This window comes from Sphingobium sp. TomTYG73 (assembly GCF_055394245.1).
In genome coordinates this window covers 2,251,054-2,306,597 of sequence record NZ_AP027339.1, presented here as the reverse complement: position 1 = coordinate 2,306,597, position 55,544 = coordinate 2,251,054, and the positions used below count along the sequence as shown (strand labels likewise).

At 62.4% G+C, this 55,544-nt stretch carries 54 protein-coding genes and 2 tRNA genes (2 of these 56 only partly in view); 28 read left to right on the top strand and 28 right to left on the bottom strand.

Annotated features, from left to right (window positions below; genetic code table 11):
- The 3 genes from ruvA to ACZ5TH_RS11605 form a co-directional block, all read left to right on the top strand.
- On the top strand, positions 1-143 hold the end of the coding sequence (ruvA, locus tag ACZ5TH_RS11615) for a Holliday junction branch migration protein RuvA (protein ID WP_464778572.1). It extends 466 nt beyond the left edge of the window; only the last 143 of its 609 coding nucleotides appear in the window; the start codon falls outside the window, past its left edge; the stop codon is at positions 141-143.
- Positions 140-1,159, top strand: coding sequence for a Holliday junction branch migration DNA helicase RuvB (gene ruvB, locus ACZ5TH_RS11610; protein ID WP_449470636.1), 1,020 nt, complete (start codon positions 140-142; stop codon positions 1,157-1,159). Before ruvA ends, ruvB begins: the two co-directional genes overlap by 4 nt.
- A gap of 132 nt (positions 1,160-1,291) precedes the next feature.
- Positions 1,292-3,034: an AMP-dependent synthetase/ligase gene (locus ACZ5TH_RS11605; RefSeq protein WP_464795106.1), complete on the top strand. Its 1,743-nt coding sequence runs from the start codon at positions 1,292-1,294 to the stop codon at positions 3,032-3,034.
- 3 nt (positions 3,035-3,037) lie between these two features.
- Here ACZ5TH_RS11605 and ACZ5TH_RS11600 read toward each other — a convergent pair whose 3' ends face one another.
- From ACZ5TH_RS11600 to ACZ5TH_RS11590, 3 genes are read right to left on the bottom strand one after another with little or no spacing between them, the layout of a single operon-like run.
- Positions 3,038-3,439, bottom strand: coding sequence for a hypothetical protein (locus tag ACZ5TH_RS11600; protein ID WP_449470635.1), 402 nt, complete (start codon positions 3,437-3,439; stop codon positions 3,038-3,040).
- 57 nt (positions 3,440-3,496) lie between these two features.
- Positions 3,497-4,219 (bottom strand): hydroxyacylglutathione hydrolase, encoded by a 723-nt coding sequence (gene gloB, locus ACZ5TH_RS11595; protein WP_464794006.1) that lies wholly within the window; start codon positions 4,217-4,219, stop codon positions 3,497-3,499.
- 4 nt (positions 4,220-4,223) lie between these two features.
- Positions 4,224-4,658, bottom strand: coding sequence for a VOC family protein (locus ACZ5TH_RS11590; protein WP_464794005.1), 435 nt, complete (start codon positions 4,656-4,658; stop codon positions 4,224-4,226).
- A 103-nt stretch (positions 4,659-4,761) separates the two neighbouring features.
- On the opposite strand from ACZ5TH_RS11590, the gene ACZ5TH_RS11585 reads away from it, so the two are divergent.
- On the top strand, positions 4,762-5,466 hold the full coding sequence (locus ACZ5TH_RS11585) for an SIMPL domain-containing protein (RefSeq protein ID WP_196224975.1): 705 nt from the start codon (positions 4,762-4,764) through the stop codon (positions 5,464-5,466).
- Between the two features lie 6 nt (positions 5,467-5,472).
- Here ACZ5TH_RS11585 and ACZ5TH_RS11580 read toward each other — a convergent pair whose 3' ends face one another.
- Together ACZ5TH_RS11580 and ACZ5TH_RS11575 are read right to left on the bottom strand one after the other, a co-directional pair.
- A complete protein-coding gene (locus tag ACZ5TH_RS11580) occupies positions 5,473-6,303 on the bottom strand; it encodes a tetratricopeptide repeat protein (protein ID WP_460987090.1) in 831 nt (276 codons plus the stop codon).
- Positions 6,300-7,058: an alpha/beta fold hydrolase gene (locus ACZ5TH_RS11575; RefSeq protein WP_464795105.1), complete on the bottom strand. Its 759-nt coding sequence runs from the start codon at positions 7,056-7,058 to the stop codon at positions 6,300-6,302. The genes ACZ5TH_RS11580 and ACZ5TH_RS11575 overlap by 4 nt, the downstream gene beginning before the upstream one ends.
- A 142-nt stretch (positions 7,059-7,200) precedes the next feature.
- Between ACZ5TH_RS11575 and ACZ5TH_RS11570 the strand changes: the two genes are divergently transcribed.
- Together ACZ5TH_RS11570 and ACZ5TH_RS11565 are read left to right on the top strand one after the other, a co-directional pair.
- A tRNA-Leu gene (locus tag ACZ5TH_RS11570) sits at positions 7,201-7,287 on the top strand.
- 219 nt (positions 7,288-7,506) lie between these two features.
- Positions 7,507-8,283, top strand: a complete 777-nt coding sequence (locus tag ACZ5TH_RS11565) for a 3-keto-disaccharide hydrolase (RefSeq protein WP_464794004.1) — start codon at positions 7,507-7,509, stop codon at positions 8,281-8,283.
- 45 nt (positions 8,284-8,328) lie between these two features.
- On the opposite strand, the gene putA is transcribed toward ACZ5TH_RS11565, so the two are convergent.
- Positions 8,329-11,934 carry a trifunctional transcriptional regulator/proline dehydrogenase/L-glutamate gamma-semialdehyde dehydrogenase gene (gene putA / locus ACZ5TH_RS11560; protein WP_464794003.1) on the bottom strand — a complete coding sequence of 1,202 codons (3,606 nt, stop codon included), beginning with the start codon at positions 11,932-11,934 and terminating at the stop codon, positions 8,329-8,331.
- A 337-nt stretch (positions 11,935-12,271) separates the two neighbouring features.
- Between putA and ACZ5TH_RS11555 the strand changes: the two genes are divergently transcribed.
- Positions 12,272-13,636: an aspartate aminotransferase family protein gene (locus tag ACZ5TH_RS11555; protein WP_464794002.1), complete on the top strand. Its 1,365-nt coding sequence runs from the start codon at positions 12,272-12,274 to the stop codon at positions 13,634-13,636.
- Between the two features lie 80 nt (positions 13,637-13,716).
- On the opposite strand, the gene ACZ5TH_RS11550 is transcribed toward ACZ5TH_RS11555, so the two are convergent.
- The 4 genes from ACZ5TH_RS11550 to ACZ5TH_RS11535 form a co-directional block, all read right to left on the bottom strand.
- Positions 13,717-14,550, bottom strand: a complete 834-nt coding sequence (locus tag ACZ5TH_RS11550) for a DUF2182 domain-containing protein (protein ID WP_464794001.1) — start codon at positions 14,548-14,550, stop codon at positions 13,717-13,719.
- On the bottom strand, positions 14,534-15,166 hold the full coding sequence (locus ACZ5TH_RS11545; RefSeq protein WP_464794000.1) for a DUF1326 domain-containing protein: 633 nt from the start codon (positions 15,164-15,166) through the stop codon (positions 14,534-14,536). The genes ACZ5TH_RS11550 and ACZ5TH_RS11545 overlap by 17 nt, the downstream gene beginning before the upstream one ends.
- Before the next feature lie 173 nt (positions 15,167-15,339).
- Complete coding sequence (locus ACZ5TH_RS11540; protein ID WP_449470543.1) at positions 15,340-16,101, bottom strand: LuxR C-terminal-related transcriptional regulator; 762 nt, start codon at positions 16,099-16,101, stop codon at positions 15,340-15,342.
- 532 nt (positions 16,102-16,633) lie between these two features.
- Positions 16,634-17,191, bottom strand: coding sequence for an outer membrane protein assembly factor BamE (locus tag ACZ5TH_RS11535; protein WP_460987084.1), 558 nt, complete (start codon positions 17,189-17,191; stop codon positions 16,634-16,636).
- A gap of 88 nt (positions 17,192-17,279) precedes the next feature.
- On the opposite strand from ACZ5TH_RS11535, the gene ACZ5TH_RS11530 reads away from it, so the two are divergent.
- Genes ACZ5TH_RS11530 through dinB form a run of 3 tightly spaced genes read left to right on the top strand, consistent with a single transcriptional unit; the run spans position 17,280 to position 19,458 of the window.
- The gene (locus tag ACZ5TH_RS11530) at positions 17,280-17,795 is read left to right on the top strand and encodes a ubiquinol-cytochrome C chaperone family protein (RefSeq protein WP_464793999.1); all 516 of its coding nucleotides are present in this window, start codon (positions 17,280-17,282) and stop codon (positions 17,793-17,795) included.
- On the top strand, positions 17,792-18,322 hold the full coding sequence (locus ACZ5TH_RS11525; RefSeq protein WP_464793998.1) for a YceD family protein: 531 nt from the start codon (positions 17,792-17,794) through the stop codon (positions 18,320-18,322). The genes ACZ5TH_RS11530 and ACZ5TH_RS11525 overlap by 4 nt, the downstream gene beginning before the upstream one ends.
- Before the next feature lie 56 nt (positions 18,323-18,378).
- Entirely contained in the window at positions 18,379-19,458 is a 1,080-nt protein-coding gene (dinB, locus tag ACZ5TH_RS11520; protein ID WP_464793997.1) for a DNA polymerase IV, read from the top strand.
- A 6-nt stretch (positions 19,459-19,464) separates the two neighbouring features.
- On the opposite strand, the gene ACZ5TH_RS11515 is transcribed toward dinB, so the two are convergent.
- Positions 19,465-20,259 carry a DUF1134 domain-containing protein gene (locus ACZ5TH_RS11515; protein WP_460987081.1) on the bottom strand — a complete coding sequence of 265 codons (795 nt, stop codon included), beginning with the start codon at positions 20,257-20,259 and terminating at the stop codon, positions 19,465-19,467.
- 233 nt (positions 20,260-20,492) lie between these two features.
- Here ACZ5TH_RS11515 and ACZ5TH_RS11510 point away from each other — a divergent pair.
- Positions 20,493-20,584, top strand: a tRNA-Ser gene (locus tag ACZ5TH_RS11510).
- A gap of 32 nt (positions 20,585-20,616) precedes the next feature.
- On the opposite strand, the gene ACZ5TH_RS11505 is transcribed toward ACZ5TH_RS11510, so the two are convergent.
- Positions 20,617-21,597 carry a polysaccharide deacetylase family protein gene (locus ACZ5TH_RS11505; RefSeq protein ID WP_449470533.1) on the bottom strand — a complete coding sequence of 327 codons (981 nt, stop codon included), beginning with the start codon at positions 21,595-21,597 and terminating at the stop codon, positions 20,617-20,619.
- Between the two features lie 102 nt (positions 21,598-21,699).
- Between ACZ5TH_RS11505 and cofE the strand changes: the two genes are divergently transcribed.
- From cofE to cofC, 3 genes are read left to right on the top strand one after another with little or no spacing between them, the layout of a single operon-like run.
- Positions 21,700-22,455: a coenzyme F420-0:L-glutamate ligase gene (gene cofE, locus ACZ5TH_RS11500; protein WP_464793996.1), complete on the top strand. Its 756-nt coding sequence runs from the start codon at positions 21,700-21,702 to the stop codon at positions 22,453-22,455.
- A complete protein-coding gene (gene cofD, locus ACZ5TH_RS11495) occupies positions 22,452-23,384 on the top strand; it encodes a 2-phospho-L-lactate transferase (protein WP_464793995.1) in 933 nt (310 codons plus the stop codon). The genes cofE and cofD overlap by 4 nt, the downstream gene beginning before the upstream one ends.
- A 3-nt stretch (positions 23,385-23,387) precedes the next feature.
- Complete coding sequence (cofC, locus tag ACZ5TH_RS11490; protein ID WP_464793994.1) at positions 23,388-23,966, top strand: 2-phospho-L-lactate guanylyltransferase; 579 nt, start codon at positions 23,388-23,390, stop codon at positions 23,964-23,966.
- 12 nt (positions 23,967-23,978) lie between these two features.
- Here the strand turns inward: cofC and ACZ5TH_RS11485 are convergent, their stop codons facing one another.
- Positions 23,979-26,240 (bottom strand): NADP-dependent malic enzyme, encoded by a 2,262-nt coding sequence (locus tag ACZ5TH_RS11485; protein ID WP_464793993.1) that lies wholly within the window; start codon positions 26,238-26,240, stop codon positions 23,979-23,981.
- A gap of 127 nt (positions 26,241-26,367) precedes the next feature.
- Between ACZ5TH_RS11485 and mutS the strand changes: the two genes are divergently transcribed.
- Both mutS and ACZ5TH_RS11475 read left to right on the top strand, forming a co-directional pair.
- Complete coding sequence (gene mutS, locus ACZ5TH_RS11480; protein ID WP_464793992.1) at positions 26,368-29,013, top strand: DNA mismatch repair protein MutS; 2,646 nt, start codon at positions 26,368-26,370, stop codon at positions 29,011-29,013.
- Positions 29,014-29,028: 15 nt separating this feature from the next.
- Positions 29,029-31,791: a [protein-PII] uridylyltransferase gene (locus tag ACZ5TH_RS11475; protein ID WP_464793991.1), complete on the top strand. Its 2,763-nt coding sequence runs from the start codon at positions 29,029-29,031 to the stop codon at positions 31,789-31,791.
- A 2-nt stretch (positions 31,792-31,793) separates the two neighbouring features.
- Here the strand turns inward: ACZ5TH_RS11475 and ACZ5TH_RS11470 are convergent, their stop codons facing one another.
- The 11 genes from ACZ5TH_RS11470 to ACZ5TH_RS11420 form a co-directional block, all read right to left on the bottom strand.
- Positions 31,794-32,294 (bottom strand): L,D-transpeptidase family protein, encoded by a 501-nt coding sequence (locus tag ACZ5TH_RS11470; RefSeq protein WP_464793990.1) that lies wholly within the window; start codon positions 32,292-32,294, stop codon positions 31,794-31,796.
- Complete coding sequence (ribA, locus tag ACZ5TH_RS11465) at positions 32,291-33,349, bottom strand: GTP cyclohydrolase II (RefSeq protein WP_449474551.1); 1,059 nt, start codon at positions 33,347-33,349, stop codon at positions 32,291-32,293. The genes ACZ5TH_RS11470 and ribA overlap by 4 nt, the downstream gene beginning before the upstream one ends.
- 13 nt (positions 33,350-33,362) lie before the next feature.
- Complete coding sequence (locus ACZ5TH_RS11460) at positions 33,363-34,160, bottom strand: exodeoxyribonuclease III (RefSeq protein ID WP_449474550.1); 798 nt, start codon at positions 34,158-34,160, stop codon at positions 33,363-33,365.
- Between the two features lie 268 nt (positions 34,161-34,428).
- On the bottom strand, positions 34,429-35,067 hold the full coding sequence (locus ACZ5TH_RS11455) for a LolA family protein (protein WP_449474549.1): 639 nt from the start codon (positions 35,065-35,067) through the stop codon (positions 34,429-34,431).
- Positions 35,068-35,332: 265 nt separating this feature from the next.
- Positions 35,333-37,660 (bottom strand): FtsK/SpoIIIE family DNA translocase, encoded by a 2,328-nt coding sequence (locus ACZ5TH_RS11450; protein ID WP_464793989.1) that lies wholly within the window; start codon positions 37,658-37,660, stop codon positions 35,333-35,335.
- Between the two features lie 145 nt (positions 37,661-37,805).
- On the bottom strand, positions 37,806-38,729 hold the full coding sequence (locus ACZ5TH_RS11445; RefSeq protein ID WP_464793988.1) for a DMT family transporter: 924 nt from the start codon (positions 38,727-38,729) through the stop codon (positions 37,806-37,808).
- 202 nt (positions 38,730-38,931) lie between these two features.
- Positions 38,932-40,092: a flavodoxin-dependent (E)-4-hydroxy-3-methylbut-2-enyl-diphosphate synthase gene (gene ispG, locus ACZ5TH_RS11440; protein ID WP_464793987.1), complete on the bottom strand. Its 1,161-nt coding sequence runs from the start codon at positions 40,090-40,092 to the stop codon at positions 38,932-38,934.
- Between the two features lie 51 nt (positions 40,093-40,143).
- The gene (locus ACZ5TH_RS11435; protein WP_464793986.1) at positions 40,144-41,451 is read right to left on the bottom strand and encodes an OmpP1/FadL family transporter; all 1,308 of its coding nucleotides are present in this window, start codon (positions 41,449-41,451) and stop codon (positions 40,144-40,146) included.
- A 322-nt stretch (positions 41,452-41,773) separates the two neighbouring features.
- Entirely contained in the window at positions 41,774-43,144 is a 1,371-nt protein-coding gene (gene pgmG / locus ACZ5TH_RS11430) for a phosphoglucomutase/phosphomannomutase PgmG (protein ID WP_464793985.1), read from the bottom strand.
- An 18-nt stretch (positions 43,145-43,162) separates the two neighbouring features.
- Positions 43,163-43,609 carry a J domain-containing protein gene (locus tag ACZ5TH_RS11425; protein ID WP_464793984.1) on the bottom strand — a complete coding sequence of 149 codons (447 nt, stop codon included), beginning with the start codon at positions 43,607-43,609 and terminating at the stop codon, positions 43,163-43,165.
- Complete coding sequence (locus ACZ5TH_RS11420; protein WP_449474542.1) at positions 43,609-44,418, bottom strand: division plane positioning ATPase MipZ; 810 nt, start codon at positions 44,416-44,418, stop codon at positions 43,609-43,611. Before ACZ5TH_RS11420 ends, ACZ5TH_RS11425 begins: the two co-directional genes overlap by 1 nt.
- Positions 44,419-44,521: 103 nt before the next feature.
- Here ACZ5TH_RS11420 and panC point away from each other — a divergent pair, with 103 nt between their 5' ends.
- On the top strand, positions 44,522-45,385 hold the full coding sequence (gene panC, locus ACZ5TH_RS11415; protein ID WP_464793983.1) for a pantoate--beta-alanine ligase: 864 nt from the start codon (positions 44,522-44,524) through the stop codon (positions 45,383-45,385).
- Between the two features lie 330 nt (positions 45,386-45,715).
- Here panC and ACZ5TH_RS11410 read toward each other — a convergent pair whose 3' ends face one another.
- Positions 45,716-46,156 (bottom strand): CopD family protein, encoded by a 441-nt coding sequence (locus ACZ5TH_RS11410; protein ID WP_460987066.1) that lies wholly within the window; start codon positions 46,154-46,156, stop codon positions 45,716-45,718.
- Positions 46,156-47,217, bottom strand: coding sequence for a uroporphyrinogen decarboxylase (gene hemE / locus ACZ5TH_RS11405; RefSeq protein WP_464793982.1), 1,062 nt, complete (start codon positions 47,215-47,217; stop codon positions 46,156-46,158). Before hemE ends, ACZ5TH_RS11410 begins: the two co-directional genes overlap by 1 nt.
- Positions 47,218-47,505: 288 nt before the next feature.
- Here hemE and ACZ5TH_RS11400 point away from each other — a divergent pair, with 288 nt between their 5' ends.
- The 11 genes from ACZ5TH_RS11400 (at position 47,506) to ACZ5TH_RS11350 (ending at position 54,573) form a co-directional block, all read left to right on the top strand.
- Positions 47,506-48,333, top strand: a complete 828-nt coding sequence (locus tag ACZ5TH_RS11400) for a pyruvate, water dikinase regulatory protein (RefSeq protein ID WP_449474538.1) — start codon at positions 47,506-47,508, stop codon at positions 48,331-48,333.
- Positions 48,330-48,923, top strand: coding sequence for a Maf family protein (locus tag ACZ5TH_RS11395; protein WP_464793981.1), 594 nt, complete (start codon positions 48,330-48,332; stop codon positions 48,921-48,923). The genes ACZ5TH_RS11400 and ACZ5TH_RS11395 overlap by 4 nt, the downstream gene beginning before the upstream one ends.
- Complete coding sequence (aroE, locus tag ACZ5TH_RS11390; protein WP_464793980.1) at positions 48,920-49,741, top strand: shikimate dehydrogenase; 822 nt, start codon at positions 48,920-48,922, stop codon at positions 49,739-49,741. The genes ACZ5TH_RS11395 and aroE overlap by 4 nt, the downstream gene beginning before the upstream one ends.
- Positions 49,742-49,746: 5 nt before the next feature.
- On the top strand, positions 49,747-50,340 hold the full coding sequence (coaE, locus tag ACZ5TH_RS11385) for a dephospho-CoA kinase (protein WP_464793979.1): 594 nt from the start codon (positions 49,747-49,749) through the stop codon (positions 50,338-50,340).
- Between the two features lie 34 nt (positions 50,341-50,374).
- Positions 50,375-51,067 (top strand): DNA polymerase III subunit epsilon, encoded by a 693-nt coding sequence (gene dnaQ, locus ACZ5TH_RS11380; protein WP_464793978.1) that lies wholly within the window; start codon positions 50,375-50,377, stop codon positions 51,065-51,067.
- Between the two features lie 80 nt (positions 51,068-51,147).
- Entirely contained in the window at positions 51,148-51,753 is a 606-nt protein-coding gene (hpf, locus tag ACZ5TH_RS11375; protein WP_449474533.1) for a ribosome hibernation-promoting factor, HPF/YfiA family, read from the top strand.
- Positions 51,754-51,890: 137 nt separating this feature from the next.
- Positions 51,891-52,358, top strand: a complete 468-nt coding sequence (locus ACZ5TH_RS11370) for a PTS sugar transporter subunit IIA (RefSeq protein ID WP_464793977.1) — start codon at positions 51,891-51,893, stop codon at positions 52,356-52,358.
- Between the two features lies 1 nt (position 52,359).
- Entirely contained in the window at positions 52,360-52,815 is a 456-nt protein-coding gene (locus ACZ5TH_RS11365; RefSeq protein WP_196226643.1) for a PaaI family thioesterase, read from the top strand.
- On the top strand, positions 52,805-53,143 hold the full coding sequence (locus ACZ5TH_RS11360; protein ID WP_464793976.1) for a DUF1491 family protein: 339 nt from the start codon (positions 52,805-52,807) through the stop codon (positions 53,141-53,143). Before ACZ5TH_RS11365 ends, ACZ5TH_RS11360 begins: the two co-directional genes overlap by 11 nt.
- A 181-nt stretch (positions 53,144-53,324) precedes the next feature.
- Positions 53,325-53,972, top strand: coding sequence for a cell wall hydrolase (locus ACZ5TH_RS11355; RefSeq protein ID WP_449474529.1), 648 nt, complete (start codon positions 53,325-53,327; stop codon positions 53,970-53,972).
- Between the two features lie 109 nt (positions 53,973-54,081).
- Entirely contained in the window at positions 54,082-54,573 is a 492-nt protein-coding gene (locus ACZ5TH_RS11350; RefSeq protein ID WP_460987060.1) for an MmcB family DNA repair protein, read from the top strand.
- Positions 54,574-54,597: 24 nt separating this feature from the next.
- On the opposite strand, the gene ACZ5TH_RS11345 is transcribed toward ACZ5TH_RS11350, so the two are convergent.
- On the bottom strand, positions 54,598-54,831 hold the full coding sequence (locus tag ACZ5TH_RS11345; protein ID WP_449474527.1) for a hypothetical protein: 234 nt from the start codon (positions 54,829-54,831) through the stop codon (positions 54,598-54,600).
- A 293-nt stretch (positions 54,832-55,124) separates the two neighbouring features.
- Positions 55,125-55,544 carry the 3' portion of an ankyrin repeat domain-containing protein gene (locus tag ACZ5TH_RS11340; protein ID WP_464793975.1) on the bottom strand. It continues 204 nt past the right edge of the window, so 420 of the gene's 624 nt are visible here — the last part of the coding sequence; the start codon falls outside the window, past its right edge; the stop codon is at positions 55,125-55,127.

Below are 55,544 nucleotides of genomic sequence, written 5' to 3'. Positions count from 1 at the left end.
CGGATGCGATTTCCGCCCTGCAGAATCTCGGCTTCAAGCCTGCCGAGGCGAGCAGCGCGGTTGCTGCTGCGGAGGAAGAGCTGGGCGATAGCGCGACGCTGGATGCGCTGGTGCGGCTGGCGCTGCGGAAGGCGGCCAAGTGAGCGAGGAACGGCTGATCGCCTCCACGCGCCGGGCGGAGGATGTGGATGCTGCCCTGCGGCCCAAATCCCTGACCGAGTTCATCGGGCAAGAGGCTGCGCGCGGCAATTTGCGGGTCTTTATCGAAGCGGCAAAGCAGCGTGGCGATGCGCTGGACCATGTACTGTTCTTTGGCCCACCGGGGCTGGGCAAAACAACGCTAGCGCAGATCGTGGCGAAGGAAATGGGGGTCGGATTTCGCGCAACGTCGGGGCCGGTGATCGCCAAATCGGGCGATCTGGCGGCACTGCTGACCAATCTGGATGAGGGCGACGTGCTGTTCGTGGATGAGATTCACAGGCTCAACCCGGCGGTGGAAGAGGTGCTTTATCCGGCGATGGAGGACCGGGCACTTGACCTGATGATCGGCGAGGGTCCGTCGGCCCGGTCGGTGCGGATAGACCTGCCCCGCTTCACCCTGGTCGGCGCGACGACACGGCAAGGACTGCTGACAACACCGCTGCGAGATCGCTTCGGCATTCCGGTGCGGCTGCAATTCTATACCGTCGAGGAACTGGAACTAGTGGTGCGACGCGCGGCGCGGCTGCTGGACCTTGGCATCACTTCCGACGGGGCGATCGAGATTGCCCGGCGATCCCGCGGAACGCCCCGCATCGCTGGGCGCCTGCTGCGGCGGGTACGCGACTTTGCGAATGTCGCGGGCGTCGAAGCGGTGGACGCCAAGGCGGCGGACTCGGCACTAAGGCGGCTGGAGGTCGACCAGTTGGGCCTCGACCTGATGGACCGGCGCTATTTGATGATGATCGCCGACATCTATCGCGGGGGGCCGGTGGGCGTGGAAACACTGGCGGCCGGTCTGTCGGAACCGCGCGATACGATCGAAGAGGTGATCGAACCCTATCTGATCCAGCTTGGCCTGATCGCCCGCACGGCGCGAGGCCGCTGCCTGAATGGGCCGGGCTGGAAGCATCTGGGGCTCAATCCGCCCGCCGGGTTGCAGGACGGGCTGTTCGACTGAAAAATGCGTGACCGCTACGGCAAGGCGCGGCTATAGCGTCGGCAAGGAGCGGATGCGCGCATCGGACGCGCTCTTGAATCAAGGAGTTGCGCTGCTTTGCGGGCGATCGAACAGTATCCCAATCTGGTGACCATGTTCTTCGCCCGGGCGAAGGAAATGGGCGACCTCCCCTTCCTTTGGCGCAAGACGGCTGGCGGCTGGCAATCGCTCAGCTGGACCGAGGTGGCGTTGCAGGTGGCGGGACTTGCCGCCGCGCTCAAGGCGCAGGGGCTTAAGCCGGGCGACCCCGTCATGCTGGTGAGCGAGAACCGCCCCGAATTCTGCATTGCCGACCTCGCCATCATGGCGGCGGGATGCGTGACGGTGCCGACCTACACCACCAACACCACGCGCGATCATCAGCATATCCTGACGGACAGCGGCGCCCGCGCGGTGATCGTGTCGACGGCCAAGCTGGCGCAGACGCTGATGCCCGCCGTGTTGCGATCGCAGGCGAGCTTCATCATCGGCATGGAACCGCTCCGGGGCGCGCAGGGCGATCTGTCCTGCCATCTGTGGGCCGACATGGTCGCGTCCCGCATCGCCGATCCCGACGCCTGCGCCGCCGAACAGACGGCCGGACGGGATGACCTCGCCTGCATCATCTATACCAGCGGCACAGGTGGTGCGCCACGCGGCGTCATGCAGCATCACGGCGCGATACTGTGCAATATCGAAGGCGCGGGCAGGCTGGTCGCGGAGGATTTCGGCTGGGGGGATGAAGTTTTCCTGTCCTTCCTGCCGCTCAGCCACGCCTATGAGCATAGCGGCGGACAATTCCTGCCGATCATGCTGGGCGGGCAAATCTATTATGCGGAAGGGCTGGAAAAGCTCGCCAGCAACATAGAGGAAGCGCGCCCGACGATCATGGTCGTCGTGCCCCGCCTGTTCGAGGTGCTGCGCGCCCGGATCATCAAGTCGATCGAGAAGCAGGGCAAGTTCCCCGCCTGGCTGCTGGCGCAAGCGCTGCGGATCGCCGCGAAGGAGCAGAACGGTAACATATCGATCGCCGACCTGCCGATGAAGCTGCTGCTGAACCGGACGCTGAAGCCCAAGATCGCCAAGCGCTTTGGCGGGCGGATGAAGGCACTGGTATCGGGCGGCGCGCCGCTCAATCCGGATGTCGGCCTGTTCTTCGACGCCATGGGGCTGACGCTGCTGCAGGGCTATGGCCAGACGGAGGCGGGACCAGTCGTCAGCTGCAACAGGCCGAGCGCGGGCATCGCCATGGACACGGTCGGCCCGCCGCTCGATGGGGTCGAGGTCAGGATTGCCGAAGATGGCGAGATATTGGTGCGCGGCGAACTGGTGATGCAGGGTTATTGGCGCAATGCGGCCGAAACCGAAAAGGCGCTGAAGGACGGATGGCTGCACACCGGCGACATTGGCCAGATCGACGCCAAGGGCCGCATCCGCATTACCGATCGCAAGAAGGACCTGATCGTCAATGACAAGGGCGACAATGTGTCGCCGCAGAAGGTCGAGGGCATGTTGACGCTACAGCCGGAGATCGGTCAGGCCATGGTCTATGGCGACCGGCGTCCGCATCTGGTCGGGCTGCTGGTGCCCGATGCCGAGTGGACGCGCGAATGGGCGGCGGCGCACGGCCTTGACGCGGACGACACCGCATCCAACGCCGCCTATCAGGCAGCATTAAGGGCGGCAGTCGATCGGGTGAATGAAGAATTGTCCGTGACAGAGCGGGTCCGACGCATCATCCTGGCCGACGAACCCTTCACCATCGAAAATGGCGAGATGACGCCATCGATGAAGATCCGCCGCCACGTCATCAGGGCCCGCTATCAGGAACGGCTGGACGCGCTCTACAAGGGCTGACCTTCAGCGGCCGGGGGTGCGATAGGGCGTGAAAGACCCCAGCGCGCAACCGCCGGTGATCGACCCGGTGACCAGATCGGCGCTCCGCGCGAGATCGCCCCGGCAATATTGCGAACCTGTCGGCTTGATGATGAGGGTGTCGCCCCTCCCCAACCCGGTGCAACTGCCGATCAGGTCGTTGCGATAGATCAGCCGCCCACTCACCCGGTACAGCAACACGCTTTCGCTGACAGCGGTGAGGCTGGAGCCCGGATAGCGGCTCACGCAGTTGACTGGCTCGCCCGCGACCTTGCCTTCCAGTGCAGCCTCAAGCCGGGCCGCTTGCTTCTCCGTAAGGCGCGGGGGCTCGCTACCGCCTGCGCACGCTGCCAGCATCAGTGGCACCAGACATATCGATGCACGCATGGCAATCCTCCTGCACATCTCTCCATAAATTGAGACGTCGGCGTAACGCCCGAACCGTCAGGCGGTATCCTTGGCCTTGCGGCGGCGAGCCAGCTCATCCGCGTCGCTCGCGCGCATGAAGATGTTGGTCGCGCGCTCCAGTCCGATGGTCGTGGGCACCGTGGCCTCGCCGCGTGCACGGGCAGCATCGACCTGCACCATGCGGTCGGCGAGTGCTTCATTGTCCGGCTCGATCGTCAGGCCAAAACGGCCATTGCCCTGCGTATATTCATGAGCGCAATAGACCATCGTGTCATCCGGCAACGCTGCGAGCCGAACCATGTTGGCGAACATCTGATCCGCCGTCCCTTCGAACAGCCGCCCACAACCCATGGCGAACAACGTATCGCCGACAAAGATGATGTGATCGCCAGCCAGATGATAGGCGATATGCCCCGCCGTATGGGCGGGCACCTCCATCACGGTGGCGACATGATCGCCGATGCGAACCTCATCCCCTTCCCCCACTGGGCGGTCGAGCGTGCCGATCTTGGCCGCCTCTGCGGTCGGCCCGGTGATCCGGCAGCCGGTTGCCGCCTTTATCGCCGCGTTGCCGCCCACATGATCGCCATGCCAATGCGTGTTCCAGATCTGGCTGATGGTCCAGCCCCGCTCGGCCGCCGCCGCCAGCACAGGGTCCGCCACCGCCGGGTCGACCACCACGGTCTCGCCACTGGCATCATCGTGCAGCAGCCAGACATAATTATCGGACAGCACCGGGATTCGGACAACGCTCAACATGGGCTTACCAGACGCCGGTATTGGGCATCGACGCCCAAGGTTCGGCAGGATCAAGATATCCGTCCTGCAACAATTCTATCGAGATATTGTCGGGCGTGCGGACAAAGGCCATGTGGCCGTCGCGCGGGGGGCGGTTGATGGTCACGCCCGCATCCATCAGCCGCTGGCACACGTCATATATATTATCGACGCGATAGGCGAGATGGCCGAAATTCCGACCTTCGCCATAGCTTTCCGCTGGCCTGCCATCTTCCGGTGGCCAGTTGTAGGTCAGCTCCACCTGAGCATCCTCATCCCCCGGCGCGGCGAGGAACACGAGGGTGTAGCGTCCATTTTCATTGTCGAAGCGTTTCTGCTCCTCCAGCCCCAACAGCTTGAAGAAGGCGACCGTGCGGTCAACGTCAGTCACGCGAATCATCGTATGCAGATATTTGGTCAAGCAGTCGCTCCGTTCGTCGCTATCAAGCAACGGTTCATCTCGGCAATGGCAGGAATGATCTCAAGATAGGGCGGCGCAGGCGTGGATGGAAGAGGAGACGCGAATGGCAATCGAGTATCGCGACAAGGTGCTGCTGGGCTGTGCCGGGTTGCTGGCGCTGGGGCTGGTCAGCGGCGGCTATCTGCTGGGTGACGGGCTGAAGCGCGCGAAAGCTGCGGACCGGTCAGTCACAGTGAGGGGTCTGGCGGAGCGCAATGTCACGGCCGACCTTGCGACCTGGTCGATCAGCTATGCCGCAACCGGCTTCGACCTGCCTGCGGTGCGTGCGGAGATCGACAATAATACGCGAGAGCTGAAGGCCTATTTCGCAAGCCTCGGCTTCAAGCCGGAGGCGCTGACCCCCACGGGCGCGGGCGTCAATCAATATATCAATAACGGCGTCAACACGATCACCATCACACAGCGCATGTTGTTGCGCACGACCGACATCGCCCGCGCTCAGCGAGCAGTCGCGCAGCAGTTCGATCTGGTCCGTCGGGGCGTCACGCTGCAGGAGGGTTCCGGCATGCGCTATAGCTTCACAAAGCTCAACGACGTCAAGCCGCCCATGGTGGCCGCCGCGACCCGCGATGCCCGCGCCGCGGCCGAGCAATTCGCGCGCGACAGCGGCGCAAGCGTCGGCGGCATCAAGAGCGCCACCCAGGGCTATTTTTCCATCGATCCACGCGATGGAGAGGCGGACGGATCGAGCGACACCCCCTACAAGAAGGTCCGCGTCGTCACGACCGTCGACTTCTACCTTAAATAGACGGGCTCAGGCGGGCGGCAGCCGGGTGAGATTATCGGCGGCCGCCTTGCCTGCGGGCGATTGCGGCGCGAGCTTGACTGCTCTTTGCCAGGCCGATCGGGCGATGTCGGCATGATCAGTCAGGACAGCGATATTGCCCTCCTCCAAAGCCACCGACGCATCATCGGGAGAGAGCTGCACCGCCCGCGCGATATGCGCCTGCGCCAGCTTCAACTCCCCCGCGCGGCGGGCGAGCGTGGCCGAGAGCAGCCACGCCAGCGGGTCCTGCGGCACCTGCGCCAGAGCCACATCGAGCGAATCGCGCGCTTCCTTGACCTCACCCAGCGCGACGAGGGCGCGGGCACGATCGAGATGCGTTTCGCCTTTTTCCACGCCATCGGGCAGGCCGCGCGCCAGTGCCGCGTCGAAACTGGTGCGCGCCTTGGCGGGATCGCCCGCCGCTAGCGCTGCATTACCAGCCTGCGCCCATAAGCGCGCGCTCTGCGCCATTTCACCGCTGCGCTCAGCCTCATCAGCAGCCTGCTCGAAAGACACGATGGCGGGCGCCCACCGCTCCGCCCGGGCATAGGCGAAACCCATGCAATGGCGCGCGTAGAAGCTGCCCCCTTCCAGCCGCCATTTCTGCGCGAACGCGACGCCCTGCTCAGGCGATTGAAGCGCCTCGTCGAGACAGGCCTGGAAAGGCTTCGCATATTTTTCCGGAACGGGAATGCGACCGTCAGCAGCGGGGCTTGGTGCGGGCGCCTGCGCCTCCTTCTTGGGCCGGTTCATCACCGCCTCAATTTCCGGATCATAGGCTTGCGGCGTCAAAAGCAGCAACGGAAGGATAAAGCTCATCGAAGATTGTCCAAAAGACTGCCGAGAGTGTGGATCAGCAATGCAATGTCGCCATCGCGCGACAGACGGTGGTCGCCATCCTTAATCAGCAGCGTCTGCACATCATATGAATGCAGGCGCTGGGCCAGCCGCAGCGCGGTCTGCCAAGGGACGTCGCGGTCCTCCTGCCCTTGAATCAGCCGCACAGGGCAATCGATGGCGACAGGACCGTTCAGCAAGCGAAGCGCCTGCCCCGACTGCCAGAAGGCAAGCGTCGTCACCAGCGGCTGATCGCCATAGGGCGTGGGTTCGGTCAGCCGCCCCTGGGTGGCCAGCAAAGCCTTGTCTGCGTCGCTAAAGCCCCATTCGGTGAAATCCGGCGCGGCCGCGATGCCGACCAGCCCGACAACGCGGTCAGGGCGAGCCAGCGCGATGAGCAGGGCAATCCAGCCGCCCATGGACGACCCCACCAGCAGCAACGGCCCGTCCGTCAGGGCGTCGATCAACAGCAGCGCATCGTCGCGCCAGCTGGCGAGCGTGCCATCCTCAAAGCGGCCTTCGCTGACGCCGTTGCCGCCATAGTCGAGCCGCAGCATCGCCCTTCCGGTCTCCGCCGCCCAGGCGTCGATGGCCACCGCCTTGCCGCCCTCCATGTCGGACATGTAGCCCGGCAGAAAGACGATGGTCGGCCCCGCGCCCGCACGATACCGATATGCGAGCCGGACCCCATCGGGACGGGCGAACAGCGCCAGCGGCGCGGCTTGGAAGGGGGCTATCGGCTGTCTCCACTGGCGATCAATGCGTCCTGCCTGATGCAATAGACGCTGACGCGCAGAAAACCAGAAAGGAAGAAAAATAATGCCCGCCACGGAATTGACAGTGTGAGGACCAACGGCTAATCGCGCCGTCCTACCCCGTGCCCAGATGGCGGAATTGGTAGACGCACCAGCTTCAGGTGCTGGCGATCGCAAGGTCGTGGAGGTTCGAGTCCTCTTCTGGGCACCATTTTTGGACGCTAAAGGCGCCAAGCGAGCGACTGATTTTACAGCGCTTTCGACAGAAAATTGCCGGACGCTGTCCTGCGAAATCCAATTATAATCTCCAGTAATATATCGCTTTTGATGATCCTTCCGGCGGTGCGGGCGGTACCCGGCTTGACCAAGCAGGACTTTTCGCGACCATGCTGTTAATCGTCGAACCAGCGTATCGACATTGGAGAGCAGCATGGATCAAAGGACCGGACGTCGGACGTTCATCGCCGGAGCGACCACGTTGACGCTGTTCCCGCGCTTGGCCGTGGCGACGCAACGGCCAGAGGCACCTGCACCAAAAGCCATGCCCCTGATGCCCCGGCCGGTTGACGGTGATGGGCCGGGGTTCAGATCCTTGTTTGACGGTCGCACCCTGGCGGGCTGGCGCGGTGATCCGCGATACTGGCGCGTGGAAGACGGCTGCATAGTTGGCGAAGTGACGCCGGACACCCTGCTTCGGAGCAACACTTTCCTGATCTGGGAAGGCGGGAAGCCCGAGGATTTCGAATTGAAGGCGGAGTATCGGATCACCCCTGAAGGCAATAGCGGGGTCAACTATCGCAGCACCGTTGTCAAAGACGAGATCACCCCCACCAACCGCTTCGCCATGTCAGGATTACAGTTCGATATCGACGGCCGGAATCTCTTCACCGCCATGGTCTATGAGGAGCGGGGGCGCGGCTTTATCGCCCGCCGTGGTCAGTTTGCGCGAACAACGTCACCGCCGTCGCAAATAATTGGTTCCATTGGTGAGCCCGGCCCTCTGAAAGCAGCGATCAAAGCGGAATGGAACGAAGCCCATATCATCGCCAAGGGTCCGGCCATCTACCATCTGTTGAACGGCCAATTGATGGCGGCCGCGATCGATGAGTCGGCGGATCGTCGGCGCAAGGGCGAAATCGGGATGCAGGCGCATGTAGGTCCGCCGATGAAGGTGGAATTCCGCAACATCCGGCTGAAGCTGCTGTAGCGCAATCCGTGAAGGGATCGGCTATGGAAGCGTCGGCGTAAGCGCTTATCCGATCATCATCAGGCTGGCATTACCTCCGGCAGCGGTCGTGTTGATGGAGATCGACACTTCTTCAAGCAACCAATCGCAATGATAGGCAAGGGGCTGGTCCTGCTCGGCTGCGTGAACGGATATGACCGGCCCGGGCATCGCCGCGACTTCCGCCACGGCTCGGGCCACCACTGATCCGTCTCCTTCCACCAAGGCAACTGCGCAAGGCCCGTCAGGCAGGCCAGCAAATGCAGCAGCAACATTTGGGGGCAGATCGTCGGGAAGCGCCTCCGCAACCACGCCCCGGTTCCCGGTCGCAAGGATGGCGGCCATCTGTTCGAACAAGCCATCCCGGCTCTGCGGTATCATCAACACCTGACCACGGGGATGCAGGGTGTAAAGATTACGTTCCCCGACTGGTCCGGCGAGCGCGCGTTCCGCTCCCAAAGCAGAGGCGGCGGCATAGTTGCGCGCTTTCGCTGCGCTGCCCATTTCGCCCTTTGCTTCCAGCCAGTTCGCGAAATCATGGATGGGTGAAGCCGGATGCCGCGACTTCCGTCCGAAAGCGGATGGGCGCGTCACCAGCCGATTAAGATAAAGCGGCCCACCAGCCTTGGGTCCCGTTCCAGAGAGCCCACAGCCCCCGAACGGCTGGACGCCGACAACTGCGCCGATCATGTTGCGGTTCACGTAAAGGTTGCCCGCCCTCACCCGCGATGTGACATAAGAGATGGTCTCATCGAGCCGGGTGTGAAGGCCGAAGGTCAGCCCATAGCCAGTGGCGTTGATCGAATCGATCAGCGCGCCCAACCGCTCCCGGCGGAAACGCACGACATGCAGGACCGGGCCGAAAACCTCCTGCTCCAGTTCGCCTATATCATCGATCTCGATAATCGTTGGCGCAACGAAGGTGCCGTGTGCCGCCTCGGCAGGCAGGGTGAGTTGATCAACCCGTTTTCCGCGCTCGCGCATTCTGGCGATGTGCTGATCGATCGTCCTCTTTGCTGCCTGCGTGATCACCGGGCCGATGTCCATCCTCAGCGCATCGGTGCTGCCAACGCGCATTTCCCCCAACGCGCCCTTGAGCATCAGGAGAATGCGATCCGCCACCTCTTCCTGCAGGCAGAGTATGCGCAGCGCGGAACAGCGCTGACCCGCGCTGTCGAATGCGGAGACCAGCACGTCCGCAACCACCTGTTCGGCGAGAGCAGACGAGTCGGCGATCATCGCGTTCTGTCCGCCCGTTTCGGCGATAAACGGAATAGAGCGGCCTGCAGGTGAAAGCCTCTTGGCAAGCTGGCCCTGGATCAGTCGCGCGACGGCGGTCGATCCCGTGAACATGACGCCCGCGGTTTCCGGTGCCGCCACCAGAGCGCTGCCCAACGCGCCATCGCCCGGCGCCAGTTGCAGAGCATGCCGGGGCACGCCCGCCTCATGCAGCAAGCGCACGGCCTCCGCCGCTATCAGTGGCGTTTGGACTGCGGGTTTTGCCAGCACCGGATTGCCTGCAACCAGAGCGGCAGCGACCTGCCCAGTGAAGATCGCGAGGGGAAAATTCCACGGACTGATGCACAGGATCGGTCCCAGAGGCTCCTGCCCGGCGCCGAGATTGGCCCGTGCCTGCGCGGCATAATAGCGGAGGAAATCGACCGCCTCGCGAACCTCCGCGATCGCGTTGGAAAGAGATTTTCCGGCTTCGCGGATCAACAGGCCGAGCAGGATGGGCATGCGCGCCTGCATCGCGTCGGCGGCGCGTTCGAGAATGGCTGCGCGCTCCTCCACCGGCCCGCTACCCCAATCGGATGTCGCGGCACGGGACATGAGGGCTGCGGCGTCCCCGGCCGCCAATTCCACCACCGTGCCGACCCTGTCCCGATGATCGGCCGGATTGCGTATGGCGCGCTCCTCGCCTGAACCGAAGGTCGGGGCCGCCATCCATTCGATCGCCGCGCTTTCGCGAAGGGCCTGCGACAGGGCGGCGAGCGTGCTTTCATCGCTAAGGTCAAAGCCGGTTGAATTGCGCCGATCGGGATACAGATCGGCAGGCAGGACGATCAGGTCATGCTTCGCGCCGGGATGGGGCATGGCACGGACCACCTCGGCCGGATCAGCGATCAGGTCATCGACCGATATGGCCGGGTCCGCGATACGATGGACGAAGGAGGAGTTGGCGCCATTCTCAAGCAAGCGGCGGACCAGATAGGCTAGCAGCGTCTCATGCGTGCCAACCGGCGCATAGATGCGGCACGGGCGGTCGAGATTTTCCTTACCCACGACCTGTTCGTATAGCGGCTCTCCCATGCCGTGCAGGCACTGAAATTCATATTGGCCGACGCTGAAATCCGGCCCGGCAATGCGGTAAATGGTCGCGAGGGTCTGCGCATTATGGGTCGCAAATTGCGGAAAGATCGCATCGGGGGCCGCAAGCAGCTTTTTTGCGCAAGCGATATAGGCGACATCGGTGTGCGCCTTGCGCGTGTAGACCGGGAAGTTGGCAAGGCTGTCCACCTGCGCACGCTTGATCTCCGCGTCCCAATAGGCGCCCTTCACCAGACGGACCATCATGCGGCGTCCTGAACGCCGGGCAAGATCGATGATCCAGTCGATCACGAAGGGGCAGCGCTTGCCATAGGCTTGAATGACGAACCCCAGGCCCTCCCATCCGGCCAATTCCGCATCTGTCGCCAGACTTTCGAGAAGGTCGAGGGAGAGTTCGAGCCGGTCCATTTCCTCGGCATCGATGTTGAGGCCGATATCATAGCTTTTGGCGAGCAGAGCCAGTTGCCGCACGCGGGGCAGCAATTCCCCCATCACCCGATCCGCCTGAGAGCGGGCATAGCGGGGATGCAGCGCCGAAAGCTTGATCGAGATGCCGGGGCCTTCATACACGCCGCGTCCGCGCGCCTCCTTTCCGATCGCGTGAATGGCACGCTCATAATCGGCATGATAGCGGTCGGCATCGGCCCCGGTCGTCGCCGCCTCACCCAGCATGTCGTAGCTGTAGCGGAAGCCCTTCGCTTCCAGCCTGCGAGCTCGCTTCAATGCCTGCTCGATCGTCTCGCCCGTCACGAACTGTTCGCCCATCATCCGCATGGCGAGATCCACGCCGCGACGGATCACTGGCTCCCCCGCGCGCGCCACCAGCCGGGTAAGCGCGGCGCCCAGCCCATAATCATCGACGCTGCCGACCAGCTTGCCGGTCACGACCAGGCCCCATGTCGCTGCGTTGACGAACAGTGATTTGCCGCCGCCCAGATGCGATCCCCAGTCGCCACCAGAAAGCTTGTCGCGGATCAATGCGTCGCGTGTCGTCTGATCGGGGATACGCAGCAATGCTTCGGCGAGGCACATCAGCGCCACGCCCTCTTCACTGGAAAGTGAATATTCCTGGATCAGCCCTTCCACGCCGTTGCCCCTGTGGTTGGCGCGGAGCGTGGTCACGAGCAGGCGGGCGAGTTTTCTGATCGCTTCGCGATCCGATGGCTCAAGAGTCGCGGCTTCCAGCAGCGGCGCGATGCACGCGGGCTCTTCCCGCCGGTAGGCGGCGGTGATCGCTCGCCGAAGAGGTGACTGGGGACGTATGGGCGGCGCAAAGCCTTGGAAGGGCACGCGTCGGGTCATGGCAGCTCCAACTACCCTCCATCATTGGGCCTGAGAATCGCATATATGGATGGATTGACCCAATTCAGCATCCCGGTCGGGGAAAAGCTGGAAAATCACTCTATCTGGACTTGTTCGCCGCCTTCAATCGACGGAAATCTCAGACAAACCGCCCCGTCCCATGATCATGTGTTGATAAGTGTCCACAAAATTCTTATGCATCCGGCGGGCACGCTACTTCCCTGCATGGATGAGGGTAAGTCGATCCCCACATTCTGCGCGTAATGGTCGTCGGGCGCATATCCATCTCCGGGACGGCCGAAATGTCAGTTTCTAAAAGATCGGAAGCACGAAGATAATGTACGATCCCAGAGAAAATGCTGCAGCTGATATTGCAGCTCACCTCCACTCCTTCACGAATTTGGCGACCCATCCTGAGGTCGGTCCCCTCGTTATAACAAAGGGGGACGGCGTCTTCGTGGAAGATGATCGGGGGAACCGCTATCTTGAAGCTGTATCAGCGCTGTGGTGCGCCTCTCTGGGCTTCAGCAACGAGCGTCTGGCCAAGGCGGGCAGCGAAGCGCTGCGTGGATTACCCTATTATCACACCTTCACCGGCCGTTCCAATCCAGCCGTGATCGCGCTGGCCAACAAGCTGCTGTCGATCGCGCCCGTGCCGATGTCGAAGGTGTTCTTCGCCAACAGCGGATCTGAAGCAAACGACTCTGCTGTGAAGCTGATCTGGTATTATCATAATGCCATCGGCAAGCCGGAGAAGAAGAAGATCATCGCCCGACGCAATGCCTATCACGGCGTTACCGTGGCGTCGGCCAGCCTGAGCGGGCTTGTCACCAATCATCGCGATTTCGACCTGCCCATCCATAATATTCTGCATACCGATTGCCCGCATTACTTCCGCTACGCCGAACCGGGCGAAAGCGAAGAGGATTTCGCGACCCGACTCGCCGACAATCTTGAAAAGCTCATTCTGGAAGAAGGGCCGGAGACGGTCGCTGCCTTCTTCGCCGAACCGGTCATGGGTGCGGGCGGGGTGCTTACGCCGCCGACTACCTATTTCGAAAAGGTCCAGAAGGTACTGGCGAAATATGACGTGCTGCTCGTCGCGGACGAAGTGGTGTGCGGCTATGGCCGGACAGGTGAGATGTTCGGTTCGACCACTTTCGGCATGAAGCCCGATATCCTCACCACGGCGAAGGGGCTGTCATCTGGCTATGCACCGATCTCCGCCGTGATGGTGAATGAGAAGGTCTATGCGCCGATCGCCCGGAACAGCGGCACCATCGGCACCTTCGGCCACGGCTTCACCTATTCGGGCCATCCGGTCAGCTGCGCCATCGCGCTGGAAACACTCAAAATCTACGAAGAAGATAATGTCGTCGGCCACGTGCAGTCGTTGATGCCGCAATTCCAGAAGGCGTTACGGAGCTATGAAGGCCGCAAATATGTGGGCGAAGTACGTGGGGTCGGCCTGGTCGGCGCCATCGAGCTTTATGCCGATCCTGAAAACCGGACCAGCTTCGACCCCGCAGCAAAGGCCGGGGCGCGATTGGTCGAAATCGGGCTGACGCAGGGCCTGATCGTGCGGGCGCTGGGCGATACGATCGTCTTCTGCCCGCCGCTGATCATCACCGCCGAAGAGCTTGATGATCTGTTCGCTCGGTTCGAACGTACGATGGCTATCTTCGAAGAAACCATCGGCTGACAGTCCGGCATCGGAGTAACGGCTGCGCGACGCAGCGGTTGCTCCGGTCCGGCCCCGGTTGCCGCGCGGCTCACCTAGCGTCAGCGAAGCGCGACAGACAGTGCCGCGAAAAACAGGAATGCAGCGGTCCATCGGTCCAACCGCCAGCGCGGCGGCGCCATCTTTTGGGCTGCGACCAGGCATGTGAAAAATGCTATCCAGGCGAGATTCATGACGCCGCCCACAAACAGCAGCAGCATCAGCGCCCAGCAGCAGCCCAGACAATAAAGTCCATGCCGCATGCCGATCTGGAACGCGCCGCCTGCACCGGGGCGCCAGTAGCGATGAATGAAGATGAGCGGCGACTGGCAGTTTTCCAGGCAGCGATGCTTGGCGGGCGTCAATTCATAGAAAGCCGCCACCAGCAACAGGCCAGCAGCGCCCAGGCGACCACCCAGAGACAAGGTCGCGGCGGACAAATAGCCACCATGCAGCAGCAAGGCCTGTGCACCAGCCGCGATCGCTGAAAAACTTATCCATATGAGCAGATAAGAGCCCATGACCGTAAGGCTGTGCAGCAAACGCGCATAGTCACTGGTCGCTCGATCAATCCGCGCATGCAGCAATATCATGGGCGCGGCGGAAGGAAGCATCATGGCGACCATCATGATCGACCACATGGCGAAGGCGGCGAGAAAATAGCTGGGCGACAAGGGCTGGATGGCCATGGGCATCGCGCCCATCGGCATGTCTGCCATTCCTTCCCCCGCCATGTCCCCCATTGAGGCGTCCGGCGTGGAAATGAGCCACATCCAGGCCATCATCACCAGCAGCAGCAGCGCCGCTCCGACGATCAGGTTGTTTCGCGACAATAGCTGATGGACAACAGAAGGGGTGCCGTCTGGTGGTGGCACCGGCCTAATGGACAACGCCACTCTCGGTCAGGTGAAGCTCGGCGAACTGCGCATGGGAATCGCTGAGCTGCACATCGACCGGCCCCTGGGTTTTCGCCCAACCGCGACCGACCTCGCACACATCATATTCAAAACCCTGGGGCAGGTTGATGCGCGCGCGATGCGCTTCTCCCGTCACCGGGTTGACGATCGGTTCGCCACGCGCGTCGATCCAGCCGGGAACGTTCAGCCGGGCGGATCGGCCGTCAATGTCCACCCGTAGGTCGATGGGCGCAAATACGGGATCGTGCACCTTGGTGTAGGTCGTGGCAAAAACCTGGAAAAAGGTGGCGCCGGGCACAGTGTCCAGCCCGCTCATGATGCGCAGCAACGCTTCTCTTTGCACCGCGTCCGCCCGTTCATCGACGATCGGAACGGCTTCGCCCCTGCCTTCATGGATCGGCCCCGGCCAGGCAACGATCAGGCCGATGCGCAAGCCCGAAAGGTCGGTGCCATCATGATGACCCTGTTCGATGTCGATCGCGGCAACGGCCTGACAATGTCCATGCGTCGGCAACGCATTGAATTGGCAGGGACAACCATAGGCGCAATTGCAGTGGACAAATTCCTTGCCCTTGATGGTCCAGCGCGTGGCCATGGGACCTCTCCCGCCTTGAGTCTTGGACGGGGTCAGCATAGCAGCTTTTGCTGTTGTTCAACAGGCCGAGCCTGCTCTGCCTTGGGCTTCTGAGGCTCCTGCGTTTGCGCGCAGGAGCATCATTCAGAATTTATGAGGGGGTGACCGCAGCCCTTTTCGGGCGACGATCCAGTTCAGGCACGGCTAAGCGGCATGGCAGCCATTTCAAGCGGCGGCAGCTGCGCGGGATGGGGGATCGTCACCTCCACTGGCACTACCGGCTCTACCTCCGGCACCCGTCCACGCATTCCATGATTGGCTGCCCAGATCGCAGCCTGGGTGCGGTTCTTGACGCGCAGCTTGCGCAGCACCGCCTTCACATGGACCTTCACCGTCGCCTCGCTGATTTCCATTCTCTTGGAGATCACCTTGTTGGGGCACCCCATGATTAACCAGCGCAGAATTTCCAGCTCGCGGTCCGACAGGCTGGCGGCATCGACTGGCCGTTCAACCTCCAGCGCGTCCGTGAGTGTCGGTCGAGACTGCAATTCATCGGCGAGTTGCGGTGGGAGCACCCGTTCGCCCATCGCCACCAGATGCAGCGTCGCCACCAGGCGGTCGCAGCTGATTTCCTTGATGATATAACCCATTGCACCAAGCCGGAAGGCCTTCAGCATCGTCTGGAAATCGAACCGGTCGGACAGAACCACCAGATAGGAACAGGGAAATCGCCGTTGAAGGACGGCGACGCTGTCCGCATCAAGTTCTTCGGTTCCATTATCGACCAGGAGCAGCGACGGTCCGGTATCTTCTTCCGGCACCTCCGCCTTCTGGAGTGCAGCGGCAATATTGGGATATTGGTTAACCCGGAAATCTCGTTCAGTGAGAATCCGGCTCAGCCCTTCTCTAACAATTGCATTACCGCACAACAGACGCACATTGACTGGGTAAGCCATTGGGTATTCCCCTCATGATCCCTTCCACCTTCGTTAGCAGGCCCCAAACGAAGCGTGAAAGACCAGTTTCCAAATGCCTGCGGTGCGACCCTTTCTTTTCGTTTCAATAAGTTATGACTAGCATATTTGCGCGACAAGAGTCCTGAACTGCTCGCGGAAATTTGGGGTTAGTGTCAGAATTCGCTAACGAACTGTTAATGCGTTATATTCTGACTTTAACCTTATGTAGTATGCCGTACGTGCAGAGCGAGATATACTACTTTAGTCTTACGGCCGACGACACTGATCAAGCATATGCCTGAGCCGTCGCCGTTGCGAGTCTCTATTTGTTAACGCGAAAAATTAACCATGTTTCCAAACGAGTCCAATGACTTGGATCGCCGGAATTTTTTGATGTCGCCGCTGCTGGCGCGCAAGCCTGCTCGAGACTCGCGAAGGCGGGGCTTTCTTGCCACAGCCGCCAGGGGGAATCCGGTAATAAGGCTTCCGCTAAAAGGGAGCGTTGACCCCGGACAGTCTTGCTATCCTGTCCTTAGGAACCGTTAGGACCGCCACCGCCGGTATTGCTGCCGCCACCGCCGCCGCCCATGCCACCGGCTCCCACCGTGCCGATGTTCCCGAAAATCTCGTCGAACAGGCTGCGATGACGGCCAAGGGTCGGCGTCTTGTCGCCCGCGGGCGATATCTTGGCGACCTGCTCAAGCCCCATGCGATCCACGGCAGTCACATTGCCCGCCGGGTCGAAACGGACATGCAACACGGTCTGGGCCACGGGCTTGGGATTGGAGAAGGCAAGCGCCCGCATGTCGCGCGACACATAATACCAGTCCTGATCACCGAATTGCGCGGTGAAGCTGGGTCGGCCCAGCGTGCCTTCAACGGAGGCACGGTTGTCGATGCCCGGCTGGATCGAATCGACCAGCAGCTTGTCCACCTGATAGCCCTGATGCGTCCGGATGCGGGTGCAGGCGGATGTACCGAGGACCAGCGCGCCAAGGCCGACGGCGAGCAACAGATGTCGGCTGAACTGACGCATGAACTTCTCCTGCCGGGACAGGCCCCGGGAAAACGCGAAAACCAAAGCCGCCATTGCATCGCGCGGCCCGCCGATCAATATGGAAATGCGCGACCCCCGGCAAGGGGGCCTCCGCTCAGCTCAGCCAGGAAACTGCTTCGACATGCCAAACCTCTTTCAGCGCCTGTTCGCGCGAACCGATCCCAAGGACGCGATGCAGCCGCTCTATCAAGCCATCGTCCATGAAGGGCGTCAACCGCACTGGTATATGGAAGGCCAGGTCCCCGACACCATGGACGGCCGGTTCGACATGATCGTCGCCATCCTCGCGCAGGTGCTGATGCGGATGGAAGCGATCGGCGCCGCGCAGGAGAGCGTTTGGCTGACGGAATTATTCGTCGATGACATGGACGGCCAGCTGCGTCAGGAAGGCGTGGGCGACGTCGTGGTGGGCAAGCATATCGGCCGGATGGTGAGCGCGCTGGGCGGCAGACTGTCGGCCTATAAAGCTGCACTACTGGGCGAGGCGGAGCTGCGGGAAGCGCTGGAGCGCAACCTGTATCGTGGCGCGACGCCGGGTGATGGTGCGATCAATCATGTCGAATCTCGCTTGCGATCGCGCTGGGTTCGGCTTTCCGCGTTGCCGCTGGACGCATTGCTGACCGGAGATATTGGATGAGCAACCCTGCACCCGAATTCTCTCGCCCGGTGCGCGCTGATCAGATCGTGCGGCATGCGCAAGGAGTGACGATCACCGCCGACGCCAACGAGCGGGAAGCACTGGCGAAGCGTTTCCATCTGCTTTCGCTCAGCCGCCTTGAAGCCAATTATACGCTGAGCGAAAATGATAGCGGCATCGAGGCACGCGGGCGCGTGCGGGCGGAACTGGCCCAGCCCTGCGTCGCTACCGGCGTGGCCGTGCCCGAGAAGATCGACACCGAATTCCTGCTGCGCTTCGTCGCGGAGCGCGGCGATGAAGGCGATGACGAAGAGATGGAGATCGATTCGGAGGATTGCGACATCATCGGCTTTGATGGGCAGACAATCGACATGGGGGAAGCGGTCGCCGAAACTATGGCCTTGGCCATGGCGCCCTATCCCCGTTCTGCCGACGCAGACTCCTATTTGCGGGAAGCGGGCGTCCTTTCGGAAGAACAGGCCAGTCCTTTCGCTGTCCTCCAGTCTTTGAAGGACAAGAAGTCCTGACCTGACGACGCCTTCCGCGTTTTGCTTTCGTTCCTGCTGTGGCATAAACCCCTGCCATGGATTCCGGGCCGCGCAAGATCATCCATATCGACATGGATGCCTTTTATGCGTCGGTCGAACAGCGCGACGACCCAACCTTGCGGGGCAAGCCGATCGCCGTGGGCGGAGGCGGCCCGCGAGGGGTCGTTGCCACCGCCAGCTATGAGGCTCGCACATTTGGCGTGAAATCGGCCATGCCCGGCGCGCGGGCGCGGCGGCTCTGTCCGGACCTTCTGTTCGTGAAGCCTCGGTTCGAAGTATATCGCGCCGTTTCGGCTCATGTGCGGGAGATTTTCGCCCGCTTCACCGACATCATTCAGCCGCTGTCGCTTGATGAGGCTTATCTCGATGTCACGGTGAACAAGCCGGGCCTGGCCTCCGCAACGGTCATCGCCCAGGAAATCCGGCGCATGATCCACGAAGAAACGGGCCTCACCGCCTCGGCCGGCGTATCCTACAACAAGCTGATAGCCAAACTCGCTTCAGATCAGAACAAGCCGGACGGCATTTGCGTCGTGCGACCCGGCGAAGGAGCAGGCTTCATGGCGGAGATGCCTGTGCGACGCATCCATGGCGTGGGCCCGGTGACGGCACGGCGGATGCAGGCGTTGGGGATTGAAACCGGCGCCGACCTTCGCGCGCGGGACCTGCCTTTCCTCCAGCAGCATTTCGGCAGCGCCGCCCCCTTCTATTATCGTGCCGCGCGCGGGGAGGACGACCGACCCGTCCACGAGCGGCGGGAAAGGAAGTCCGTCAGCGTTGAGGACACATTTTTCGACGACCTGATAACGCAGGACGCGCTGGTCACAGAAATAGACCGTATCTCGCAAAGCCTCTGGCGAAGGATCGAGAAGAGCGGCGCCTATGGCCGCACCATCGTCCTGAAAATCAAATTTGCCGATTTCCGAATCATCACCCGGTCGAAAAGCATAAGCGCCCCGGTTCGTTCGTCTGACCTACTGGCGAAAACGGCGCGTTCCCTGCTGCTCGCCCAGTTGCCGCTACCCATGGGGGCTCGGCTGCTGGGTCTTGGCGTTCATAATCTCGACACCGAAGAGCCGGTCGAGGGAGGCCAGCAGCTTAGCTTTGTCCTTTGAACCGGATCAGAAGGGCAGCCAGTTCCGCTTTTCCGTGAACTTCATGTAGCCAGCGTTGATGCCCAGCCGATAACCCACGCCCAGGCGGATCGGGATCAGCACTACGCTGCCCCAACGCAGGTAGCTGGCTGTGAAGCCACCGACGAGATAGGCCGTGCCTTCGGCAGCGGGGAAGCGGTGATAAAGGTCCTGCGTGTCGTAGAGATTATAGACCAGGACGAAGGTGTTGGACGCATTGCCGCCCACATCGAAGCCGATGGATGGCCCGGTCCAATACACCTCCCGCTTGCCTTCCACCTTATGGTTGAGCGTGCCGGATCCATAGCGCAAGCCAACGACAAAGGCGCCGGATGCTTCCCGACCGGCAATATAGGCGTTGGGACGCCCCTGATCCTTCAGGATCTTCTCGATCATGCCGGCAAGCCCCTCGGCCCCCTTGCCAAAGACGCCCTCGGCCGCCCCGATCAGGTCATCTTCCTGATAGGATTCGCTCGGGCTCAAGGCGGCGGGGGGCGAGTTGGACGTTACCGGCGCGCCGGTGGCGGTGCTGTTCGCCGCGGGCGGGGCATAATCCGGCGCCGTATTGCTGGGGGGCGGAACGCTGTGGTCGACGCCGGGGTCGGTCGGGGTACTGTTCGCGGGCGGAACGGGCGCGAGGTCCGCGTCGATCGCGGTGTTGGGATCGACCGTGCGCACCTGCGCAGTCGCAACAATTGGACTGAACGCCATGCCCGCGGCGGCAAATGCCATCGCACCCCGCCGCACATTGCGAGCCGCCGCACGCCTTAAAATCCCGATCATGCCCGCTACTCCCCGAATTTTCCGCTCTTCGACCAACTATCAGATTATCGGAAAGCAAGCTGAAACGACAATGAACGAACGGCGACCCGAGTCGATTCTGGGCTGGAACGAATCCTGCGGACAAGTTTGTAAGAATTTCATGGCATACACCCGTTGCCTTGCGCGAAAGCCACCGTTATAGCGCTTCTCGCCTAGCCGCTGTCCCGCCCCAAGCGGGTATTCAGGCCATGTTTGGAGACGTGGGTGAGTGGCTGAAACCAACGGTTTGCTAAACCGTCGTGCTGAGAATTCGGCACCGAGGGTTCGAATCCCTCCGTCTCCGCCACCTTTCCGTAAAATCCCGTCCGCCGCCGCTGTTCAGAACGGTATGAAGCGGCGTTCGTAGCGCCAGCTGGCCCATAGCTGCTGAACCATCCGGCTGGTGGTGCGAAAACGGTCGGGCGGGACGCGGCTGTGCGAGGGGTTCGCCTCTGTCGCCAAGCTGGGCGGCAGGTCATGAAAACCACCGACACGAAGGCCCGTCAGCTTCACAGCCTCCCGGCAGAGAGCGGTGAACCGGCGCATTACTGCATGATTGGGACGTTGGCGGTCGCGGGTCAGCATTTCGAAGCTATGCGTGACGACGACGAACGCGGCATGCCGCTCGCCCACCGCGTGGCACAGCCCGGTGCGCATCTCCTTCGCCGACATCGCGCAAATTTGCGCAGGGCGAAAGCTGCCGGGCCGGTCGGTGATGCCCGAAACTGGAAGCTCACAGACACCGAAGCTGCGCGTTGGTGCGACCTGATCGCGCGCACCGTTGATGCGGCAGCCATAGCGGTGATAGGCGGGGTTTACGCTGCTGTCCCACGTCATGCCGACATGAGCGAGGGCGCGCAGCGTATCGTCATTGGCACCGAAATTGCCTGCTCGAAAGGCCATGGGCGCAGGCGCTCCGGCTTCCTCCAGCCATTGCCTGCCCAAGCGCAGCAGGGTGATCTGATCATTCATCGAAAAGTCACCGATATTGCGGCCCAGCCTCCCTTCGACAGGGGAGTGGCGCGCCCAGCGGAGCCATTCGCTGTGAACGTGCAGTTGCACCTCGTGCCCCCGGTCCACGATCGAGGCGACGATGGGCTTCAAAAACTCGGTTCCATAAACCAGCGCGGGCATCGGATCGACGAAGAACACGCCTTTGAGGCCATGCCTTTCCAGCTCCGCCATCTGCCAGCCGACGCCATAGGCTTGGCCCCGAGACTCTGCCCAGATGGACAGGCGGATATTATCCTCCAGACTTATTCCCCGCTCGTGAAGCAGTGACGATAATTCTGTGTCCACGGTGATCAGCAGGGCAGTCATTGCCGATGTCCCTACCCCATCCATGTTAAGGAGCCGTAACGCCGCCCTAACTATGGCGACAGGGCGGCTACCCACTGGACCAGTCGCGCGCTACATCGCCTTATGATTTCAATTCACCCGCTGACCGGCATGGCTGAAATTTGTGCCGGTGATGATTTGGCCGTCCTGCTGCAAGACGCTTTGAAAATGGCAGGGCTCTGGCCGTTGCTGGACGGCGACGTGCTGGTCGTCACGCAGAAGATATTGTCCAAGGCGGAAGGTCGCATGGTCGATCTTGCCCAGGTCGAGCCGGGACCGGAGGCTCTGGAACTGGCGACAATCACCAAAAAGGACCCGCGCCTTGTCGAGCTTGTGCTGCGGGAAAGCGTCGCCGTCGTCCGTGCCGTGCCCCACATATTGATCACTCGTCACAGGCTGGGCCATGTCATGGCCAATAGCGGCATAGACCGGTCGAATATCGGCCCGGGCGGCCCGGAACGGGCGTTGCTGTTGCCCCTCGATCCTGATCGCTCAGCTGCCGCGATCAGCCATGCCCTTACCGACGGCGGGATCGCGCCTGCGGTGGTGATATCCGACAGCTTCGGGCGGCCGTGGCGCTACGGGGTGGTCGGCGTTGCCATAGGCGCGGCACGCTTGCCTGCGCTGATCGACCGAAGGGGAGACAGGGACAGGGATGGCCGCCGCCTGGAAGTGACGCAGATCGCCTTGGCTGACCAGATTGCGACCGCCGCCGCATTGGTCACGGGCGAAGGGGCCGAAGGCATTCCGGCCGTGCTGATGCGGGGATTGCGCTGGCCACAGGGCGACGCGCCTGCAACGGCGCTTGTCCGGCCGCTGGAGGAGGATCTGTTTCGATGAGCCGTATCGTGACGCTGACTGGCGGCGTGGGCGGCGCCAAGCTGGTGCTGGGTCTCATGCGCATTTACCCGCCGGAACAGATTACCGCCATTGTGAATACGGGCGACGATTTCCGGCACTTCGGACTCACCATCTCTCCTGACATCGACACCCTTCTCTACACCCTGTCCGGGAAGGCCAATGCGGCCCAGGGCTGGGGCCGGGAAGGCGAGAGCTGGAGCTTCATGGACGCCCTCAAATCCCTGGGCGGCGAAGATTGGTTCCTGCTGGGCGATGGCGACCTGGCGCTGCATGTGCTGCGATCTCATCTGCTGGCGCGCGGAGAGACGCTGAGCGCGATTACGGCCCGCTTCGCTTCTGCATGGGGGCTGGACCTTACCATCCTGCCGATGAGTGATGACCCGGTTGCGACGCATCTCAACACCAGCGAAGGCGACATGCCGTTCCAGCGCTATTTCGTCGGACGCCGCTGCGCGCCAGAGGTGCGGACCATTCGTTTCGAAGGCGCAGAGCGCGCTATACCGGCGGCAGGCGTGATCGAAGCGATCACCGCCCCTGACACACGGGCCATTGTGATAGCGCCTTCCAACCCCTGGCTGAGCGTCGATCCGATCCTTGCGGTGCCTGGCATCCGGGAAGCATTGGTCTCCGCTCGCGCGCCGGTTGTTGCGGTGTCGCCGATCGTCGGGGGCCAGGCGGTCAAGGGACCCACCGCCAAGTTGATGCAGGAGTTGGGCCTGACCGTGACCAATAAAAGCATCGCGGCCCATTATGCCGATGTGATCGACGGGCTTCTGATCGACGAACGCGACGACGCCTCTGACATTTCGATCCCACACGACGTTTGCGACACGCTGATGAAGACGCTGGAGGACCGGGAAAGAGTTGCGCGCGCCGCCCTGGCGCTGGCGGACCGGATCGCCAGCTGAACCGTGCGCTGCTGGATCGTCATCCCGGTCAAGGCGCCGCAACTATGCAAGACGCGGCTGTCCCCTGTACTTGGCGAGGATGAGAGGCAAAAGCTGGTGGCGACGATGCTGCGCCAAACCGTTTCTGCTGCTCAAGCGGTTGCAGGGCGGGAGCAGGTTTTATTGCTGGGGCCGTCGCGCCATGGTCTGGCAGAGGATATTCCGCTACTTGCTGACCCGGGACGCGGCTTGAACGCAGCCCTGATGAGTGCGCGAGACGCGGCGATCGGGGAAGGGGTCGACCGGCTGTTGATATTGTCGGCGGACCTTCCTTTGATCGGGCCTGATGATGTGACGGCACTGCTGAACCTGCCGAGGGATAGCATCGCGGTCGCGCCCGATCATGCGGGCACGGGCACCAACGCGCTCTTACTACCCCTCCCCGGCGCGGCCGAGTTCCGCTTCCATTATGGAGAGGGCAGTTTTGCCGCGCATGAGGCCGAAGCGGACAGGCTCGGCCTGCTTTTTCGCAGCGTGCAACGACCCGGACTGGAACTCGATATCGATCGGCCGGAAGAGCTCGCGCTCTGGCGGCGGGGCTAGCCCGTCCCTGCCTTAGAGGGCCACCCCTGCCGAAGCGAGTACCGCCAGTGTGAGCAGTTCGGACGCATTTGAAGACATGGTCGCGATCTGCACGGACTTCTCCATGCCCACGAGCATCGGGCCGATCATCGTCGTGCCGCCCAGTTCGCGCAACAGTTTCGCCGAGATGTTGGCTGATTGCAGGCCGGGCATGACCAGGATGTTGGCCGGGCCGGACAGGCGGCTGAAGGGATAATTTTTCATGACGGCGGGATTAAGCGCCGCATCCGCGGTCATTTCGCCTTCATATTCGAAATCGACGTCACGGCCATCGAGAACCTTCAGCGCATCGCGGACATTTTCCAGATGGCCGCCTGGCGGGTTGCCGAAGTTGGAATAGGACAGGAAGGCGACGCGCGGGTCATGACCCATGCGCCGTGCGACCGCGACAGTGCCCTCGGCGATGTCGGCCAGCTCGCTGGCGGAGGGCCGTTCATTGACGGTGGTGTCGGCCAGGAACACCGTCTTGTCCTTCGACACCATGATATGGATGCCAAAGGCAGTGCGCCCCACCACCGGGTCCATGACGCGCTTCACCTCGCGCAGAGTCTGGGCGAAGGGCCGCGTCACGCCTGTGATCATCGCATCGGCATGGCCCATGCTGACAAGCAAGGTACCAAAGATATTGCGATCGCGATTGACCATGCGTTCGCAGTCGCGCCGCAGATGACCGCGTCGCTGCAAGCGGCTGTAGAGCGTATCCACCATCTCGGGGACCAGAGGCGAATTGACGCTGTTATGCAGTTCGAAACTTTCAGGATCGCGGACGCCAAGCGCCTTCAGCTTGTCATAGACTTCGTTTCGGCCGACGAGAACGGGAATGCCGTAGCCAAGATCACGGAACTGGATGGCGGCGCGCAGCACCACTTCCTCCTCCGCTTCGGCGAACACGACGCGCTTGGGATTGGCCTTGGCGACCTCATAGGCCATGGTGAGGACCGACGTCGTCGGGTTCAACCGGCCTTTGAGCGACTGGCGATAGGCCGCCATGTCGGCAATCGGTTTTTGCGCGACTCCGCTTTCCATCGCCGCCTGCGCGACCGCTACCGGAACGACCTCCATCAGACGCGGGTCGAACGGCGCCGGGATGATATAATCGGGACCGAAGCTGTGCGAACGGCCGTAAGCCTTGGCGACTTCCTCCGGCACCTGTTCGCGCGCCAGTTCAGCGATGGCGTGCGCCGCCGCCACTTTCATCGGTTCGTTGATGCCCGTTGCGCGCACATCCAGAGCGCCCCGGAAAATGAAAGGGAAGCCCAGCACATTGTTGACCTGGTTGGGATAATCCGACCGCCCGGTAGCGACGATCGCATCCGGGCGAACTTCCAGAACTTCGGGAGGCGTGATTTCCGGGTCGGGATTGGCCATGGCGAAGATGATCGGCTTTTCCGCCATCGCCTTCACCATGTCCTGCGATACCGCTCCGGCAACGGACAAGCCGAGGAACACGTCAGCGCCCTTGATCGCTTCGCCCAGCGTGCGGGCGTCGGTCTTCACCGCATGCGCCGACTTCCACTGGTTCATGCCTTCGGTACGGCCCTGGTAGATCACGCCCTTGCTGTCGCACATGATGACATTGTCGTGCGAGACGCCGATCGCCTTGATCAGTTCGGTGCAGGAAATGGAGGCCGCGCCTGCGCCATTCACCACGACCTTCATGTCCTTAAGGTCGCGCCCGGTCAGCATCGCCGCATTGATGACGCCAGCGGCGGCGATGATCGCCGTCCCATGCTGGTCGTCGTGGAAAACCGGGATGTTCATCCGCTCTTTCAGCGTCTGTTCGATGATGAAGCATTCCGGCGCCTTGATGTCTTCAAGGTTGATGCCGCCAAAGCTCGGCTCCATCAGTTCCACCGCATCGATGAACTTATCGACGTCCTCGGTCTTAAGCTCGATATCGATCGAGTCCACGTCGGCGAAGCGCTTGAAGAGCACTGCCTTGCCTTCCATCACCGGCTTCGATGCAAGCGCGCCCAGATTGCCAAGGCCAAGGATAGCCGTGCCGTTGGAAATGACCGCGACCAGATTGCCTTTGGCCGTATAGTCGTAGGCGGCCTGCGGATCGGCGGCGATGGCGCGCACCGGCACGGCGACGCCCGGCGAATAGGCAAGGCTGAGGTCACGCTGCGTCGCCATCGGCTTCGACGCGATGATTTCGATCTTGCCCGGCCTGCCAGTCGAATGGAAGAACAGCGCCTCGCGCTCGGAAAATTCCACACTCGACTTATCAGCCATGACGCATCCGCCCCTCTTTACCTAGTAAACAGGCCCTAGCGGCAAGCCCGACCTGTCGGCAAGCGCGAGCCGCACGTTTTTTCACGCCCTTTCCTGAACTGCCGCTTGCCGCTATCGCCTGACGGTCATGCACAGCCCTAAGGAAAACGCCGCGACCCAGCCGACGCCGATGATGGCGCAATATCTGGCGTTGAAGGCTGAGGCGCAGGATTGCTTGCTATTCTACCGCATGGGCGACTTCTTCGAGCTATTCTTCGACGACGCAAAGGCTGCCGCGGCGACGCTGGACATCGCGCTCACCAGCCGGGGCGAACATGGCGGCGCGCCGATCCCCATGTGTGGCGTGCCTGTACATAGCGCAGAAAATTATCTGGCCCGGCTGATCAAGGCCGGACACCGGGTCGCCATCGCCGAACAAACCGAAACCCCCGCGGAAGCCAAGGCGCGCGGCAGCAAGGCGCTCGTGGCCCGCGCCATCGTACGCTATGTCACGGCGGGCACGCTGACCGAGGAGACGCTGCTCGATTCCAGGCGCGACAACATGTTGGTGGCGCTGGCCCAGACGGGCGGCGACGGCGCAGGCGAGATCGGAATAGCCGCAGCCGACATTTCCACCGGACGGTTCGAAACGCTGACGCTGCGGACAAGCGACCTGCCCGCCGAACTGGCGCGGCTTCGGCCGAGCGAAATCGTCGTGCCCGACGGCCTCGCCCTCGATCTACCCGAAGCTCACCCGTTCGATCGTGCGGCATTTTCCAGCAACCGGGCCGAGTCAGCGCTCAAGAGGCTGTTCGGCGTCGCTACCCTCGACGGATTCGGCCAGTTCAGCCGGGCGGAGCTGGCCGCGATGGGCGGACTGGTCTCCTATCTCGATCATGCGGGCAAGGGCACCCTGCCCTTTCTGGCGCCCCCCGTTCGCAAGGCGAGCGGTGCCCATGTGGCGATCGACGCGGCCACCCGGGAAAGTTTGGAGATCAGCGCGACGATGAGCGGCGCGCGGGCGGGCAGCCTGTTGGGCGCGGTGGATCGGACGGTCACGGGCGCAGGCGCCCGGCTGCTGGCGCAGGACCTGTCGGCGCCGTTGATGGATCAAGGGCTGATCGAGGCCCGGCTGGGTCTGGTCCAGCTCCTCCATGATGACCCGCTGCTGCGCGACCAGTTGCGTGCCGCGTTGAGGGCTCTGCCCGACGTAGGGCGAGCACTCGGACGCATCGCCGTGGGCCGAGGCAGTCCACGCGATTTGGGGCAGCTGCGCGACGGGCTCAACGAAGCGCGAATGCTCCGCGAAAGACTTGGGCGATTGGCTGACCAGCCGCCGCTGCTCCAGCAACTGCTGCCAGCCCTCGATGGCCACGGAGCGTTGGTGGACAGCCTTTCGCGGGCGCTGGTCCCCAGTCCGCCGACCGAGACGGCCAATGGCGGATATATTGCCGACGGCTACGATCCGGCTCTGGACGAGCTGCGGCGGATGGCAGGCGACGGACGGCGGGCGATCGCTGCTCTGGAGGCTAGTTATCGCGAGCGCACCGGCATCGCGTCGCTGAAAATCCGGCATAACGGCGTGCTTGGCTATCATGTCGAAGTGCCCGCACGCGCCGCCGATCCGTTGATGCAGCCAGACAGCGGCTTCACGCATCGCCAGACGCTGGCGGGCGTGGTGCGATTCAATTCGGTCGACCTGCATGAACAGGCTGGGCGGGTCGCGCAGGCAGGTGCCCATGCGCTGGTAGCCGAGGCCGCGCATCTGGAGGATCTTGTCGAAGCCGCCCTGGCTCGCAAGGCAGAGATCGCGCTGGCCGCTGATGCGCTGGCCCGGCTGGACGTTGCAGCAGCGCTGGCGGAACGCGCAGCCGAAGGAGGCTGGCAGCGGCCGCATTTTCTACCTCAGGAGGGCGGCGAGCCGTGCCTTGAGATCATCGGCGGCCGACATCCGGTGGTCGAGGACGCGCTGCGGAAGGAAGGGCAGCCCTTTGTCGCCAACGATTGCTGTCTGGGTGCCGAAGACCGGCTCTGGCTGGTCACCGGCCCCAATATGGGCGGCAAATCCACCTTCCTGCGACAGAATGCGCTGATCGTGATTCTTGCGCAGGCGGGCAGCTATGTCCCTGCTCAGTCGGCGACCCTGACATTGGTCGATCGGTTGTTCAGTCGCGTGGGGGCATCGGACAATCTTGCACGCGGGCGATCGACCTTCATGGTCGAAATGGTGGAGACCGCCGCGATCCTTTCGCAGGCGACGGAACGCAGCTTCGTCATCCTGGATGAAGTCGGACGCGGCACATCCACCTATGACGGGTTGGCCCTCGCCTGGGCGGTCGTCGAAGCGGCGCATGAGGTCAACCGCTGCCGGTGCCTGTTCGCGACGCACTATCATGAACTGACACGGCTGGCGGAGACTCTGTCGTCGCTATCCCTGCATCATGTGCGTGCCCGCGAGTGGAAAGGCGATCTCATCTTGCTTCATGAGGTCGCGGAAGGGCCAGCCGACCGTAGCTATGGCCTCGCCGTTGCGCGCCTTGCCGGGCTGCCCCCGGCCGTTCTCAAGCGTGCCAAGGATGTTCTGACCAGACTGGAAGCGGGCCGGGCAAAGACCGGCGGCATCGCGGCGGGCCTGGACGACCTTCCCCTCTTCGCCGCCGCTGCGGCGCAGGAAGAGGAAGCGGTCGATGCCCTGCGCGCCGCGCTCGACATGATCGATGCCGATGCGCTTTCTCCCCGGGAGGCGCTGGAACAGCTTTATCGCTTGAAACAACTGGCCGCGGCCAGCAGCTGACACTAGACTGCGCCCATGGTCATGCAGTTTCCCTCCCTTGGCTCTCGCCGCTCCATCATCGACCGGCGCGCGATTTCGGACAGCATCAACGCGTTGGCGCAGGAGCATCGGGGCGATCCGGCGAAGCTGCGGGCCTTGGTGGTCCGCGAGCTGAAGACCGCGCTGGATGCCGGACGGGTCGACGTCGCAAAGCGGTTGGAGGCCAAGCCTACGCGCGGGCGCGAGGCCGTGACCGCCTTTGCGTTCCTGATCGACCAGATTCTGCGCCTGCTCTACGATGCAACGACGCATCATCTATACCCTGCCAGCAATCGCAGCACGGGTGAGCGCATTACCCTGATGGCCGTAGGCGGCTATGGCCGTGGCGAGATGGCGCCGCACAGCGACGTGGATATCGCCTTCATCACGCCATGGAAGCCCACCGGGTGGACCGAGCAGGTCATCGAATCCATGCTTTACTCGCTCTGGGACCTTGGATTGAAGGTCGGGCATTCGAGCCGCTCGATCGATGAAACCATGCGCATGGCCAAGGCGGATCTGACCGTGCGCACGGCATTGCTCGAAGCGCGTTATGTCTGGGGCGACCGAGCGTTATACGAGGACACCGCCAAGCGCTTCGACGCTGAGGTGATGCAGGGGACGGCGCGCGCCTTTGTCACGGAAAAGCTGGAGGAGCGCGACGAGCGGCACAAGCGCATGGGCGATAGCCGCTATGTCGTTGAACCCAATGTCAAGGAAGGCAAGGGAGGGCTGCGTGACCTCCACACGCTGTTCTGGATCGGCAAATATGTGAATCGGGTGAAGTCCGTCGCCGAGCTGGTGGACGTGGGCTTGCTGACCGATCTGGAACTGCGGCAATTCCAGAAGGCTGAGGATTTTCTTTGGGCCGTCCGATGCCACCTGCACATGATCACGGGGCGAGCGGAAGATCGCCTGACGTTCGATCTACAGCTGGAAACCGCCACGCGGATGCACTTCACAGGGCGGCAGGGCCGCTCTGGCGTGGAGCGCTTCATGCGCTATTATTTCCTGAACGCGAAAATCGTGGGCGACCTGACCGCGGTGTTCCTGGCGCATCTGGACGACCAGATGGCGGCGAAGGGGCGGCGCTATATTCCGTCCATATTCCGTCGGCCAAAGAAGCTGGACGGGTTCGTGCTCGACCGTGGTCGGCTCGCGCTGCCAAGCGACGACTTTTTCCAGCAGGACCCGGTGCGGTTGCTCGAAATCTTCGCGGTAGCCGATCGCCATGAATTGGGCATCCACCCAAGCGCCATGCGCACCGCCAGCCGGGACGCAGGCCTCATCACGGCAAAAATCCGCCGCGATGCTCGCGCCAACGCCGCTTTCATGGATGTGCTGACATCGACCCGCGATCCGGAAACGGTGCTGCGCTGGATGAACGAATCGACGGTGTTTGGCCGGTTTATTCCCGATTTCCGCCGCGTTGTGGCGCAGATGCAGTTCGATATGTATCACCATTATACGGTGGACGAGCATACCATCCGCGCAGTCGGGCTTCTGGCCCGCGTGGAAAAGGGCGCTCTGGTAGAAGACCACCCGTTGTCCACCGAGATCATGGGCAAATTGCTGTCGCGCCGGGTGCTCTATGTCGCGGTTCTGCTGCACGACATCGCAAAGGGCCGTGGCGGCGACCATAGCGTACTTGGCGCCGAGGTAGCCGACCATCTCTGCCCGCGCCTTGGCCTGACGCCGGCCGAAACGGAAACCGTCGCCTGGCTGGTGCGCCATCATCTGCTGATGTCGGCCACGGCGTTCAAGCGTGATCTGGCCGATTACAAGACGATCCTGGATTTCGTCGAGGTGGTGCAGAGCCCCGAGCGGCTTCGCCTGCTGCTCTGCCTCACCGTCGTGGACATCCGCGCCGTGGGTCCCGGCGTGTGGAACAGCTGGAAACGGCAACTACTGGGAGACCTCTATGAGGCTGCCGAGGAAGTGCTGCGGCTTGGCCACAAGCAAAAGGGGCGTGGCGAACGCGTCACCGCCAAGCAGGAATCACTGCGCAAGGCGCTCGGCATGTCCAAGGCCGACTTCCAGAAGCTCAGCAAGCGCCTGCCCGAATCCTACTGGATCGCCGAGCCTGAGGACATCCTGATCCACAACGCGCAGCATATCCTGGCATCAGCCGATTCGCCGCTGTCGATTGCCGCGCAATATTATCCGCAGCGCGGCGCCACGCTTGTCACCGTCTATGCCGCTGACCATCCGGGCCTTTTCTACCGGATTGCCGGAGCGATCCATCTGGCAGGCGGCAATATCATCGATGCGCGTATCCACACCACGCGCGACGGCGTCGCCATCGACAACTTCCTGGTGCAGGACCCTTTGGGTGGCGCTTTCCATAGCCCGGAACAGCTGACCCGTATCCGCAATGCGATCGAGGATTCGCTGGCGAATCGCCATCGCATGATCACGAAGCTGGAAGCGCGCCCCCTGCCCCGCACCCGCGCCGAAGCGTTCCGGATCGAACCCAATGTGCTGATCGACAACAAGGCGTCCAATCGGTTCACGGTGATCGAGGTCAATGCTCGAGACCGCCCCGCCCTGCTCTTCAGCCTTGCCAACGCGTTGTTCCAGTCGAAGGTCACTGTGCACAGCGCCCATGTCGCCACCTATGGCGAACGCGCGGTCGATACATTTTACGTGACCGACCTTTTGGGCGGCAAGATTGAGAGCAAGGTACGCATCCAGACGCTGGAGCGGCGGCTGCTTGAAGCTGCTGGCGATCAGGTCGATGAGGCTCTTGAGCAGGCCTGAGCCTAAACTATCTCCACAACGTCGCCGGCAGCCAGCAGCGGCAGCAGTTTCAACATGTCGCCACGGTCGATAGCAATACAGCCCGCCGTAGGACGCCCTTCGGACAGGTGGAGGAAGATCGCACTGCCCTGCCCTGGCACAGGCGGCGCGTCATTATGTCCCAGCACGACGATCACATCATAGGCATCATCGCCGCGCAGGAGCGATTCCGCCGAAAAGCGCCGTGGCAGATGGACCGGCCGGTTGTAGGCGGGATCGGCAGGGTCGTCGGACCAGCCATCACCTTCCCTCACCCACCGCCATGGAAGCCGGATTGCGGCAGGCTCCACCCTTCCCGGCCGCAGCAGAACGCCCCGCAGCGGCCAGGCGCCTAGTGGTGTGCAGCCGTCTCCCTCCCGTTTAGCGGTCGCCGCGCACACGCCGCCCCGGCCCAGCGTGCATGGGATGTCCAGCGTGCCTAACCGCAACCGCCCGGCGGCGCTGTCCACGCGAATTGTGGTCACAGCTGGTGCCCGGTACGATCGCGCTTGGTCGCCAGATATTGTTCATTGTGCGGGTTGGCGGGCAGTATGATGGGCAGGCGTTCAGCCACCTTGATACCCGCGCCTTCAAGCCCCTCCACCTTCTTGGGATTGTTGGTGAGCAGCCGCACCTCTTCAATGCCCAACAGCTTGAGCATGCGCGCGGCGACCGAGAAATCACGCGCGTCAATGGCAAAGCCAAGGCGGACATTGGCATCGACGGTGTCGAAACCCTGATCCTGCAAGGCATAGGCGCGCAATTTGTTGATGAGGCCAATCCCCCGGCCTTCCTGCCGAAGATAAAGCAACACGCCCCAGCGGGAGTCGGCGATCCGGTGCAGCGCCTCATGCAGTTGAGGCCCGCAATCGCATTTGAGGCTGCCCAGCACGTCCCCCGTCAGGCATTCGCTGTGCAGCCTGATGACCGGCGGCGAGGAATCCCGCGTCCCGACGATCAGGGCGACATGCTCCCGTGGCTCATCCGGACTGCGAAAGGCAATGATCTCGGCGGTCTCGCAGGCTGACACCGGCAGCCGCGCGCGCGTCGCTATGGCAAGATGAGCGGCGTCATCATAAGCGTCGATGTCATCGGCACTGACCTCGGCCTCGCTCTCTCCCTCCGATCCCAAAAAGAAAGCAGGCAGGATACCCGCCAGCCGGGCGAGCTTGAGCGTCGCCTTGGCCGCCAGCGGCGCGGCAAGGGGTTTGGCCGCAAACGGTCCCTTCAAAGGTGATGAGAGGTCGAGTACCGGGTCAGCAATCGCGGTAGCAACATCGCCGTCGATCCACGGCGCGCGGGCGATCAGCACGGGCATGTCGGGATCAGCCGCTGCCAGTTGGTTGGCGAGCTTCAATGTCTCGCCCCGGGCTGCTGCTATCAATATGTCCGCTTTGCCCGCAGGATCGAAAGTCTTCAGCGTCACCGCATCCGCGCCCTCAACCGCCATGACGCGTATGGCGCCGTCAGTCGCACGAACGGTAACCGCCCAACCACGGCGCAGAGCGTCAATCGCGCGGGCGGCGGCGCGCCCGTTCATGGGAGATGGTCCATCAGAAGGCGAACTCGGTGATGATCGGGACATGATCCGATGGCTTGGTCCAGCTGCGCGCCGGTTCGACAACACGGTGCCCGATCGCCTTTGCCGCGACATCCTGCGTCATCCACATATGGTCCAGCCGCCGCCCACGATCCGATTCCGCCCAATCCCGCGCGCGATAGCTCCACCAGGTATAAAGCCGCTCCGGAGCAGGAAAGAATTGGCGGCCGATATCGATCCAATTGTTCGATTCCTGCAACCGAGCCAGCAGTTCGCATTCGGTTGCCGTATGGCTGACGACATTGAGCAGCTGCTTATGGCTCCACACATCGCATTCCATAGGCGCGATATTGAAGTCGCCAGTGAGGATCGTCGGCTTGTCTTCAAGCTGGGAGGACCATTCGATCATGCGCTCAATGAAATCGAGCTTCTGACCGAACTTCGGATTGACTGTCCGGTCGGGAATATCGCCTCCGGCAGGGACATAGACATTTTCTATCCGCACGCCGTTGTCCAAACGGACGCCGACATGACGCGCTTCGCCATTGGCCTGCCAATCGAGCCGGTCATCCTCATGAATGGGCACTTTACTCATGATCGCCACGCCATGATGCATGCGCTGGCCATTCAGCACCTGATGAACATAGCCCAGACGCCTGAACATGTCGGTGGGGAATATGTCATTCACCACCTTCGTCTCCTGAAGGCAAAGAAGGTCAGGCGCCTCTTCGGTCAGGAAACGTTCGACGATGTCTATCCGGGCGCGGACGCTGTTGATGTTCCAGGATGCGATGCTCAGTGTTTTCGGCATGCTGATCCCCTAAGGGCCTGCGAACGGCTTCGCAAGCTTGGCTCTGCGCCGACATGCCGCTGGCAAAGTAAGACCCCCGCTCCGGGGGCATGGAACGGGGGTCTCGATCGCGCCCTTGAAGCGCTTTGCGGCGGGAGCTGCGTTCCGAGTAACAGGGGGGAAATCCCGGACTTCGTCTCGCGCCGTGGAGTTCTTATTAGGGTTCCGGATATGAGCCGAAGATGAACAAGATTCCGAAGATCGCCATCCATCTCATGCCAGGCCCGTTTCACCCCCCGGCTACGCGACCCTTCGGGCGCGGGTCTGTCCAACGAAAGGCGGAATTCGCAACCGGGACGCCATAACGCTGGTTCGACAAGCGCACGCTAGTGCGGTTATTCTGAGAATCGAGCGCTACCCATCCGTAAAGCTGAAGACCTGCCGGCCCGGCAGGATCCCGTTCAAAGATCATCGTGATGGTCCCGAATTCCGGCCGTTTGGGATCGCGTGCCTGAACGCTGATCACCTTCGGATCCCCGGTCTGGATCAACTTGCCAAAGCGGGACAGGTCCTTTTTCGGATCGAGCAAGGCGCCCAAGGGCGAGCTGCCGATGGGCCAGCGCTGTACCTGCCGGACTTCATAGTCGATCATGGTTAAGGCCTTGCCGTCGCCGACGATCAGCAGCGGTACACCCTTTTGATATTGAAACCGCACCTTGCCGGGCTGCTTGATCGTCAGTTTGCCCGTCAGGGTTTGACCGGCGCGGTCGGTCTGCACGAAATCGGCCGTCATCGTGGTGACACCGCGAATATAGGCATTTACCCGGTCCATGCCGTCCGGCGACTGCTGCGCGGCAACGGGCGCGGCTGGAACGAACAACGGTGCGGCGGCCAGGGCCAGGGCGAGTGGCGCAAACAAGCGCTTCATGCATTCTTCTCCGCTTTGTTGAGAGGTCAAGGAGTAGCGATCAGGCGTTGAACCCATTGTGAACTGATGCGTTCCTGATCTCCGAACCCTGCATGGGCGCTTTGCAGCCGTGGGGTAGCTCGCCCGGCGAACAAAAAAAAGGCTGGTCCGAAGACCAGCCGGAAAGTTTTAGGAGAGGATGCCTGAAAGGCCCGCTCTTATTGAACGGCGCTGATCCTTTTCGCAAATGCATAGAGGGCCAGCTCGATTGCGTTTGACGCAACCGTCATAGCGGATTGCCATTTTCGTCGCGCAATACCTCACGTCGGCCGACATGGTTCGGAGGGCCGACCAGCCCTTCTTCTTCCATCCGCTCAATGAGGCGCGCAGCCGAATTATAGCCGACGCGGAGCTGACGCTGCAGCCAACTGGTGGAAGCCTTCTGGTTTTCAAACACCAGCTGGCATGCCTTGCGGAACAGCTGCGCATCGGGGCTGTCGTCGCCCAAATCCACACCGTCGAGCGCGAAGCTGCCCTCCTCCGGCTCCTCGGTCACGGCCGAGATATAATCCGGCTGTCCTTGTGCTCGCCAATGGTCGGCGACCACGCGCACCTCGTCATCGGAAACGAAGGGACCATGGACGCGCATCAGGCCCTTGCCGCCGTGCATGTAGAGCATGTCGCCCTTGCCCAGCAGCTGTTCGGCGCCCTGCTCACCCAGGATCGTTCGGCTGTCGATCTTGGAAGTGACGAAGAAGCTGATCCGGGTCGGAAGGTTCGCCTTGATGACGCCGGTGATGACATCCACGGATGGGCGCTGCGTCGCGAGGATCAGGTGAATACCTGCCGCGCGAGCCTTTTGCGCCAGGCGCTGGATCAGGAACTCGACTTCCTTGCCTGCCGTCATCATGAGGTCGGCGAGTTCGTCCACCACCACCACGATCTGCGGCAGCGGCTGGAAATCGAGCTGTTCTTCCTCATAGATCGGCTTGCCGGTTTCCGGGTCATAGCCCGTCTGCACCCGGCGGCCGAGCGGCTTGCCCTTGGCCTTTGCTGCGCGAACCTTCTCATTATAGTTGGCAAGGTTCCGGACGGAGATGGACGCCATCATGCGATAGCGGTCCTCCATCTGCTCCACCGCCCATTTGAGGGCGCGGATCGCCTTGGCAGGCTCGGTCACGACCGGCGACAGCAGATGCGGGATGTCGTCATAAGTCGACAGTTCCAGCATCTTGGGATCGATCATGATGAGACGCAGCTGATCCGGCGTCATGCGGTAGAGCAGCGACAGGATCATGGCATTGAGACCCACCGACTTACCCGATCCGGTGGTGCCAGCGATGAGCAGATGGGGCATGGGAGCCAAATCGGCGATGATCGGTTCGCCGGAGATATTCTTGCCCAGGATGATTGGCAGCGTGGCGTCCTGCACGAACTGTTCGGAGGTGATAAGCTCGCGGAACGACACGCCCTCCCGGTTGGCGTTGGGCAGTTCGATGCCGATGACCGTCCGGCCGGGAATGGTCGCGACGCGGGCGGATAGAGCCGACATGTTGCGGGCGATGTCGTCGGCCAGAGCAATGACGCGGCTCGCCTTGATGCCGGGGGCGGGCTCCAGTTCGTACATCGTGACGACCGGGCCGGGACGCACTTCGACGATGTTGCCCTTCACATGGAAGTCGTCGAGCACGGATTCGAGCAGGCGGGCGTTACGTTCCAACGCGGCCTTGTCGATCTTCTGGGACTGGCTCGCGGGGATCGGATTGAGCAGGTCGGGCGAGGGCAGCGAGCTATGGCCGAACAGGTCATCCTGCGACACCGGCGCCATTTGCCGCTGGGCGGGCGCGGGTTTCGGAGTCTGGATGGTGATCGGCGGCTTGGGCTCGTTCGACACAGCGCGGCGGGGAGCGATGACGCGTTCTGCCGCTTCGTCATCGTCATCTTGCGCGTCGGCAGTAACGCTCCCGCCGCCCGCGAAAGCGAGGGCCGGTTTGGGAAGGCTGAGACGCGGCAAGGTGGGACGGCGCAGGGCGAGGATCGGCTTTTCCAGCGCAAGGCTGCGATACCAAGTGAAGAATCCGGCGAGTAGCATCAGCACCACGAGAATGCCGGTAATCCATCCTTGCGCGGCGGGTGCGGCGGAGGTGAGGCTGCGTACGCCGTTGGCGGTCGCGAGGCCGATGAGGCCGCCCCAGCCCGAAGGCAGATCGATCAGCGAGTCAGGCTGGAACATCGCCAGCGCGATGCCGATGAGGATGATGCCGAGGAAGCATTTGCCAAACTGCCCTTTCCACCCGGTCATGTCCTGATCACCCCAAAGGCGGCGGGCGGTGATTGCAAGCAGCGGAAGGACGAGCGCGACGGGCACGCCGAGCAGGGTGAAGAGGAAGGCGGAGATCCATGCGCCGGGCCAGCCCATGATATTCTGGACCTGATTGTCGGCGACGGTCATCATTGACGGGTCGCTCAGGCGGAAGCTGAGCAGCGCGAGCGCAAGGAACAGGGTCGCCAGCATCAGCGCGATCGCGCTGATGAGCGCGCCGCTGCGGATGAGGCTGCGTTTCAGCATCTCGCGCCATTCCGGCGTGCGCTTGGCTCCGCGGCTGACAGCCATGGCTTTTGAATGTCCCCCAAATGTTCCGTTCCGGCACAATGCGCCGAGCGGGGAGTCCGCGTCAAGAGTCCGGCGGTTCGGCTGGTCGTGGGAAAGTCATGAAGAAAGTGGCGAGAAGAACGGATTTTGCAGGTGAATCGGCACGCTATGCGATTCCTTCATGCATTTGCGCGGGGGGAGCGGCGCGCATGGCGATGAGGCATCCGGCGACGATCAGCGCCGCGCCCGCGAGGGTGGTGAGGGTCAGCCGTTCCCCGAAGGCGAGCCAGCCGATGATCGCTGCCCAGATGAAGGCGGTATATTCGACCGGGATGAGATGCTGCGCCTCTGCCCGCGCATAGGCCCAGGCGAAGGCGGCGAGCGAGGTGAAGGCGAAGGCCGCGCAGGCGACGATGAGGAGCGCGGAATCCGGCCGGGGCAGGTCAAGGCGCAGCGGCACCAGATCAGGCGCGACCCATGCGGCGGCCGCGCACAGGCCAAAAAGGATGAGCATGACGCAGTGCTGAAAGAAGGCGACCTCGACCGGCGAGGCAAGCTGCGCCTGCTGGCGCTGGATAATGAGGTTCCAGGCGAAGAGGACCGCCGAAATCAGCACGGCGGCGGCACCCAGCAGCGCGTCCCAATTATAGCTGTCCTGCATCCGGCTCGACAGGATCACCGCGACGCCGACGAGTCCGAGGAGAGAGGCGCTGATGGCGCGCTTGCCGATCCGTTCGCCCAGCAGCAGCGCGGCAAGATAAAGCGCGATGAGCGGCGCGATGAAGGACAGGGCGATGGCTTCGGCGAGCGGCATGCGCATCAGCGCGAAGAAGAAGAGGCTGGCCATCAGAGTCACGACACAGCCGCGCAGGACATGCAGGCGCAGGGCCGCCCTGCCCGGCCAGCGATGGCGGCCCGGCAGCATGATCGCCAGGCCGAGCAGCGTTCCCGCGAGGGCGCGCCAGAACAAGGCGTTGAAGAGGCCGATGGAAAGGCTCAACCCCTTCATCGCCGCGTCCATGATGGCGAAGAGCAGGACGGCGGCGCAGCAGACCGCGAAGGGGATGGCGAGGGAGCGGGGTTGGGTCATCGGTTCATGGCATGGGGGCGGCGGGGGGGTGCTCGGTGTTTTTGAGCGTGGAGGAAGAAGAAGGAAAGGGCTTCGACATCCGAATGAGGCAAGTGACTCGTTCGGACCGCCCGAACGGGGTGGGGTATGGGAAGAGCCCTGATTCACCCGTGGAGGGGACGGCAGCGAGTGTGCGGGGTGTGGCGGAACGCCCTCCCTCCCCCTACTCCGCCGCTTCCGCCCGGCCTGCGTCGGTTGTTTCCGCTTCGAGCTTGGCGGCTTCGATCTCCGCCGCCTTGGCTTCGACCAGGTTGACGATATGGTCGATCATGCCTTCGTCCTGGATGGTGTGGTCGGTGAGGCCGGAGAGATAGACCATATGCTTGCCAGCACCGCCGCCGGTGAGGCCGATGTCGGTCTCCCGCGCTTCGCCGGGGCCGTTGACGACGCAGCCGAGGACGGAGAGCGACAAGGGCGTGTGGATATGCTGAAGCCGTTCCTCCAGCGCCTGCACCGTACGGATGACGTCGAAACCCTGACGCGCGCAGCTGGGGCAGGAGATGACCTTTACCCCGCGCGTGCGGATGCCGAGGGATTTGAGGATTTCATAGCCGACGCGGACTTCCTCTTCCGGTTCGGCGGAAAGGGAGACGCGGATCGTGTCGCCGACCCCGGCCCAGAGGAGGTTGCCGATGCCGATCGCGCTTTTGACCGTGCCGCCGATCAGGCCGCCCGCTTCGGTGATGCCAAGGTGGAGCGGGCAATCCACGGCTTCGGCCAGCTGCATATAGGCGGCGACGGCGAGGAAGACGTCGCTGGCCTTCACCGCGACCTTATATTCGTGGAAATCCTGATCCTGGAGCAGCTTGATATGGTCGAGCGCGCTTTCGACCAGCGCTTCGGGGCAGGGTTCGCCATATTTTTCGAGCAGGTCCTTTTCAAGGGAGCCTGCATTAACGCCGATGCGGATGGCGCAGCCATTGGACTTGGCGGCGTCGACCACTTCCTTGACGCGCGCTTCCGAGCCGATGTTGCCGGGGTTGATGCGCAGGCAAGCGGCGCCCGCGTCGGCGGCTTCGAGCGCGCGCTTATAGTGGAAATGGATGTCGGCGACGATCGGCACGCGGGCGGCGCGGACGATCTGCTTCAGGGCGGCGGTCGATTCCTCATCCGGGCAGGACACGCGGATGATGTCCACGCCCGCATCCTCGCAACGGCGAATCTGGTCGATCGTAGCCTTGACGTCATGCGTCAGCGTGTTGGTCATCGTCTGCACGGTGACGGGCGCGCCGCCGCCGACGGGCACATTGCCCACCATGATCTGGCGGCATGGGCGACGGGCGATGTCGCGCCAGGGACGCAGGCCGGGATTATGGTCGGACATGAACTAGGGGCTCCGTGCTGATGGAGCCCCTATAGTGATTCACGAGCCAAGTTAGAAGCGCGCCGTCACTGATGCGGCGATCTGGTCCGCATTGCCGCTGGTCCGGGACAGGGTGGTGACGGTGGTCGCCGCCGCAGTCCCGGCATAATAGGTTTCGGGGCGGATGATATTCGCCTTTTCCACGAAATTATGCGCGTAGCTGAGGTTGAGGCCGATGGCGGGCGAGATATTGTAGGTCGCCCCGGCCGACAGCCAGGCGCGATCGCCGTCGGGCACCCGCGTCGTCAGATGTTGAGGATTGGTGGGCGAGCGATCGAACATCGTGCCCGCGCGCAGGGTGAGCGCGGGGCTGACGTCATATTCGCCGCCCAGGCTGACGCTGTAGCTGTCCTTGTAATCCAGTTCCTTGACCGAGGTGCGGCCAGCCGCCGTGATCGCGATCGATTTGAAGACCGACCAATTATACCAGCGCGCGCTGATCATGGCGCGAAGGCTGGGCGTCAGCCGATGCATGAATCCGACGGTCACGATGTCGGGCAGTTCGAGCGGCGCGGTGGCGTCGCTGCTGCCATTTTGCGGGGCCAGCAGGCTTTGGAGGCCCGAAATCGTCTGCGTGCCCGTCAGATGATGGCCCATGCCGGAGCGATAGGAGATGCCGACATTCGTGTCGCCGTCGGTATAGAAAAGGCCCGCATTCCAGCCCAGCGTCCAATCCTTGCCTGTCACCCGGGCGAGGCCATCGGTCGTGATCAGCGGCGAAAGCTGCGGCAGGGCGTTGGTCAGCGTAACCTTCACATATTGGACGTCCACGCCGCCGCCGATGGAGAAATGATCGTCGAGCTTATAGGCGGCGGACGCCTGGACATTATAAGCCTTGAGGTCGGTGTGGAGCGATTCATAACGGCCAAAGAAGCCTGGGTCATAATCCAGCTTCAGGCCGAAGGGGGCGTTGACGCCCGCCCCGAGCCACAGCCGGTCGGTGACCTGACCAGTGACATAGAAGCTGGGCACGGGAATGACCTTGTCAAACGGATTGCCGCCCGAATTGCCGGTGATCGGCACGGTGACACCCGGAAAACCCGGCACGGTGCGATTGCTGCCCTGGTTCGATTGCTGAGCGGTGGCGAAAAGCGCTACGGCGCCAGCGGACAATTGCACGCCGGGAAGTTCGGTGATCGCGGCAGGATTGAAATAGATGGCCGACGGGTCATCCGCCGCCGCACCGGCACCGGACAAGGCCCTGCCCGTTTCCTTGGGCGATTGTTCCTGAAGATAGAAGCCGCCGGCGAGCGCGGGCATGGGAAGCGCCAGAAAGCCCGCAGACAGGAAAGTGGTGGCAATGCGGCGGCTTGAAAACATGCAATTCCCCTTTGAAATCCCGTTGCGGCGTCGGGCACGCAATATCATCCCGCGCTATGGCAGCGATATGGTTAATTTCCGGTTCGGGCAGCCTGTGCGCCAGGCGAAAAAAAAGCCGCCCCGAAGGACGGCTTGGAAAGTTTTAGGAGAGGATGCCTGAAAGGCCCGTCCTCTTTGCGGGCCGACGCTTTCTTTCGCAACTGCGAAAGACAAGTATACGGTTGCGTTTATTGCAACTGTCAACATTTGGGGCGATTTCCGTAGCGGAAATGGAGAAGGCGGTCGGTGAAGATTTGGGAGGGATCGGCTGTGGCGCTCCGACTCAAGCGTAGAAATCGAGCACCGATTCGGACAAATGGCGGAAAAGATCGGCCCGCAGGCGATCGAGGCCCTGCTGATTCGTCGATTCGATTCTGGCCACCAGTTCCGCTTGCGTATTGGATGCGCGCAGCAGCCACCATCCGTCTCCGGTGGTGACCCGGGCGCCGTCGATCGCATTGACGCTCGCACCTTCTGCCCGCAAGTGCGAAACTATCTCTGCGACGATCGCGAATTTTTGGTCTTCATCGACCGGGAATCGTAATTCGGGCGTGTTCATCAGCAGCGGCAGCGCGTCGTGAAGGGCGGTCACGCTCTGGCCGAGGCGGCTGACCAGCCGGATCAGGCGCACGGCGGCGTAAAGGCCATCGTCAAAGCCGTAATAATCATCGGCGAAGAAGATATGGCCGGTCATTTCGCCGCCTAATGGGCTGCCGATTTCCTTCATCTTCGATTTGATGAGGCTGTGGCCGGTTTTCCACATCAGCGGCGTGCCGCCCAGCGCCGCCACGCGATCGAACAGCACCTGACTGGATTTCACGTCGGCGACGATGGTGGCGCCAGGCCGGTCGATCAGCACGGGTTCCACGAACAGGGAGAGCAGCTGGTCGCCCCAGATGGTGCGCCCCTGCCCATCGACCACGCCGATGCGGTCACCATCCCCGTCAAAGGCCAGTCCGAAATGGAGGTTGTTGGCAAGGACAAGGGCGCGCAGGTCGTGCAGATTCGCCTCGATTGTCGGGTCGGGGTGATGATGGGGGAAATTGCCGTCTATTTCGGTGAAAAGCGTGTGATGCTCACCCGGCAGCAGCTGGACGAGCTTGTCCACGACGGGGCCTGCGGCACCATTGCCCGCGTCCCAGCCGATGCGGCAGGCAACGCCGTCGAACCCTTCCAACAGGCGGGCGACATAGCGGTCCATGATGTCGATGGTGGAGCAGCTGCCGCTTCCTTGTTCCCAATCGCCCGCAGCAGCCATGGCGCCCAGACCGGCGATGTCGGCGCCAAAAAAGGCTTCATGCGCAAGTACCAGCTTGAAGCCATTGTGATCGGCGGGATTATGGCTGCCGGTTATCTGGATGCCGCCATCAACATCGAGCGTCGCTTCGGCATAATAGAGCATTGGCGTGGGGCCGATGCCGATGCGCAGGGCGTTGGTGCCGCTGTCGGCAAGGCCATCGACCACGGCCGCTTCGAGCATCGGTGAACTGAGGCGACCGTCATAGCCGACCGCGACCGATGATCCGCCTTTGCGCCTGACGATCGTGCCGAAGCTGCGGCCCAGCGCGTAGGCGTCTTCCTCTCCCAAGGTTTTGCCGACGATGCCGCGCATGTCATATTCGCGCAGCAGCGAGGGATGGAAGTGGTGGGCCATGGGTCCTATTCTACAGCCCTAGCGGCGGCGGGCGGCTTCTTTTTTCTCGGGCTCGGCGAGTAGCAGGTCGCGGGCTGCGTTGATTTCCGCCGCCAAGGCTTCGGTGCCGCCGCGATCGGGATGGACCGAGGCGATGAGTCGCCGGTGGGCTGAACGGATCATGGTCTCATCGGCATCTTCGGGTACGCCGAGCAGGGCGCGCGCTCTTGCTATGCTGGGGGCTTCGGGGGGCGCCTTGGGCGGAGTGGCGGATCGCCTTTTCTTCTGCTGCGATTGGGACAGGAAGAAGAGTGCCGCGCCGAGGAGCAGGGGCGCTCCGGCTAGCGGTTTGCCCTTGGCCGCCATGATTGCGCCGACCAGCGCGCCGCCGAGCACCATGCCATCCTTCACACTCATGCGTTGCAATCGTCCCGTCCAGATGAGCCAGGCGGCAAGCCCGAGAAGAAGAAAGGCGAAAAGGCCCATCAGGCCGCGCCGAGGAGATCGACCGGCGAATTTTCCTCACGGGCGGGAAGGGCGAGGCCGGACACCATCTCACGCAGTTCCTGGCGGGCGGCGATGTGGCTGACGCCAAGGTCGCCCAGGTGGCCCTTGTCGAGCAGGGTCAAGCCGGACGGGAAGAGTTCGCGGAAGATGACTCGTTCTGACAGGCCGGGGATCACGCGGAAGCCGACGCGGCGGGACAGTTCCATGAGGGCGTCGCCGACGCGCTTCTTGTTGCGGGCGTCATGATGCTGGACGCGGTTGCGCAGCACCACCCAGTCGATCGAAACGCCATCGGCCTTCGCGCGGGTCTTGCGCGCTTCGAAGATGAGTTCGGAATAGAAGGATAGGCGGCGGACCTTGAAGGTTTCCGCGTCCACCTGGCCGATGAGGTCGAAATCGACGAAGCTGTCGTTCATCGGCGTCACCAGCGTGTTGGCGCGGGCCGCCATGTGGCGGGCGAACAGGTCATCGCGGCCGGGGGTGTCGACGACGAGGAAATCCTTGCCCTCGGCAACGGCGGCGGATTCTTCCTCCAGCGCCTCGACCGTGTCGCCCTTCAGCACGGCGAAGTCGGGTGCGGGTAGATCGATGTTGCGGCGGCGGGCCGTCTCCGCACGGTTTTCCATGTAGCGCGTGACGGTGCGCTGACGCGGGTCAAGGTCGATCATGCCGACCTTGTAGCCGAGCGCGGTCAAGGCGATCGCGGTGTGCACGGCGGTGGTCGACTTGCCGGTCCCGCCCTTTTCATTGGCGAAGACGATATGATGCGTTTGGGTGTTCGGACCCATTGATAACCCCGTTTATTGCCGCAACGATTCTTGACCCACTTGCCGGGTCGTGCCTTTAGCAGGATAGTCCCCGTGCCCCTGCCATATCGGAGCCCCTCGTCCCGTGCAAACCCTGCGTGACCTTCCTTCCCTGCGATCCGCCATCGATGCGATGAAAAGCGATGGGCGGCCCGTCGCGCTGGTGCCGACCATGGGCGCTCTGCATGAAGGGCATATGGCGCTGGTCGAGGAAGCGCGGCGGCATGCGGGACATGTGATCGTGTCGATCTTCGTCAATCCGCGACAGTTCGGGGTCAATGAGGATCTGGACGCTTATCCGCGCCGGGAAGCCAAGGATGCGCAGATGTTGCAGGCAGCGGGAGTCGATGCGTTGTGGGCGCCGACGGCCGAGGTCATGTATCCGGCGGGCTATGCCACCAATATTTCTGTCTCGGGAGTGACTGAAGGCCTCGATGGCGCAGCGCGGCCCGGGCATTTCGACGGGGTGGCGACGGTGGTCACCAAGCTGTTCAACCAGGTGCAGCCCGATGTCGCGCTGTTCGGGGAGAAGGATTATCAGCAGCTCGCGACTATCCGGCAGATGGTGCGTGACCTCGACATGCGCGTCGAGATCATCGGCGTGCCGACGCAGCGGGCCGAGGATGGCCTCGCCCTGTCATCGCGCAACGCCTATCTGACCGAGGATGAACGCAAGGACGCGCTCGCCCTGCCCCGCGCGCTGGGTGAAGCGGCGCGGCAGATGGAGAAGGGCGCGACGGTTGAGTCCGCGCTTGCCAAGGCGATCGCGATGCTGGCCGCGCATGGCTTTGATCCCATTGATTATGTGACGCTGTGCGATGCGGTGACGCTGGAGCCGATGAATGTGCTGGATCGTCCGGCCCGGCTATTGGGCGCGGCGAAGCTGGGGCGGACGCGGCTGATCGACAATATCGCGGTCGATCCGCCTGAGCTTACCCCAACTACATAATCAGATTGAATCTGCTGGCGCCTGAGCCCGCATTTTCACGCCTGATCTGTTCAAGGCGCTGGCGAACATGGCGACGGTGACTGAATGCACGCAATGCGCGCAGGACGAAGCTGCTCACGACCCTTCTCCCCTTATTATTTGGCGAGGAAATTAGCGTCGGCTTTCATTGCTGCAATATGTCGGTGGACATGTGAATTAAGTTAGGGGTGGTGGCAGACCGGGCTGGTCAGGGATATTGTGGTTGAGCTTTCTATCCCGGTGTTCCGTCCGGCCTCATGAGATCCCAGCTTTCGCTGGGATGACGGACTTTTTGGGGAGTGACGGTTTTCTTCAGAAGGGTTTGACGATCACCGCGACGACGATCACCGCTGCGGCGATGCCGGGGACTTCGTTGATGAGACGGAGCTTCCCCTCCGGCAAGGGGCGCTCACCCCTGGCGAGCTTCTTCGCATAGCCTGCGATCCAGCCATGATAGGCGGAGAGGCCAAGGACGAAGAGCAGTTTCAGGTGGAACCAGCCGAAATGCCAGGCGCCGATTTCGACCATCAGCATGAGCCCGAAGACCCAGACGAGGATCAGCGAGGGGTTGAGGATGATCTTGAGCAGGCGTCGTTCGCGGTCGATCCATTTGCGGTCCTCGTCTGATCCCACGGCACATTGGTGGTGATAGACGAAGAAGCGGGGCATCATGAACAATCCCGCCATCAGGAAGATGACGAAGATCACATGGGCGGCCTTCACCCACAGATAGGCGGCACCGAGATAGGGCATCAGCTCTGCTTTCCTTGCCGGACATAGGCGATCAACGCTTCGACATGGGCGATGGGCGTGTCGGGCAGGATGCCATGGCCAAGGTTGAGGATATGCGGACGGTCTGCAAAAGCCGCGCGGATATTGTCGATGGACTCTTCCACCGCCCTGCCCCCGGCGATCAGTGCCAGTGGATCCAGATTGCCCTGTACCGGCAAGCCCTGCGGCAGGACGCGGTTGGCCCAATGCGGATCGATGGTTTCATCAACGCCGATCGCATCGACGCCCGTGCCCGCCGCATAATCGGCGAGTTTGGCGCCCGCGCCCTTGGGAAAGCCGATGACGGGGATATTGGGATGCAGGCTTTTGAGCTTTTCCACGATCCGGCGATTGGGTTCGATTACCCAGCGTTCGAACTGGAGCGGCGCGAGGCTGCCTGCCCAGCTGTCGAACAGTTGCACCGCCTCTACCCCTGCCTCGATCTGGCCTGAAAGATAGGTGACGGTAGATTCAATGATCACGTCGATGATCGCGCCGAAGCGTTCAGGGTCCTGATAGGCGAGGCGGCGGGCCGCGCCCTGATCCTTGCTGCCCTGCCCGGCCACCATATAGGTCGAGATGGTCCAGGGACTGCCTGCAAAGCCCAGGAAAGTGACGGAGGGGTCGAGCGCTGCCTTCACCTGACGGACGGTCTCATAGACGGCCTCATAGCGGCTGAGATCAGGCTTGAGGGTGGACAGGTCGGTTTCGCTAAGGATCGGGGCGAGACGTGGCCCCTCCCCCGTCTCGAACCAGAGGTCCTGGCCCATGGCATAGGGCACGATCAGAATGTCGGAAAAGAGGATCGCGCCGTCAAAACCGAAACGGCGCAGCGGCTGAAGCGTGACTTCGGCGGCGGTGGCGCTGTCATAGACGAGTTCGAGGAATCCGCCCTTTTCAGCCCGCAAGGCGCGATATTCCGGCAGGTAACGGCCCGCCTGGCGCATCAGCCACATGGGCGGCGGGGAGAGGCATTCCCCCTTTAGGACGGAAAGCAGCGGCTTGGAAGGCCCGGCGGAAAGGCCGATATCTGGTCCCGTCATAAACTCTCTTATTTAGATTCTTAAAAGGATGATGGAGATAGTAGGGCAGTTGGTAGCGGGGTTTATGCGCAGCGCCCCGATTTGCCAACAGCTTGACTCTCAAAGCCTACGGATTCGGGACCGAGTCAGTGCAGGTCATCCACGCTATCCACAGGTTGTGGATGAAAATGAGGGCCTGTTGGGGGCATGTGGATAAGATTCCGGCCAATGGGTACTATCCAAAAGGGGTAGTTTTGCCCGCAACCTATCCCTTGCTTTATCCACAGGCTCCCCACAGAGATATGCGTCATGTCGCGTATCCATCTGCATTTGCTGTCTGACTCCACAGGCGAGACACTGGAAAATATCGCCAAGGCGGCGATCGGCGCGTTCGAAAATGTGGAAGCGGTGCGCCATTTCTGGCCGATGGTGCGGTCCGATGTCCATCTCGACCGGATCATGGAAGAGATTGCGGCTAATCCGGGGCTGGTGCTGTTCACATTGTCCAATCATCAGTTGCGACGGCGGCTGGAAACGCGCTGCCGGGCGCTCGGCCTGCCGCATGTTGCGGCGCTGGACAGCGTGACCGACGCCTTGTCCAACATATTGGGGCAGGAAACGCGCAACCGGCCCGGGCGCAAACATATATTGGACGAAGCCTATTTCGCGCGGATCGAGGCGATTCAGTTCACCATCGCCCATGACGATGGCGTGGGGCATGAAAATTGGGAAGAGGCCGATATCGTTCTGGCGGGCGTGTCACGCGCTTCCAAAACGCCGACCTCCATCTATCTGGCCAATCGTGGATACAAGACGGCGAACATTCCGCTGGTGGTGCAGTCGCCGCCACCGCGTAGCCTTTACGGGTTGAAGCATCCGATGGTTGTGGGCCTGACCGTCAGTCCCGAGCGGCTGGTGCAGATACGTCGTAACCGGCTGCTGTCTTTGAATCAGGCGCCGGAAACCAGTTATGTCGATCTGGATAAGGTGCAGGAGGAATTGGCCTTTGCCCGGCGGATGTTCGCCGACAATGGCTGGCCGGTGATCGACATGACGCGGCGATCGATCGAGGAAGCGGCGGCGGCTATCATCAATCTGTTCAACGACCGCGTATTGGCGGAGGGGAGTGACCTATGATCGTGCTGGCGTCGCAAAGCGCGAGCCGCAGGGCGTTGTTGCAGGCGGCGGGGGTGCCGTTCGAGGCTATGTCGCCCGGTGTCGATGAAGAAGCGGCGAAAGAAGCGTTGCGCGGTGATGGGCTGGATGCGCGCGCTCTGGCCGATGCGCTGGCGGAATTGAAGGCGTTGCGGGTGTCGCGCCGCGTGCCGGGCGGGTTGATATTGGGCTGCGACCAGACGTTGAGTCTGGATGATGGCAGCATGATCGACAAGGCGGTGGATCGCGCTGATGCCGAGCAAATCTTGCGGTCGTTGTCGGGGCGGGTGCATCATTTGCACAGCGCAGCGGTGATTGCGCTGAACGGCGAGCCGATCTGGCGGTATGTCGAGCGGGTGCGGATGACGGTAAGGACGTTGTCAGATAGTTTCATAGCTAAGTATCTGGACGAAGAATGGGAGCATTGCCGCTGGTGCGTCGGCAATTACCGGATCGAGGGTCCGGGCGTGCAATTGTTCAGCAAGGTTGAGGGTAGCCAGTTTGCGATTCAGGGACTGCCGTTGCTGCCGCTGCTTGACTTTCTACGCGTCCGGGGCGTTCTGCCAGCATGACCGACAAGCTCCCCTACGCCGAAGTGATCGGCGATCCGATCGCGCACAGCAAATCGCCGCTTATTCATAATTTCTGGCTCGATTGCCTGGGGATCGAGGCGGAATATCGCAAGACGCATGTGACGGCCGAGGGTCTGGCCGCCTATTTTCTGGAGCGGCGGGCGGATCCGGATTGGCTGGGATGCAATGTCACCATTCCGCACAAGATCGCGGTGATGGACTATACCGACGATCCGGGCGGCGTTCGGGAGCGGATCGGGGCGATGAACACGATCGCCAGCGAGACCGGCGGACCTTTGATCGGCACCAATACCGATGCGGGCGGATTCCTCCAGCCGCTGCTGCGCGACAAGTGGACGGGGACAAGCGCCGTACTGGTCGGCGCGGGCGGTGCGGCGCGAGCGATCCTGTTTGCGCTGACGAGCCTGGGGGTGGAGGACATTACCGTCATGGTGCGCGATGCGGCCAAGGGGCAGGCCTTGCTCGACCGGGCGAAGGCAAAAGGGCGGGTGATCGGCATGGGTGATCCGCTTCCGGCGGCCGATCTGCTGGTCAACACCAGTTCGCTCGGCATGGTGGGGCAGCCGGTGCTTGATCTCGATCTGTCGCCGCTGGCCCGAGACGCTACGGTTTATGACATCGTTTATGCGCCGCTGGAGACCGAGCTGCTCAAGGCGGCTAAAGCGCGGGATTTGAAGGCGTTGGATGGGTTGGAGATGCTGATCGGGCAGGCCGCGCTGGCGTTCGATATTTTCTTCGATGCTCAGGCGCCGCGCGACCGGGACGATGAATTGCGCGCGCTGCTGCTGGCGGCCTGAAGGCCATGAAAGTCTATGGGCTGACCGGATCTATCGGCATGGGGAAGTCGGCCGTCGCCGCCATGTTTGGCCAAGAAGGCGTGCCCTTGTTCGACGCGGACGCCGAGGTGCATCGGTTGCAGGGACCCGGCGGCAGGCTGCTGCCCGCGATCGAGGCGCGCTTTCCCGGAACGACCGGGCCACTGGGCGTGGACCGGGCAAAGCTCGGCGCGGCGGTGTTTGGGCATCCCCAGGAATTGAAGGCGCTGGAGGCGATCGTCCATCCGGCGGTCAAGGAAGAGCGGAAGGCTTTCCTGCGCCGCCACCGCTCGCGCGCCTTCGTCGTGCTGGATATCCCCTTGCTGTTCGAAGGCCATATGGAGCGGACGCTGTCGGGAGTCATCGTCGTGACGGCGCCCGCCTGGAAGCAGCGCAAGCGCGTGCTGGCGCGCAAAGGTATGACGGCGGCGAAATTTCGCAGAATCCTGCACTTGCAGACGCCCGATGCTGAAAAACGGCGGCGGGCGGACTATATCATCTATACAGGCACCACATTTGCCGCCACGCGGGCACAGGTGAGGCGCTTGGCGGCTTGCCTTGGATCAAAGACAGGTCGATAAGGAAAAACCCGGCAGAGTCGGTGTGAAGAGGTCCATGCGCGAGATTATTTTCGACACCGAAACGACTGGATTTGACCCTGTATCGGGCGACCGGCTCGTGGAAATCGGTTGTATCGAACTCGTGAACCGGGTGCCTTCGGGCCGCACCTTCCATGCTTATTATAATCCCCAGCGGGCGATGCCCGCCGCCGCTGAGGCGATTCATGGGCTTTCGGACATATTCCTGAAGGACAAGCCGCTTTTCGCTCATGGAGTCGAGGAGTTGTTGGCGTTCCTGGAGGACAGCCAGCTTGTCGCGCACAACGCGCGGTTCGATTTCGGCTTCCTCAACCATGAGCTGAAACTGTGCGGCCTGCCGGAAGTCGGCATGCACCGGATGATCGATACGGTTGCGATCGCGCGGCAGATGCATCCGGGGGCGAAGCATAGCCTGGATGCGCTGTGCACACGCTATGGCATCGATCGCAGCCATCGCATCAAGCACGGCGCTTTGCTGGACGCTGAATTGCTGGCGCAGCTTTATATCGAACTGACCGGCGGCCGTCAGATCGGCCTTGGTCTTGCACAGGAGGAGGATAAAGACGCCATTCGGGTGGAACTTGCGAGCGGTATCGCGGTTCGCCCTGTTCGTCCCGCGCGGGTTTTCATGGCCAGCGCGATGGAGCTGGAGAGGCATGCAGCGTTTGTCGCGACGCTGGAAAAGCCGCTCTGGCTGGAGGAGGCTTGAAGGCTGGCTGACATACTGCCCTTCACGCTTCGCCCACCCGGACTGCCTCCTGCAGCCCGGCAAGAACAAGGAGAAGGCATATGGATATTCGTGTTTCTGGGCATCAGGTCGATACGGGCGACGCTCTAAAGGAGCATGTCGCGACCCGGCTGGAGGCCATGGCCGAGAAATATTTTTCGCGCACGATTTCCGCTCATGTCACGTTCCGGCCCGCGCCGCACGGCGCCTTCCATTGCGATATCGTCTGCCATGTGATGACCGGCCTGATCCTGAAAGGGTCCGGTGAAGCGCAGGAAGCGCATCCGGCTTTCGACCAGGCCGCGGAAAAGATCGAACGGCAGCTGCGGCGGTACATGCGCCGCCTGAAGGACCGCCACCCCCAAGCCATTGCGGCGGAGGCTCAGCGGGCTAATGGATATGAGCTGAACGGCATGGACGGCGCGGGCTATACCATCTTTGCTTCGTCGCCGGAGGAGGAGGAACCGGCCGACGCGCCGCTGATCGTGGCGGAAACGCGGGTCGATATTCCTGAAGCCAGCGTGTCCGATGCGGTGATGATGCTGGACCTGCGCAACACCAATGCGCTGCTGTTCCTGAATGCCGGAACGGCCGCCTATAACATGGTCTATCGCCGCCACGACGGGACGATTGGCTGGGTGGAACCGCGGTTGGAAGCGCGCGCCTGACAGGTGCCTGACACTGGGGTCCGGCCCCGGCTGCCATTGACCCAGAGCGGCAGGCAGCCTATGGGGCCGGGCTTTATATCCCCGGACAAGCGCGGTTTTTAAGGGGCAGCGCGCATGCCGGCTGTTCCAGGTTGGTCATGGTTCATTTCAACGACATCGTCGCGCCGCAGGCACTTGCCACAGAGGTCTCGACAAACGGTAAGAAGCCGCTGTTCCAGAAAATCGCGCAACTGGCGGCGTCCGCCTATGGTCTGAACGCGAACGCGGTATCGGAAGCGCTGTTCGAGCGTGAGCGGCTGGGATCGACCGGCTTTGGGGGCGGAGTCGCCATCCCCCATGCGAAGATTCCCGGTCTGGACAGGATGAGGGGCGTCGTCGTGCTGCTCAATCCCCCGATTGCCTTCGACGCGGTTGATGATTCGCCGGTCGATATCGTCTTTGCCCTGCTGTCGCCGGTCGATAGCGGCGCGGAACATCTGAAAACGCTGGCCCGCGTGTCGCGCTATCTGCGCGATGAGGGGCATGTCGCCCGGCTGCGCGGGGCGAAGTCGGCGGAGGCGCTGCACGCGCTGCTGGCCGGTGGCGAAGCGCGTGACGCCGCCTGAAATGGATGGCGCGCCGAGCGGCGAGGCGGCGCATTTCCGCGCGCTGGAGAATCTCTACCGTTCCGCGCCGATCAACCGGATGTTCCGGTCGGAGCTGACGATTCCCGAGGCGGGCCGGTCGATCATCGAATTCGATGTCGATGAAGAACAGTTTCACGCGGCGGGCGCGGTTCATGGCACCGTCTATTTCAAGATGATGGACGATGCCGCCTTTTATGCGGCGAACAGCCTTGTCAGCGATCGTTTTCTGCTGACGACCGCCTTCAACCTGCTGTTCACTCGCCCGATCGGGCCGGGCCGCATCCGGGCCGAAGGGCGGTGGATCAGCGGCAAGCGGCGGGTGTTCGTCGCCGAAGCGAGCCTGATCGACATGGACGGCGAAGAGGTAGGCCGGGGAACGGGCACCTTCATGCGGTCGCAATTCCCGCTGTCTTCGCTGCCGGGCTATGCCGGCTGACCGGCTGACCAGCGCGATGCTGGTCGGCGTGCTGGTAAGACGCGCGGCCGGGGCAGGCGGATTCGCCACGGTACTGGTCAAGGGTGACGAGATTAGCGGCGCAATCCTTATCGAAACCGCTGAAAGAGGGCAGGCTATGGGCCTGTTCGAACGGGTTTCCGACTTTGCCGGTGGATATAGGTTGGAGCGTTGCGGACCCGCGCCGGATGAGGGAACCGAGTCCCTCAATCAATATATAGCGAGGCGTCGCAGATCAGACCCCGATCTGTGGGTCGTGGAACTCGATATCGCGGATGCGGAACGGTTCGCCGCTGAAACGATCTGTTGATCGTTGACTCTGAACAGATGGAAAGGCACTGGCCCCACCCAACGCTTAACGCGCAGGTTGCCAAATTCGCCCGTGGGGGGCGGGCGAGGTAAACACGCAGACGGGGGGCGGCCTGACGTCGATTATGTGATGGGGTTTTTCCCGACGTCCCTGGCCAAGAACCGCATGTTTCTGAGTTGTAATGAGTTTTCGTTTGAAGGCCGCGACTGCCGCGGCATTTGCCCTGACCGCCACCGTCGCGGTTACGGCGGCCGACATGTCGAGCGCTAGCGAAGTCGCTCCTTCGGTCGTATCCCTTGCCGGGAATCAAGAGCTGAATGCAGCTCCGGCGGCTTCCAAGCCCGCTGTTATTTTTGCCGCGCCGCGCGAAGTCGCCCAGCCGCTGGCCGATCTTTCCAATAGCGCCGATGTGCGTGCCGACAATCTGTCCGCTCTGGTCGATGCACAGGGTGCAGCCGAAGACCTGGACAGCGACATGAAATGCCTGGCTGGTGCGGTATATTTCGAATCGAAGGGCGAGAGCCTGGAAGGCCAGCTGGCCGTTGCCCGCGTCATCATCAATCGCGTGAAGTCGGGCCGTTTCGCCAGCAGCCTGTGCGGCGTCGTCTATCAGCCGGGCCAATTCAGCTTCGTCCGTGGCCGTGGTATGCCGGCAATCCCCATGGCCAGCGAAAGCTGGCGCAATGCTGTCGCGATCGCGCAGATCGCAATGCAGGACAGCTGGAACAGCAAGGCCGAAGGCGCCCTGTTTTTCCATGCCCGCCGCGTGTCGCCGAGCTGGGGCAAGCGCCAACTGGCCTCGATCGACAATCATATTTTCTATCGCTGATCCTCGGGTCGCACATCACAAGGACAGCGGGCCGGTTCAGGAAACTGAATCGGCCTTTTCTTTTGTTCCCTTCTTGTTCTAAGATATGGGCATGAGTCCGGTTTCTTCCATGCCCGCCCCTGATCGGGACTGCTCTCCCCTGACCGATGGCACGGCGCTGGCCGTGGCGCGTGGCACGCTGCGGCTGTTTTTTCGCCATGACATGAGCGGGATATTGGAAGTGCCGCTGCCCAATGGGCGCCGCGCCGACATCATGGCGCTGGACAGCGCGGGGCGGATCAGCATCGTCGAGATCAAGTGCAGCCGCGCCGACCTGCTGGGTGACATGAAATGGCCGGACTATCTCGATTATTGCGATCGCTTCTTCTGGGCGGTGCCTTCCGGCTTTGACCTGTCGTTGTTCGACAGCGAGGCTTTATGGCCAGCGCGCACGGGCCTGATCGTCGCGGATCAATATGATGCCGAATTGCTGCGGCCTGCGCCCGTGGAACCGCTCGCGGCGGCACGACGGAAAGCGGAGACCCTGCGCTTTGCACGGCGGGCGGCGCGGCGGCTGACTGCATTGGCCGATCCCGATCATGCCGCCGAACTGGGATGGTGATGTAAGGACATCCACCATGAGGCGTCAGCGGGGGCGCGTACCCCAATATTCATCGGCCAGGAATCGGTGGAGCGCCGTCGATCCCTGCCGCGCTGCTGTCCGCGCCATGTGGCGGCGTATGTCATAGCTGCTGTTGTTCAGTCCGGTATGGAATGACTCCAGCGCCTTCTTCGTTTCATGTGGTGCATGCGTATAGGGCTGGAAGATATTGCCGAGGGCCTGTTCCCAGGCTTTCTCGATGTCGTTCTTGCGCTCCATAACCGGCCTCTCCGGGCTTGGGATGATATAGAGGAGATGGGAAGGCGGGGGGCGTGAGACAAGATGTGGCATGCTTGACGTGAGGCTGGAGCGTCGTGCCTCCAATGAAATGCGTTTTCACCGTTCGCCCTGAGCTTGTCGCAGAACTCCCTTTCTTTTCAGAACAAGGAGAGGGCTTCGACATTCGAACGAGGCAAGTGACTCGTTCGGACAGCCCGAACGGGGTTAGGTAAGCGCGATATGGGGCACAATTCCCGAAAGCAGGCGCAAGGAAGGCGTCTGACCCGGTCGTCCTAGAAGGTTGGACCCTGCACCGGCCCCGAAGGCGCGGCCTTTGGCTTCGATGCCGCCAACACCTCGACAATTCCGGAGGTGCGCGCATCCCGTTCCGCATAGTCGCGCGCGGACATGCCAGCGATCGTGTCGCGCTTGTCCGCATTCGCGCCCTGCGCGACGAGCAGGCGGACGAGTCCGATGTCGCGCAGCTGGACGGCGCGGATCAGCGGGGTTTCGCCGCTGCCGTTGGTTTTGTCGATCTGCGCCCCACCAGCCAGAAGGGTCCGGACGCCATCTTCGAACCGCGCCTGCACCGCATTCATGAGCGGGGTATTGCCACGATTGTCGGCAAGGTTGGGATTGGCGCCCTTGGCGAGCAGGAAGGACAGCCAGGTATTGTCGCGACGGGCGATGACGAGGTGCAGCGCGGTTTCGCC

Excerpts from the sequence above, each read along its gene's own strand:
- ACZ5TH_RS11605 (WP_464795106.1), top strand. The coding sequence starts at position 1,292 with ATGTTCTTCGCCCGGGCGAAGGAAATGGGCGACCTCCCCTTCCTTTGG.
- ACZ5TH_RS11600 (WP_449470635.1), bottom strand. The coding sequence starts at position 3,439 with ATGCGTGCATCGATATGTCTGGTGCCACTGATGCTGGCAGCGTGCGCA.
- gloB (WP_464794006.1), bottom strand. The coding sequence starts at position 4,219 with ATGTTGAGCGTTGTCCGAATCCCGGTGCTGTCCGATAATTATGTCTGG.
- ACZ5TH_RS11585 (WP_196224975.1), top strand. The coding sequence starts at position 4,762 with ATGGCAATCGAGTATCGCGACAAGGTGCTGCTGGGCTGTGCCGGGTTG.
- ACZ5TH_RS11580 (WP_460987090.1), bottom strand. The coding sequence starts at position 6,303 with ATGAGCTTTATCCTTCCGTTGCTGCTTTTGACGCCGCAAGCCTATGAT.
- ACZ5TH_RS11565 (WP_464794004.1), top strand. The coding sequence starts at position 7,507 with ATGGATCAAAGGACCGGACGTCGGACGTTCATCGCCGGAGCGACCACG.
- putA (WP_464794003.1), bottom strand. The coding sequence starts at position 11,934 with ATGACCCGACGCGTGCCCTTCCAAGGCTTTGCGCCGCCCATACGTCCC.
- ACZ5TH_RS11555 (WP_464794002.1), top strand. The coding sequence starts at position 12,272 with ATGTACGATCCCAGAGAAAATGCTGCAGCTGATATTGCAGCTCACCTC.
- ACZ5TH_RS11545 (WP_464794000.1), bottom strand. The coding sequence starts at position 15,166 with ATGGCCACGCGCTGGACCATCAAGGGCAAGGAATTTGTCCACTGCAAT.
- ACZ5TH_RS11540 (WP_449470543.1), bottom strand. The coding sequence starts at position 16,101 with ATGGCTTACCCAGTCAATGTGCGTCTGTTGTGCGGTAATGCAATTGTT.
- ACZ5TH_RS11535 (WP_460987084.1), bottom strand. The coding sequence starts at position 17,191 with ATGGCGGCTTTGGTTTTCGCGTTTTCCCGGGGCCTGTCCCGGCAGGAG.
- ACZ5TH_RS11530 (WP_464793999.1), top strand. The coding sequence starts at position 17,280 with ATGCCAAACCTCTTTCAGCGCCTGTTCGCGCGAACCGATCCCAAGGAC.
- ACZ5TH_RS11525 (WP_464793998.1), top strand. The coding sequence starts at position 17,792 with ATGAGCAACCCTGCACCCGAATTCTCTCGCCCGGTGCGCGCTGATCAG.
- dinB (WP_464793997.1), top strand. The coding sequence starts at position 18,379 with ATGGATTCCGGGCCGCGCAAGATCATCCATATCGACATGGATGCCTTT.
- ACZ5TH_RS11515 (WP_460987081.1), bottom strand. The coding sequence starts at position 20,259 with ATGATCGGGATTTTAAGGCGTGCGGCGGCTCGCAATGTGCGGCGGGGT.
- ACZ5TH_RS11505 (WP_449470533.1), bottom strand. The coding sequence starts at position 21,597 with ATGACTGCCCTGCTGATCACCGTGGACACAGAATTATCGTCACTGCTT.
- cofE (WP_464793996.1), top strand. The coding sequence starts at position 21,700 with ATGATTTCAATTCACCCGCTGACCGGCATGGCTGAAATTTGTGCCGGT.
- cofD (WP_464793995.1), top strand. The coding sequence starts at position 22,452 with ATGAGCCGTATCGTGACGCTGACTGGCGGCGTGGGCGGCGCCAAGCTG.
- ACZ5TH_RS11485 (WP_464793993.1), bottom strand. The coding sequence starts at position 26,240 with ATGGCTGATAAGTCGAGTGTGGAATTTTCCGAGCGCGAGGCGCTGTTC.
- mutS (WP_464793992.1), top strand. The coding sequence starts at position 26,368 with ATGCACAGCCCTAAGGAAAACGCCGCGACCCAGCCGACGCCGATGATG.
- ACZ5TH_RS11475 (WP_464793991.1), top strand. The coding sequence starts at position 29,029 with ATGGTCATGCAGTTTCCCTCCCTTGGCTCTCGCCGCTCCATCATCGAC.
- ribA (WP_449474551.1), bottom strand. The coding sequence starts at position 33,349 with ATGAACGGGCGCGCCGCCGCCCGCGCGATTGACGCTCTGCGCCGTGGT.
- ACZ5TH_RS11460 (WP_449474550.1), bottom strand. The coding sequence starts at position 34,160 with ATGCCGAAAACACTGAGCATCGCATCCTGGAACATCAACAGCGTCCGC.
- ACZ5TH_RS11455 (WP_449474549.1), bottom strand. The coding sequence starts at position 35,067 with ATGAAGCGCTTGTTTGCGCCACTCGCCCTGGCCCTGGCCGCCGCACCG.
- ACZ5TH_RS11450 (WP_464793989.1), bottom strand. The coding sequence starts at position 37,660 with ATGGCTGTCAGCCGCGGAGCCAAGCGCACGCCGGAATGGCGCGAGATG.
- ACZ5TH_RS11445 (WP_464793988.1), bottom strand. The coding sequence starts at position 38,729 with ATGACCCAACCCCGCTCCCTCGCCATCCCCTTCGCGGTCTGCTGCGCC.
- ispG (WP_464793987.1), bottom strand. The coding sequence starts at position 40,092 with ATGTCCGACCATAATCCCGGCCTGCGTCCCTGGCGCGACATCGCCCGT.
- ACZ5TH_RS11435 (WP_464793986.1), bottom strand. The coding sequence starts at position 41,451 with ATGTTTTCAAGCCGCCGCATTGCCACCACTTTCCTGTCTGCGGGCTTT.
- pgmG (WP_464793985.1), bottom strand. The coding sequence starts at position 43,144 with ATGGCCCACCACTTCCATCCCTCGCTGCTGCGCGAATATGACATGCGC.
- ACZ5TH_RS11425 (WP_464793984.1), bottom strand. The coding sequence starts at position 43,609 with ATGGGCCTTTTCGCCTTTCTTCTTCTCGGGCTTGCCGCCTGGCTCATC.
- ACZ5TH_RS11420 (WP_449474542.1), bottom strand. The coding sequence starts at position 44,418 with ATGGGTCCGAACACCCAAACGCATCATATCGTCTTCGCCAATGAAAAG.
- ACZ5TH_RS11410 (WP_460987066.1), bottom strand. The coding sequence starts at position 46,156 with ATGCCCTATCTCGGTGCCGCCTATCTGTGGGTGAAGGCCGCCCATGTG.
- hemE (WP_464793982.1), bottom strand. The coding sequence starts at position 47,217 with ATGACGGGACCAGATATCGGCCTTTCCGCCGGGCCTTCCAAGCCGCTG.
- ACZ5TH_RS11400 (WP_449474538.1), top strand. The coding sequence starts at position 47,506 with ATGTCGCGTATCCATCTGCATTTGCTGTCTGACTCCACAGGCGAGACA.
- ACZ5TH_RS11395 (WP_464793981.1), top strand. The coding sequence starts at position 48,330 with ATGATCGTGCTGGCGTCGCAAAGCGCGAGCCGCAGGGCGTTGTTGCAG.
- aroE (WP_464793980.1), top strand. The coding sequence starts at position 48,920 with ATGACCGACAAGCTCCCCTACGCCGAAGTGATCGGCGATCCGATCGCG.
- coaE (WP_464793979.1), top strand. The coding sequence starts at position 49,747 with ATGAAAGTCTATGGGCTGACCGGATCTATCGGCATGGGGAAGTCGGCC.
- dnaQ (WP_464793978.1), top strand. The coding sequence starts at position 50,375 with ATGCGCGAGATTATTTTCGACACCGAAACGACTGGATTTGACCCTGTA.
- hpf (WP_449474533.1), top strand. The coding sequence starts at position 51,148 with ATGGATATTCGTGTTTCTGGGCATCAGGTCGATACGGGCGACGCTCTA.
- ACZ5TH_RS11370 (WP_464793977.1), top strand. The coding sequence starts at position 51,891 with ATGGTTCATTTCAACGACATCGTCGCGCCGCAGGCACTTGCCACAGAG.
- ACZ5TH_RS11365 (WP_196226643.1), top strand. The coding sequence starts at position 52,360 with ATGGATGGCGCGCCGAGCGGCGAGGCGGCGCATTTCCGCGCGCTGGAG.
- ACZ5TH_RS11360 (WP_464793976.1), top strand. The coding sequence starts at position 52,805 with ATGCCGGCTGACCGGCTGACCAGCGCGATGCTGGTCGGCGTGCTGGTA.
- ACZ5TH_RS11355 (WP_449474529.1), top strand. The coding sequence starts at position 53,325 with ATGAGTTTTCGTTTGAAGGCCGCGACTGCCGCGGCATTTGCCCTGACC.
- ACZ5TH_RS11350 (WP_460987060.1), top strand. The coding sequence starts at position 54,082 with ATGCCCGCCCCTGATCGGGACTGCTCTCCCCTGACCGATGGCACGGCG.
- ACZ5TH_RS11345 (WP_449474527.1), bottom strand. The coding sequence starts at position 54,831 with ATGGAGCGCAAGAACGACATCGAGAAAGCCTGGGAACAGGCCCTCGGC.